The organism is Shewanella sp. TB7-MNA-CIBAN-0143 (genome assembly GCF_040310065.1).
Lineage (GTDB): Bacteria > Pseudomonadota > Gammaproteobacteria > Enterobacterales > Shewanellaceae > Shewanella.
On record NZ_JBEOPL010000022.1, the window covers coordinates 1 to 57,671 of the forward strand.

Sequence of the window (57,671 nt, forward strand, 5' to 3'; positions counted from 1 at the left end):
TTCATCATCGGATTCATCATCGGATTCATCATCGGATTCATCATCGGATTCATCATCGGATTCATCATCGGATTCATTATCGGATTCATCATCGAGTTCATCATCGGATTCATCATCAGATTCATCATCGTATTCATCATCGTATTCATCATCAGATTCATCATCGTATTCATCATCGAGTTCATCATCGGATTCATGATTTTCGTCTCCGTAAGGTAAATAATCCTTATCAGGATAAATAGAACCATCCTCACCAAATTTACTTTCAAAACTCTGAATACTTTGTGGTTTAATATGATTAGGTACTTTTAGTTCACTTTTATGTGTTTCATTGCCTGAAAGGCATTTAAACCTCCCATAATGAAAAATTTGTTGCTCTACAATTTTAGCCGTCATAGGCTTATCTAGTTTACAATTTAACTTCAACCAGAAATCTTTGAGTTGGTTCAAACCTTGAGTAACTAAAACACGATTAAGCTTCTGGCAAATATTGGAATTGATTTTTGGAGAACGCCAGTTATAACTACCATATATAGAGTAATTAATACTAATTTCGACAATCACTCGATAAACCGTTGCACGTGAAATAGTTAAATGCTTCCCCACAAATTCATTTATTGATTTACAGTTATAAGGAGGATACTTATACATTTCATGGATGTATATTAGAAATAGCCAATACTTAAATTCTGCAAATGTATTGGAAAGATTTACAATTGTGTCATTTACCTCTTCCTGAGTTGGCTTATACTTGGGATTACCAAGCCCGATAGACTTTTGTTCACCAGTAATAATTTCAGGAATATCGCTTTCACCAACTTTAGGAGCACTTGTTCCATCACTTAAATCTTGCCTCCCTTCACCTGCAACCTGATTGACGTCCAGTAAAATACTCTTATTAGCTTGTTCCATTTGATGCTCCTCAGTTCAATTGTTTATACAAAATCTTCGATGTAGAGTGGAAATCACTCTACATAGGTATCAATAATAAGGATTATCAATAGGTTGTATTCCCTCTAACTAATGTATTTTTTTCTGATCAGAAGTAATGAAAAAAAAGTTGGAGTACATTTAAAAAAAACCAAAAAAACCAAAAAAACACCATATTTCATAAGGTTAAGTATGAGTAATTCTAGTGCTGATATCAGATAAAAAAAACTAATACACTAGAGCTTAATGGATTCGGCTAAAAATTAGATGGAATTGAGATGGAGCGCAGACTATATTGGATGGACACCTTGCTTTAACCATTATTTTTTTTAATTTGAGATGTAATAAAACACAAAATCGAATAAAAATAACCTTCAAAATCAAATGGATAAATAGATGGAAGATATTTATAAAACTCAGGGCCTTATTGGAACGGAAAACAATCCCATCTTATTGGAAAAACGCTTGTCCGACCGCAGACTACTTAAGGAACACATGCCGTCTGTCGAATCAGCTGATTTAGCTAGGTACGCCAAAGCAAGCATAAAAAATGCTCAACATGTTATGAACTTGATATCAACACCGACATTGGATATTGATGAGCTAAAAGTGGCCTTGTTCCTGTTCGAACACTGGGTAAACCAAGAGAATTGGATTGATCAACAAGTTTTCTCCATAAAAAATCAATTTAAGACCGACAATTTCGGAAGTAATGGTGGAATATATTTTAGCCAATCAAGCTCTGGCCTGCATCCACAACAATTTAAAAAACCCAAATACAATCTCTTACAACTACTCAACAAACAAAATATAAGCCTCAAAAAAAACTGTGATTTATTGAAAATCCTAACTAAGTTACATGACTTCGCTTTGTTAACGTTAACTCAAGTAAATATTAATTTTTGCCTTAATAAAAGCCTGCCCGCCCCAAATAGCATCACAACTGAATACGTTCATATAGTTTTAAATATTGGAGTTGTTAACTCTAAATTAAACTTAAAATGGGGAAAACCCAAAAGAACTACAGTGAAACATAAAGAAGAACAGAGCCCCTCACCTAAATTAGGAGAAAAAAGTGAAGTATCCAAACTAATGAAACAGTTAAAAAATACAAATAAGAAATAGTTTATGCTTCCTAACCGTGTCAAAAACAGCCACTGAAATCCAGTCCGAAAAGTGATATTATGAACGTGTTTCTAGTATCACTTTTCTCTTATCATTCAACCCTCTAAACACAAATCAAACTATTTACCCTACTGGAGTTCTCTATGACTACAGCGACCCCCTATGCGTTGTATTTGAGCCGCCTGTCTGTTAACAGTCAACGCTCTATCAGCTCACAGATGCGCAGCATTGCACGGCTAATGCAGTGGCAAGATTCTATGCTCGACGACAAGCTATGCCAGATTGACTATCAACAAGCCTTACAAATACGTGCTGTCATGACACATGCTAAGTGGTCTCCACGTTCTATTAACCGCGCCATGATATCGATTAAGAATATCGTTAAAGTTGCTGCATTAATGGATAAAGCGGAGTTATCACAAGTCGCCAACTTACAGACCATTAACCAAGTTAAACACGGGGAACATTTAGGTACGCCGTTAAGTACAGAACAAGTGACGGCGGTATTCACGTATTTCAAGTCTCAAAGAAGCACGTTAGCTATGCGTAACCTTGCCATTTTCAGCTTGTTTCTGGGTACGGGATTACGTCGCAGTGAGCTGTCAGCGCTGATGTTACATGACTACGATAACGTAACTCATTCACTGGTAGTCGCAGCTGGGAAAGGCAATAAAAGCCGCACCTTGTTTTTGCCTGTGTGGGTAGAGGAAAATCTGCAGGCATGGGTCAAAGTGCGTAGCCGTCAACATGGTTATCTACTGTGTAAATCAACACTCACTGGTAAGTTAACGCTTGGCGTACCAACAAGCCCAACCTCACTCTATCGCTTAGTGAAAGACACCTTGTATGAACTAGGGGTAGATAACGTGTCGCCCCATGATTTACGCCGAACCTTTATTACTCGTTTACTTGAGCAAAATGTGGATATCAATACCGTGCGTCAAATGGCAGGTCATGCCGATATCAGCACAACAACCATTTATGACAAACGCGACAATGCCTTTATGAAACAGGCCGCATCCGTGTTGGATTACACACCACCACTCAAGCAGACCAAACGGGGACGCTGACGCCAATGATAAAGCCCAAGTTAAACGTTAAGCGTGCCAATCATTGTTACTATCTATCTACTCAGGTTGCCGAAACCTTACTGACAACAGCAATGCGCTATGGCTTTGAATATGTTCCCTCGCAAGTTGTAGCGGCCTTGGTGGGTATCAAGCTTCAGCACGGCATTAATTACGATATAGAAAGTACCCTAGAAGAGTTCCCAGTAAAGGATACACACCCTACCATCACCCAGACAGTGCACCATAACGCCGAGTTTATCTGCGATTTGTTTAAGCTAGATTTAAAGATGAAATCGGTGATAACACTCATTATCTTAATGAATGCCAACCTTGGTCTAAATGAGCTTCTTAGTCTGTTATCTGACCATGATTCAGACATTCTGATCCATACGCTTGAGCAAGAGACTGAGCTGGACCGTTACGCCATTGAACAACAACTTCAGCCTTTAGTTGAGAATAACCTTATTGAAGATGGGTTATTACATTTACCTTACCGTTTGACACTACCAACTCCATACAAAAGAATATTGGTCACTCAGAAATTGACTAGCCGTGAGGCATTTATTGAGCCCATTATAAAACGCAGTCCAGCAGCAAAGTTCACCCTTAAGCAGTTTGAACATGTTAATGCCGACTTAGTGTGTCGGTACCTCAAAGCTGCAACCAAGCAGAGCCTAACAGGGGTTAACATTTTACTTTATGGTCCAGCAGGTACGGGTAAGACCGAGCTTTCACGTACCTTGGCAAAGTCACTAAAGCGTAGCCTACTAGAAGTACAAAGTGTGCAGTTTGAAGATGGCAATATAACGAATGAGTTCTTGAGTAAACAGCCTACTAGCCAGCGGATTAGCTACCTTAACCTGATGCAAAGTTTGTTGAATGGTACAGATGGAAGCCTCTTACTGGTTGATGAGTGTGAAAGCGTGTTTAAGCATGCCGACGAGCATTACTCCAAAGAGGGGTTAATGCGTTTACTTGAAACAAACCCCGTACCGACCATTTGGATAACCAATCATATATCGATATTGGAGCCCAGTTATATCAGGCGATTTAAGTTGGTGATGGACATCCCCGTCCCTGATGAATCCTTTGCTTATTCGATGAGTAAAGCCATGCTCAAGCAACTTAAGGTATCTGATGCCTTTCGCTTAGAGCTGGCTTATAAAACAAAAGCCGCGCCAGCCTTTATTGCTAATGCGGCTCATGTTGCCAATGCGTTGGCCTTAACAGGTGAACACGCTGAAACTGTGGTATTGGAAGTCGTGGATGCCATGCTTGAAGCTTGTGGTGAAGAGCAACCACTACCGCAATACGAGGGGCAGCTGAATTTTGACCCAAGTTGCTTAAACCTTACCACCACAAATGGGCAAGATGCTGAAACCATCATTAGTGATATCGATGACGCGATTGAAAATGGTCTGCCGTTAAGGGTGTTATTAAGTGGTCCAGCAGGTACAGGGAAGACAGGCTGGGTTCATCATTTGGCTGAAACGCATGGATTGGACATCATGCACATCAAGTGCTCTGACGTTCTGAGTAAATACGTTGGTGAGAGTGAACAGAACATTGCAGCGCTCTTTAAAGAAGCACATAGAGAAAACAAGCTAATGCTATTTGATGAAGTCGATAGCTTACTGAGCAAGCGTGAGAGCGCTCAAGCGCAGTATGAAGTACAACTTATCAATGAGCTGCTATCTCAACTTGAATGCAACAGCGTTCCTGTGTTTGCTGCAACTAACGCACTCGCATCAATCGACAGTGCTGTGATGCGACGCTTTGACTTCAAGTTAATGTGTGACTACCTCACCGAAGCACAGAGACATACGATGTACCGACAGGTACTTGGTATTACTAAGTTGACTCATTCAGAGAAAGACCAACTTCACACGCTAAACCAGTTAACCCCAGGTGACTTCGCTATCCTAGCAAGGCGCATGGTATTTCAACCGAATCACAACCATAGAACGACGGCCATTACGTTACTGGCTGAAGAAAACAACCGTAAACAAGCAAAAGGCCACATCGGCTTTATTCGCTAACCCCCACCCATAAAGGAACATCCTATGACCACATTATTGAGTTCGCTCAAGGTAATCGCTCGCCCTGAAATTGTGACCAAGCCACCGGTGGTGAGTAAACGCATACGCTTATTAGAAAAGCTTAAGCAGCAATTAGAAATGGCCGAATGCTTCGTTGAAGGTAAAGAGTTTGAAGCCTACCGTGAAAAGAGCATCAAAGACCCTGAAACAGGTGAGCGTAAGAAGATACGCCGTCGTTATAACGTTCGCCCTTGGTTCTATGACAGTGAGGAACATTACTATCTTGAAGTCCGTATTAGCGGTAAGCCCATAGAGCTGGTTAAAGATAAACCCGCCATTGATGTAGGTGATAAAGCCAAACTACCAGACACCATTAAAGTCATTATCGATGCGGTAGAAAAAGGCGAGCTAGATACATTCTTACTTGCACCACCTCCTAAGTTCCCAAGTAAGAAAGAGAAAGGTAATCAGCCACTAAAAACTGAACCCAGCAAAACCAAGTAATCCTATTTGAGGGGGGGATTAGTAATCCCCTCTCCGCTTAAGCTATTTGTAAGGGTAAGCCAATGGCATTAATACGCGAAATTAACGTTAAGTATCAGTTCAGAGAAAGTCAGTGTGAATTGGCAGAGAAGACACTGCTTCGACCTGAAGATGCTGCAAAGGTATTTGATTACCTAAAATATGAAACAAAGGAAGTGTTTATCGTGGCTAACCTCACCACCCAACGTGCTATCAACTGCGTTGAAGTCGTTGCCACAGGTTGCATCAACAGTATCAGCATGCGTCCATCGGAGGTTCTCAGAACGGCCGTCATACTCAATATGCCGGGGATAATCCTTGTTCATAACCACCCTTCTGGCGATCCAACGCCTAGTACAAGTGACCTTAACTTTACTCATAAGGTGATTGAATGCGCCAAGGTGCTCAACATTGAAGTCATCGACCATGTGATTATCGGCCTAAATCGCTTTACCAGCTTACGTCAAAATCAACCCGAACTCTTCTAAACTCTGTGAGATAACAAAATGAATACTATTAATAAGGAACTGGCCTTGCCTGTTTCCGATAGCTTACTGCTGCCGTTAACCAAGCTGATTAGTAACACCACTCATGATGCATTAACCATTAACTTTAGAGATCCAAACTACAGCTCAGAACATGGTGGGTTTCATCCAGTCGAAATCAGGCTAGAAAAGATGGCTGAACATTGGAACCTGTGTTACATCACCGAGTTCTGTTTTGTCGGTCACGGTGGCTATGCCGAACTCGTAAAGGCGTTGGACTTTGATTTTAACTTTGGCGTGTTTCAAAGCATTAATGGCGAAATATTACTGGATGCCGCAATGGAGTTTTACCCTATATGGGAACAAAACTTTGTGTGCTATTGGCAGGATTTAGAAATATTTGAAGTCAGTATCTCAACCGATTAACGAAGCGATCCTGCTGTGAAAGTAAACATGTCAATTTATCTACTAAAGGATGCAAAAGCTTGTTGACGCATTAAAGTAACAATCTTGTATTTTTACCATTGATTTATAAGCATAAAAAAATCCCCGTTCGATTAAGAACAGGGCTTTAAATAATGGTACCTGAGGTCGGACTCGAACCGACACGCCGCGAAGCAGGGGATTTTGAATCCCCCATGTATACCAATTTCATCACTCAGGCAAAGGCTTTGAAGCTATATTTAGCTTTGCAAAGTTATCTAAAAAAGACCAAATATCTTTGCAAAACCAAACCAATTCCATCGTACCTACTTTATGTGTTTTTAACCCTGTTGGTAACTAATGTTATTGAACAGGCACATAATTATCAATCTAAAAAACTTTGCAAATCTTTGCAAGGGTTTTGAACGTTAATAAATATCTATTAACTAATTCAATCAACAACTTACTGAGTTATGTTGAGTACACGCTGCGAATTTTGAATCCCCCATGTATACCAATTTCATCACTCAGGCAAAGGCTTTGAAGCTATATTTAGCTTTGCAAAGTTATCTAAAAAAGACCAAATATCTTTGCAAAACCAAACCAATTTCATCGTACCTACTTTATGTGTTTTTAACCCTGTTGGTAACTAATGTTATTGAACAGGCACATAATTATCAATCTAAAAAACTTTGCAAATCTTTGCAAGGGTTTTGAACGTTAATAAATATCTATTAACTAAGTCAATCAACAACTTACTGAGTTATGTTGAGTACACGCTGCGAATTTTGAATCCCCCATGTATACCAATTTCATCACTCAGGCAAAGACTTAGTAGCTATGTTAGCTTTGCAAAGTAATCTGAGAAATCCAAATATCTTTGCAAAACAACACTCGTAATTTAATCCTAACCAAACAATACTTTTCGTAACAATCATTGTCACGATTAAGTGCTGGCGATTATACCGTTGCATTTAATAATGGCAAGCCCTTTACCTATTATTTTCTATAAAAAACACTCAATTGGTCAAAAGTCATTCATCACCCTCTATTGAGATGGATTGTGTTTTTTTGTGAGCTAATTGGCAATTTTACACTAAGTTAACATCATGACGGCTGAAGATTGATCAAGATCAGTATAACGACGTTATTTTGACTTTATGATGATCACGTCTTCACAACCTAAAGGATAAATATCATGGCATTTTGGTTAGATTTAATGTTTGGTAACGCAATAGGATTACTTTCTATGATGGTAATTTTTTGTACCTTTGGAATAATGTCTTATCTAATGTGGATGTTTATTGTGAAGTCTGCACCTACTAAGTGAGTCTCTTAATAGGTTAAGTTTTTTACTGCTTATTATTCATATCCAATATGGATACTTCCTTGTGAATGATAGATTGGCGACAAAACACATGATGTGTTTTTATGCCAGAATGGGGGCTTTATACGCCCCCATCTTTTTTATTCATCTACAGCACTATTTTCCGCGCTATTATACCAATCCTATTAAATATGTGATCTTTCAGCGGGAGTTCAAAGTGCTGTAGGCAAGGCAGATGATTGAAGCGAATAGTGATTCTATTTTGAAAACATCTAACGAAGCATAAAGGACTTTGAAACCCGCCAGAATGGAGTCTCTCAGGTATTCCACTTCTGTGTTGTATCGATTAAAAAGGGAACAACCATTTCTACATCAATACGCCTTGAATTGAAAAACCTGAGAGACTCTGAATTGAACAGATATTTAATGAAATTGGTATTACACTGCATGCTTACGTGATTGAATCAATCCATTAATAAAATGTGGTCGCGTTTTAATCAGGTAACTCATTTCTTCTGCACTGGGTTCACCCGCTGGTAAACGGAGTACATCACGATTTAAATAATTACGTGCTTGCATCGAAATTTTGTATTCAGCCGTTGGCCCTTGAATCGCATAGTGACGCTCGTTTCCAAGCATTTCAAGTATGCTGGTATTAACTAAATTTTTAACCGCTAATTCATTTTGTGGCAAGGTTAAAATAGTTTGTCCTTGTAAAAAGAACTCCCGTAGCAAGGCTCTTTCAGCAGGGTCCAGTAGTTTCACTTTTGTGTCAATAGTTTCTACGGTACGTTTTTGACGTAAATATACGATGGCCTCATCGACGACAAAGGCAAAAATCTGGCTTAAAAAATATGCCACTCCCATAATCAACCCTAAGCCAATAAACTGACCATATTGATTAACGAGTTGGTCTAACGATAAAAACGCCAATAAATCTTTAGGCGCAAACAATAAACTAGCACATGTTACAATAAGCCATGACATAGAACTTACGAACAAACGCTTACTATTCAATAACTTTATTGAACCTACTTTCATTTTCATCATAGCTTACCCGCAGTGTCAGATTTTTGAGCTTACTAAGGCAAAGCAAAATATATGCCAGAAAAAATAATTGATTAGCTGATATTTATTTATTTTTTCATACTATATATGGCCTATCAGGCTATGCTTGAACCAAGGTATGAAACCCGAACTAACACTGGCGAAATGCATTGTAGAATAAATACTTTCATCGGTAGATCCTCCCTATTTATAAATCACAATGAAGAAACTATGCTGATATCCATAAAACAGTTACTGCGAAGTCCAATAGCTCGAAAACTGACGCTTTCTATCGTGATCTTTAGTTCTTTAATTACCCTCGTGACGACGGCTTATCAGCTCGTAAGTGATTATCAAAGTGATGTAAGTAGAATTGATCGCGTTTTTTCGAATATAGAAGCGGTAAATTTAGAAGTGCTGGCAGCCAGTATATGGGTAATAGATGAACATTTAATCGACACGCAGCTCCGTGGTTTAAGTCAATTACCTGACATAAACTATATTTCTATCCGTGATGACACGAATCAAGAATGGCACTTTGGTGTATATAAGAAAACGGCTGTTATTGAGAAACAATACCCATTAATTTATACCAATAATGAACATATTCCTGTTGGGACACTCATCGTACAAGCTGATCTAAATGTCATATATGATCGTTTGTATGATAAAGCAACACTGATTTTATTATCCAACGCGATCAAAACCTTCTTAGTGGCTGGCTTTATCTTGCTTCTGGTGTGGTTCAATGTGACCAAACATCTTCGTCAACTAAGCCAATATTGCGATGATATTAGCTTAGACCACGACTTTACTCCTTTGGATTTTAATCGTAAGCCGCAACATGATGAATTCAGTTTGGTAGCCGATGCGGTTAATACCATGCAACGGCAAATAAGAGGCTCTTATCAAGCATTGCACCAATCAAAAATCGATCTTCAGCACGCACTTGAAGATCGCGATCGCTTACTGCTATTAGAACGCAGCTATAAAGATGAGCTCGCGCGCCAGGTAAAAGAACAAACCAGAGAACTTGAACAATCATTGCAAATGTTAAAACGAACACAACAAGTTCTGGTTGAAAAAGAAAAAATGGCGGCACTAGGTGGGTTAGTTTCCGGCGTAGCTCATGAAATTAATACCCCTATCGGTATTTGCTTAACGGCTGCCAGCTCGCAATTGTCTCACATAGAAGAGTTGATCAAATTAATCCATAGCGATGATGCCACTTTAGAACAAATTAATGGGATTTTAGAGCAATACCAACAAAGCAGTCAGTTAATCGTCAGTAATATCACTCGTGCCAGTTATTTGATCCAACAATTTAAATCTATTGCCGCAGAACAAAGCCACGAGAAAAACACCGTCTTTAATTTGAGCAATCTATTACGCGATATTACTGATTCAACATTAATGATATTTTCACCGCAAGACGTCGAAATAACCACCAGTTTGGATAAGCAGTTGCAACTTAATAATAATGCCAGTTTATTAAGCCAAGCTATCACTAATGTGGTATCAAATGCCTTTTTGCATGCGTTTAAGGATGTTTCGCAAGCGAAAATCCACATCAATGTCGTTGCTGAGCCAGACAGTATCCAAATCGAAATTCAAAATAATGGCGCGGTTATTCCTAATGACATCGTCGAACATATTTTCGAACCCTTCTTCACCACAGCTCGTCACAAAGGAGGAGTAGGGTTAGGGCTAGCGGCAGCGTTTAACGCGGTGACTCAGCTCAAGGGTAATATCTGTTATGTTGCTACGTCACCACTAGGTGGGCCAATGTTCGTGATTAGTGTGCCGAGATAACCGACAAATTTACACAACAATGTTAAGCGGGTTTAGCGGCTAATTTAGTCAGCACACGACTAACCGCAACAAACGCAAACGTTCCCGTTACCATAGTAATGGCGCCAAAACCGGAGGCGCAATCCATTCGCATACTGCCTTCTGCATTTTCTTTAGTGTTGCATACACTGCCATCAGCTTGAGGATAGACGAGATGTTGGGTCGAAAACACCGCATCTACAGCAAAACGGCGCTGAATATTTTTAGTGAAATTGTAATCTTTACGTAATATGTTGCGCACTTTTGCCAATAATGGATCTTGTACTGTTTTAGCCAAATCAGTCACTTGAATTAAAGTCGGATCGGTTTGTCCGCCAGCACCACCTATGGTCACTAGCGGAATTTTATTACGCTTGCACCAAGCGATTAAACCTGCTTTAGGCTTTACAGCATCAATACAGTCAACCACATAATCAATATTGCCACCTTGTGAGGCCGGCTTAAAATACTCAGCAAGATTATCTAAGGTAATAAAATCTTCTACTTCATTAACCACACACTCTGGGTTAATTTCGCCAATGCGTTTTGCCATAACCTCAACTTTTGATTGGCCAATAGTCGAAATTAATGCATGTATTTGGCGATTGGTGTTGGTAACACAAATATCATCTAAATCAATTAGCGTAATCTGCCCTATCCCACTTCTTGCTAATGCTTCGGCAACCCATGTGCCTACACCGCCAATACCAACAACCACAACATGGGCTTGCGAAAAAGTCTTTAGTGCGGCTTGACCATACAAACGGCCAACACCAGCAAAACGATGAGTATAAGATTCTGACAACATGGGTTACGCCCTAATTAACGACTATTTTCGCGGCCAATTTTATATGATTTATCCTCAAAGCTAAACGTTTGTCACAATTCACTCTAGATGAATTTGGTTAAGGGTGCATTTTGGTTTAATAACAAGCACCACATGCTCGTATTTATAGCGAGTAATTCTGCTCACTCGTTTTGGTATATGAGATATGAAACATGGGATGTGGGATAAAGTAATAATATCGGTTTATTGCTGCTTAACAGATCAAGCTGTCCGGAGGATTAACACGTCAATAGTGTACCTATATCTATGGTAAACCATACCATCTAGATAGCAGGATAAAGAGCCGTTTGATAGCAATCTATTACTCAGCAGAGGCAGATTAAGCTAAATGTCTTTATGTCCTAGCGTCAATGTGTCCTATCACAACAAACATTAAAATATGCTTAATTTATAACCTTATTAGACTAAAGATATAAAAATTAACATCGAATATTCACAATGATTAAATTAACATGGGCTAACATACAATTTTGCAACTTTTTATGGTTGTGCGCTAGCCTATTTTTAATCGAATAGGAACATCCCTAAAGAGGTAGATCCACGCCATATGGTGATTTTTTTATACAAATGGTCGCAGTTATCACAGATTTATACACAAAATTTCAAGTAGGCCTTGTTTATTTGATCTAGGCCACACTCTGAAGGTATCAAATCTGTAAAAATCTGCACCAGATTGTTACAGAATTGAATCTGCGACAAACTTCACTAACTAAAACCATGAAAAATGGAATATAGAACATAACGTTCTAGGGAGCATGAAAGATGAAAAAAACCTTAATCTCTGCATCGGTAGCATCTGTACTTACATTAGTTTCTTTCGCTACACTTGCTGAAGGCCCAAGTTTCTATGGTCGTTTAGATTTAGCCGTGACTAATTCTGATCAAGGTGCCACTACTCAAAACCGTAAAGAAGGCACAGTATTAGAAAACAACTTTTCTAACTTAGGCGTAAAAGGTAGCGAAAAATTTGGTAACGGTATTGAACTGTTATACCAAATGGAATTCCAAGTTGAAAATACCACTCAAACTGAAGGCAAAAATGGCAGTGACGAAGTTGTATTTAAAGCGCGTAACACGTTCTTAGGTTTAAAAAGTGACGCAGGTACAGTGTTAATCGGCCGTAACGATACTGTATTTAAACAGTCTGAAGGTGGCATTGATTTATTTGGTAACTTCAACGCAGATATCGATCGTATGATTGGTGGCCAGTTACGTAAAGCTGACGGTATTTGGTACTATTCACCAGTGATTGGTGGCTTAGTTACATTAAACGCAACTTATTTAATGGAAGACAACTACACAGATGATGCTGGTAAAGAATCATATGATGATCAATATGCATTAAGTGCAACTATTGGTGATAAAGGCCTTAAAGCACACCCTTACTATGTCGCTGCAGCTTATAACACTATTGGTGGCATTGATGCTTATCGTGGTGTGGCACAAGTTAAGCTAGGTGAGTTCAAGCTTGGTGGTTTATACCAAAACACTGAAAGCCAAACATCTGATCAAGAAGGTGATTCTTTCTTCCTTAACGTATCTTACAACCTAAACGGCGTAAACTTAAAAGCTGAATACGGTCAAGATGAAGCTGGTTTTGGTAGCTACTACAAAAATATTAAAGAAGCGACTGGTACTGACGTAAACATCACTCAAATTACTGTGGGTGCTGATTACCGTATCTCTAAGTCAACCTTAGTTTATGGTCACTATGCTATGTATGAAGGCGACCATAAAGTGGGTACAGCTACTGTTGATTTAGAAGATGACAACATCTTCACTGTCGGTGCTCGTTACGACTTCTAATCATTCTGATATAAAAGCTTCGGCTTAACAGTATAAATGATTAAAAATGCCAATCTGTGAAGACTGGCATTTTTGTGTGTGCAATATTTGTGTACGCAATACCGTATTGGCAATCTCAACTGATGATTGCCAATGTTAAACGGGGATAATAAACTGTGCAGTAAAAAAGTCCGGTTAAGCAATCACTTGATTAAACACTTCAACATGATGTGATTCAACCAACTCAGGCATCACATGGTGAAAATAATGTTGAATAGCCTCTTTGGCGCAATGTTGATCAAATGCTGCACGATCAACAAACTTTTCAACAAAGGCGACTTTATTGTCGTCATCAATACTGACATTCAGTTCATAACGAATACAGCCAGATTCACGACGAGTATCAGGGATCAAGCTTGCCAATACCGCCACTAACTCATCACGTTTTCCTGCTTTAGCCACAAATTGAGCGACACAAACAATTTGCTGGGTGTTAATTGCGTAATCTGACATTATTTTTCCTTACATTAATAAATTAACAACATATCAAGATGCTCAATGCCGTCTTCAAGGTACACATCTGAATTGACAATAAAGCCAAGTTGTTGATAAAAATGACGTAAATAATCTTGTGCCCCAATCTGAATATTGTCTGTTGGCCAATGCCGTTTTGCAATGGCTATGGCACTTTGCATTAATTGATTGGCCACGCCCTGACCACGGGCAGATTTTGCAACAGCAACACGGCCAATACTCGCTTGAGGGTAACTAATATCGGGCGCTAACACGCGGCTATAAGCCTCTATATCACCCTGTTCATTCACTCCCAATAAGTGCCTGGTTTGCGGATGTTTATCTTTACCGTCTAATTCAGGATAAGGACAATTTTGTTCAACCACAAAGACATCTACACGCAATTGCAATAAGCCATAAAGCTGCTCTAAAGACAGCTCAGTAAAACCAACATCTAGCCACGTTAATGTCATCTCTCACCTTAATTTATTGCTATCAATTAAGATAATACTAACATGATTAATGCATTTCATTAGGCTGATCTGAATCACTTTTCGCCACGGGTTTACGGATCAATAAAACCGCAACAACTGCAATCAATAGAAAACATGCCATGATAAGAAACACATCATTATAGGCTTGAATATATGCCTGCTGTGACATGTTTTTAGCTAGTAAAGCATAGGCTTGTGAGTTAGCACTCACCGCATCAGAACCCGCAATTTGCAGTATCGAACTGGTATGCTGAATATAGTTATAAGCTTGGGCACTGACTGCTGGCAACGTCTCTTTAATATGGGCCAAATGAACTCGAGCTAAATTATCGGTTAACGTTGCCACCAGCGCGATACCAAAAGCCCCACCTAAATTACGCATCACATTGAGCACTGTCGATGCCGAGGCATTTTCATGTGCTTGAAGATGCATTGTCGCCAAAATACCAATAGGCACTAAAATAAACGGCTGTCCTAACGCTCGTACTATTTGCGAAGCAATCATTTGATCGCCAGCGTAATCCATGGTCATATGGCTATTCATATAATAACTGGTCGCAAATAAAGCAAACCCAAGTGCAGCCAAATATCGCGGATCAAACTTCTGCATTAATTTAGGCACTAATGGCAGTACCAGCAACTGCGGAAAGCCCATCCACATAATCACTTCACCAATTTCTAACGGGGTATAATCATGAATTTGTGATAAATACAGCGGGATCATATAAATCGCCCCAAACAACGCCATTCCCAGTAAAAAATACGCCACAGTGGATAAAGCAAAATCTCGCTGCGCAAGCAGACGAATGTTCACTAATGGCTGAGCTTTACGTAACTGGATCCAAATAAACAAGCTGATATTGATCGCGGCAACAATGGCGAGGTTACGAATAAGATCAGAGCCAAACCAGTCTTTACGGTTGCCCTCTTCTAGCACAACTTCTAAACAGCCCATACCCAACGCCATGGTGACAATGCCTGAATAATCAGCGTCTTTTAACTTATCCCAAATGATTGGTTTGCGCTCTAAACCATAAGCCAACATCGCCATCACTAATAAGCCTGGTGGAACATTGATATAAAATAAATAATGCCAGCTAAATTGTTCGGTTAGCCAACCACCTAGCGTCGGTCCAATGGAAGGTGCAAATGTTGCGGTTACCCCAAACAGAGCCATACCCATGGCGCGTTTATTGTCGGGTAAAAACTCAAGAATTAATCGAAATGCTAACGGAATTAATGCCCCGCCAAAAAATCCCTGCAAGGCACGAAAAGCGATCATTGACTCAAGGTTCCAAGACATTGAGCACAATATAGAGGCCACAATAAAGGCCGCGGTAGTCCACAGTAAATAACGGCGAGTCGATAACCCAGTACTTAACCAACCAGATAAAGGAATGGCAATCATTTCAGCCACTAAATAAGCGGTAGCAATCCAACTGCCTTCTTCTAAAGTGGCGCCTAAACTACCTTGAATTTCTTTCATCGACGCATTGGTGATTTGAATATCCAAAATAGCCATAAAGGCACCGATTAAGCCGCCCGCAACAGCTATCCAAGAACGTTTGCTACCGCGCTGATACCCCGTCGGTTTATCACTCACAGTACTCATAGGGCCGACTGGTGATACATCTGCCTCAGTGGCTGACTGGCTCATATTAATGCCCTGCAGTCACAGACATTGCTTGACCAGCTGTTGCCTTAGCGAGTTCGTGAGATTGGGTTGCAGACTCAGTATCGACTTCAACCACAGCGCTTAATCCTGGTAAAATACGCCCAATAGCAGATGAGGGTTGATCACGTTCAAGACGAATACGCACCGGAATACGTTGAACAATTTTGGTAAAGTTACCGGTCGCATTCTCTGCGGGTAACAAGCTAAATTTAGAACCCGATGCAGGTGCTAAACTGTCGATAAATCCGCTAAACACATCATCAGGATAAGCATCTAAACTCACCTTAACGGCTTGTCCGGCTTGCATGTGCTCAATTTGAGTTTCTTTAAAGTTAGCCGTAATCCACACTTGTGCATCTGGCACTAAGCTAAACAATGCTTGCCCTGGTTGAACATACTGGCCCACCATTGCACCACGCTTACCTATAATCCCTGCAAAAGGTGCAGTAACACGTGTATCCACCAATTGAATATTAGCCAACTCGACACTGGCCATTGCCTGATCGACATCCGCTTGTACTTGTAATAATTGCGCATTAAATACCGACAATTCACGCTGTTTAGCCACTAATGCAGCTTGCGCCTCATCGACATGAGCCGATGCTGAATCGAAACCTGCCTGAAGTTGGTCAACATCATTTTGTGAACTGTAATTACTGATTTTTAATTTCTGTGAACGCTTCAATTGTTGTTGCGCAATTAACTGCTCTGACTGTGAAGCCACAACGGTAGCCTTCGCTTGATTAATTAATGCCTGTTGTAAATCAACCTTTGCCGCTAGAGTTTGCAAGTTTGCTTGGGTACTCGCTAACACAGCTTTGCTTTGAGCCAGCTTGGCAACAAATTGGCTGTCTTCCAATTGAGCCAGCAGTTCACCTTTGTTGACGTGTTGATTATCAACCACAGCAGATTGCACAATATAGCCGGGAACTTTTACACTGATATTGGAAATATCAGCCTCGACATACGCATTGTCCGTTGACTCGATATATCGAACTTGTGACCACCAATAAACGCCTGCAACAACTAACACAACGATAATACCTGGCACTAACACTAACCGCTTATTGATAGACATATTTGACTCCTAATTTATTCTGCTCTAGTTTACTACTGTTTCCTTAAGTTTATTAGATAGTAAAAATTCAACCCACTGTTTCACAGGTGTAACAATATGGATCTCAATCGCGTTCAAATATTCTCGCAAGTCGTAGAACAAGGTAGTTTTACCGGTGCAGCCAGAGCACTGGGAATAACCAAAGCCACTGTGAGTCGTAAAATCGCAGATCTAGAAGCCGATGCCGGTGTGCAATTACTGTTTCGCACCACAAGGTCATTGAAACTGACTGAAGCGGGTTCAAGTTATTACCATCGCATTAGTAAAATTCTACAAGATTTACAAAATGCCGAAGATCTTCTCAGTGCGAGCCAGCAAGACATCAAAGGCAATTTAAAAGTGATTTGCCCTATCGAGCTAGGACAATTATTTTTAGGTCGTATTCTTGCGCGGTTTCTGGCGGCTTACCCTAATATCACCATCGATGCAGAACTGACTAACCGTAAAATTGATGTGATTGAAGAAGGGGTCGATTTTCTATTTCAAATTACCGAACAACGTGATCCTAAGCTGCAAAGCTACTCGTTAGTCACCGCTAGCCGGTTGTTAATGGCAAGTCCAAATTACCTTAAGCGTCATGGCACACCACAAATACCGCAAGATTTAATGTTCCACACCGCAATTAAGTTACAGTCGGCCCACATTGATGGTGGCTGGCGTATTTTTGATGGCAGCCAATGGCTTGATCTCGATCCCCCTGCACAGCTAAAAGTCAATAATGTCACCTTTGCCCGAGAGGCTGCTATTGAAGGTCTAGGCATTACTGCGGTACCGGTTTTTATTGCACAAGAAGCCATCGACAGTAAGCAACTGATACCGATATTAGAAGACTTTCCAATGATGCAAACCAAGGTCACCCTGAGTTTTCCACAGCGCGTATATTTACCCCGTAAATACCGAGTGTTTGTAGAGTTTTTATACGCCGCCTTGTTTGAGCATTGGGGCGAAGGTGTACTTGAGATCCCCGATTTTGTCCAACAAAGCAATCATAATTAAAGATGAGTTTTTAAGCACAAAATAATCTATAGAATAAATAGATATTTTTAACTGACTAGGTGCTAGTATCAACTTAATAAGGTGATTAATTTAGATCATAGAGGTAAGTTCTCGCACATCATTAATTCGCAATATCAATGATAAGTTTGGTTCAGTAAATTGTTCAAAGGCTAAGTAAGTATTAAGTGGCTGATTCATTAGCACCTTCGATACTAACAACAAAAATTACCATTTATTAGTTACGCATTATGCGTGCTAGGAGTCATACAAATGAGCAAAGAACGTAATAATTCAAAAGAAGCGAAGAAAAAGCCGGCATTATCTTTAAAAGAGAAACGTGCGGTTAAGCAGTCGAAAAATTCACCTGAAAATTTTGCCAGTAAAATCAAATAATTTATACGTCGTTTAGCGAATAAATAGCTTGATGTAACCATATTGAGCACATAAAAATACCGAGCTAATTGCTCGGTATTTTTGTTTGGAACCTATTGATTAGCACTCTAGATACAGCACCAGCACTCTACTTAACAAAGTATTAGAACTTGTACTTCACGCCCACTTTAAGCTGCCAAGCTGATTTGTTGATGTCATAAGTATCGTAATTGTTAGTCTCAATACCATCTTGGCCAAATGGAACAGAATAAGTATAAACTCCCGTCGCCGCATTGTAGTCATGATCAACCAACTTAGCGCTGTTAAAGCTTTGGTATTCAACCACGCCCCAATCTTCATTAACTAGGTTAAGTACGTTTTTGATATCGAAGTATAAAATACCTTTATGCTCGTCAGTAAACCCTGGTAATTCTTGCGTAAAGCGGAAGTCTAGCTGATGTATCCATGGTTGGTTGTCGGTGCCTTTTGGTGCTATACCACCGGCATATTGGCCTAAACCTATTTCATCAATTGCCGCTTTAAACTCCTCATAAGTTAATCCACCAGCATACTCAACATTAGTATCATCAGCACCTGTTGGAATGTAAGGTAGATAATATGATGCGCCAGCAAACTTGCTTTGGTCACCTAAATTGCCATCACGATATGAACCTAGTGTCCACGTTAATGGGTTACCTTCACGCGCTTCGTAGAATAAGTTAAAGCTAGAGTTGTAGCCTGCAACAAACTCTACGTCATAACCCAAGCTAAAGGTGAAGCGATGCGGTGTTTCATAATAGCCAGTGCCCATAGTGGTGCCATTACGATCATATTGTACTGGGGTATATTGATAGTTAGACGTTGCAGTAGACGACGAGCCTTGGTTGCCTTCTTCAACTGAGTTATAAGCATAACCTGCACGCATGCTAAGGCCCATATCCCACTCTTTGGCAATCGACAAACTTAACGTCTTACTGGAGCCATCATCTTCAGCATTGGTTAACATGAGGTCATAACGCTCGGTATTACCACCAGCACCATTATTAGCTAATGGGTCCCAGGTTTCATAAACCACACGGCCAGTGGCATCGGTTTTCACTTGGCGACGGGCTAAATCAACCCATGCTAAGTCGTTTTCTTTTTGAATGTATAAAAACTCACCACCCACAAACCAATTATCACCTAAGGCACCTAAATCCCACGTACTGTCAAAACCAATACTTGCACGCCAGTCTGAAGGTAACTCAAAGTTAGGGTCGATGGCATTAACATTACCGTCGCCACCCACTAAACCCGCTTGAGCATCTGCTGGAACATTGCCAAAATCTGGAGTGCCCCATACTGGGTTCCAACCTTCGTTATAGCTTAATAAGCTGTTGCCATCATTTGAAAAGCTATTTGAAATCCAAACAGATGGTGAGCCACCACTGTAACGGCCTACACCACCGTATAAGGTCACATCATCACTTAATAGGTATTTAAGCCCTACACGAGGTAACCAAATATCTTGGCCATCTAAGGTTTCGTTGTTAGCAAACCCATATCGATTAACAAAGTTTTCATTAATGGCTGGAGTATCTGACATGCTAATGGTTTCATAACGCATACCGAACGTGAGCTCTAAATCGGCCGTAATATCCCATGAGTCTTCAACAAATAATGCCAAGGTGTCCATGTTAAAACTGGCACTCACATCATTTGGATTACCCGAAGCCGCATTTTGATAACGGAAACTATCGACGGCGCCTGCCGCTAAGTTATCAATAGAATCAAACTCCCAATTGCCCAACACATCTTGAGCAAATAAGTTGAATATTTCAACGCTATTGTACTGAGCACCAAAGCCAATATCGTGGTCGCCTAGGTAATAATCACCCACAAAACGTAGCTCAAGATTTTGGTTATTTAATTCATTTGCTTGGCGAGAACTGTCAGTGCCAAAAATGACTTTGTCACCTGACTTTTCGAAGGTTTGTACCGACACCATACCTATGCCTAAATCATCAATGGTTTTCGATTTAGTGGTGGTATCTTTGTAAGCGATTTTGATTTCAGTACTAAAATCGTCAGTCCAATCGCTGTATAAGTTGGCCGCGTAGGTTTCTAAAGTTTCTTCTTTGTCATACCAAGTGCTTGATAATTTTAATAACGAATCACCTGATGACATGTTGTTGGTTACATTACCTATGGTCGATTGATAAGTAAAACTGGCACGATGTTGGTCGTTAATATTCCAATCCACTTTAGCTAAGATTTTTTCATCTTTTTCTTGTGGTGAGGTGGTGTAACCGCCAATGCTATCAAGACCATATATAGACTGAGCAATTTGTTCTATTCGAATTAGATCTTCTGAAGTCACATCTGACTCATTGGCAAAACCAGCGCCCTTTGGCCCCCACTCTGCCGACGTTGGTGCATCAAAGTTTTCATATGAGCCAAAGAAAAACAAAGTGTCTTTAATCAGAGGAAAACCAACCGTGCCGCCGAATGTGGTCTCTTCAAAATCTTGGGTTAAGGTGTCACCAGAGTCCTGGTCTTTACCATCACCCGCCATGCTGTCGTTGGTGGTTTCCCAAAAAACAGTCCCGGATAAATCATTGGTGCCCGACTTAGTTACTGCATTAATTTGTGCGCCGGTAAAACCACCACTACGAGCAGAGTAAGGCGATACGTTAAGCGCTACACTCTCCACTGCATCGATAGAAATAGGTGAACGCTGAGTTGGGTAGCCATTTGAATTAAGTCCAAAATCATCGTTTTGAGAAATACCGTCTACCACAAAAGTGTTAAAACGTGGGTTCATGCCCGCCACGCTCATTGAAATACCGTCGGTACCCACAACAGCCATTGGGTTTTGGCGCAACACATCTTTTAAATCACGGCTAATACCGGGTGCGTTAGCGATATCTTGCTCACCAAAGTCACTGTTACCGCCGGCGCTGCGATGAAAGCTTGCACTGCCAACGACACCAACACGCTCCATCGTAGAAGTGGCTTCTAGTGTGCGGTTAAAACGGAATGTTTCGCCTAATCCTAAGTAGACATTGTCTTCAACTGTGTCAGCAAACACATCAGAATCGACTTTAATAATGTAAGGACCACCGACACGTAAACCGCGGGCAGTAAATTGCCCATTATCAGAAACAGGAACTTCGGTAACGGTACCGGTAGGCTGATGGATAATAGTAATTTTTGCATCAGTAACAGCATTACCAGCAGGACCTATAATCTGACCACGAATATCAGATGCGGTATCTGCCGCCATTGCAGGTAAAGCAATTCCCATAGCAAAACATGTCGCGAGCGCGAGACGACTGATTTTATGATTAAGCAACATTTCAAACCCCTGAATATTTTTATATTTTAATGTTTAGTTACCCGTTTATCGGGCTTAGTAAATCAATAGAGCAAAAACTTCAGGGCGAAGTCTAAGGACGATATGTTGCATTTTAATGTCATTTTTAAACGAAAAAATTAACCGCAAAACAACTTTTGAGTAACACATAAATGTCATATTGTTGCTATATAGTCGCGACTCAAGTCTGTGTCATGTAACAATAATTTCATACGCTGGCACATTAAAAACGCTGTTATTGCCTTAACAACAATGAATTGGAAATTTTATGAAATCGTCTGTTTTACTGAATAACATGTTATTGCTAGTGGGCAGTGTATTGTTCACCTTAACGCTCAGCCTACCTGCCAAAGCATTTGGTCAATTAGGCCACAGAATTGTAGGCAAAATCGCGCAAGCCAATTTATCCCCGACAGCTCAACAGAAAATAAACCAACTGACAGGTGGCGAAAGCTTAGCGCAAATGTCAACTTGGGCTGATGAAATCCGCTCCGACAACACTTGGGATCGCGCTGCGCCATGGCATTACATTTCAATTGAAGACGATGAGTCGTGGAAAACGGTTAAGCGCAATGCTGATGGCGATATCATCGAAAGTTTGCAACGATTTGAAAAAATATTAGTAAACCCTAAAGCCAGCCAACAAGAGAAATGGCAAGCATTGGCATTTTACGTACATTTTGTCGGCGACATTCATCAACCACTACATGTGGGTCACAGCCATGATAAAGGTGGGAATACAATTAAACTCAAGTGGTTTGGTGAGCACACAAATTTGCATACTGTGTGGGACAGCAAACTAATTGAACAGCAGCAGTTAAGCTTTACAGAGTACAGTGATTTTTTAACGCGTATTAGCGAACAACAACGCAAAATGTGGAGTGGTCAAAGCTATTATCAATGGGCTGATGAGTCGAAAGCATTAAGGCAAAGGGCTTACCAGCTCGAACAGAATTATCAAGGTGAAGACGATTTACGTTTTAACTATGTATTTACCCATAAACCCATTATCGAGCAGCGATTGCAGCAAGCTGGCATTAGATTGGCTGAAAAACTCAACGCTATTTTTAACTAGCACTTTTCTGACTAGCGTTATTGCTTACCAGTACTCGTTTCGACTGACACTATATTGTGAATTAATAATGTTTTAGCCTAATAAAAAGCCAGTGATATTTATCACTGGCTTTTTTATGTGCTTAATTCGCGATGGTTAACACGCTTTAGTTAACAAGCTTTAGTTAACTCGCTATGGTTAACATTTGGTTTAACTTATTACGAGCAACAACCTTTCTCTTTATTGCCTTTTGGGATCATGTCCCACAATACTTTGGCCATTAACACCGCTAGCACGATACCAGAAACCGCCACTACACCTTGAGGTAATAAGGCATGCTCTTCACCAATCTGCGGCATCACTTCAAAACCAAAGGTATCAACTAGATAATTGACCAATACACCAAATACTAACGCCACACCGATAACACCACCTAGATAGCCATATAATGCACGCTTACCTAGCTCTTTAGTTACCACACCTAAAGTTGCAATGTTGGTCGCAGGGCCTGCCATCATAAAGACTAGTACAGCACCTGGTGATACTCCAGCTAATAGCAATCCTGCAGCAATGGGGGTTGAAGCGGTGGCACAGATATACATTGGGATCGACACGAGGACCATCACTAACATCGCCAGAATGCCATCACCCCACTTAACCAAAAAGTCAGCCGGCACATAAGTCTGCACGATGGCGGCAAAAAATAACCCGACTAATAACCACAAGGTGGTGTCTTTGACTAAATCTGTGGCTGCGTAATGCAAACCCGATAACACACGGCTAAATACACTGTTGTGTTTCAACTCTGTTGCCATATCTTGAGTCGATGCGCAGCAACTGGCTTCATCACTACTTTCACTTGGTACCTGGCTTAGCGATTTCGAGGCGCAACAACTGCTTGTTGCTGCCACTTCAGCTTGCACCTCAGGTTTGCTACTGCAACAGCTTGATGCAACCGTTTTAGCTTTTGTCTCATCTTTTACATCGTCTTTTACATCGTCTTTTACATCGTCTTTTACATCGTCTTTTACATCGTCTTTTACATCGTCTTTTAATGTAGTACTGCAACACGCTGAGGATGTAGATTCAATTGGTTTATCTGCAGTTTTACTGCCACAACAACTCTGCTTTGCTTCTGTAGTATTAGTTGAAAATGTACGCGCTGGCGTCATCGGGCTTAATACAGACTCATGCTTAACGGGTTCCGACTTAATCGCAGTCATTTTTACGCTAGCATTTTGCATTGTACCAGCGGTTGTTTTACATGTTGATGTCGCTTCAGAGCTGGCGTCTGAGCTAGCAGTTGATTTAGCTGCGCAGCATGATGATACCGGCTTGGCACTCGCTGATGAATCAGTGGCTGTTTTCGCTTTAGCAGATGTTGACGCAGGAATACCATCATCGTCATCACGGCCCACTAATAAACCCGCCACTATCGCACTGGTAATCGCCGCAATCGGGCGCACAATCGCCATAAAAGGCCCGAGTAAAACATAGGATACGGTAATTGAGTCAACGCCAGTTTCTGGGGTAGACACTAAAAAAGAGGTTGTCGCGGCTTTTGAGGCGCCAGCTCGACGCAAACCTACTGCTGCCGGAATAACGCCACACGAACACAAAGGTAAAGGCGCACCTAATAATGCCGCCTTCACCACCGTTTTCATTCCATGGCCGCCGAGTTGCTTTTGCATCCATGCCATCGGCACAAATACTTTTAACAAACCGGCCAGCACTAAGCCCAGTAACAACCAAGGGGCAGACTCTAAAAATAAATGAAGGAAATTGGTCAATAACATACTTAATCCTTATGACCCAAATTAGCAAAATGATGATGTTCTTTTTTAGCAATAATATGCTTGTCTGACGACTCTAACGCTTCGAGTATCGAGCAATGCTCGGCGCTATCTGGGCCACCACAACAGGTATTTGATAAACTTTTTAGCGATGTCGCAAAATGTTGTAGCTCAGCTAATTTCGTTTCTACTTGCTCAAGCTTAGTATCGACTAAACCTTTAACATCGGCACAGGCTCGATTAGACTTATCAACCTCAATAGATAGCAAATCGGCGATATCCTTAAGTGAGAAACCCACCGCTTTGGCACGTAAAATAAATTTAAGTCGTTCGGAGTCGCTGTGGTTATACAACCGATATCCGGCATCAGATCGGCTTGATGGCGACAGCAAACCATGTTTTTCGTAAAATCGTAATGTGTCAGCTTTGATGTCATACAAGGCTGAAATTTCGCCTATTCGATACATATGTTAATTCACCATCGTCATCTGAATTTTACCTGAGTATAAACCTTGGAGTTTAATCCAAGGTCAAGGGTTATTGGGTGATTATTTTTGCGTACCTTTGTTCTTATTTCAATATTGTGAAATCACACAGAAAAAACACCCAATAGAAGCGGTTTACGATAAAATACGCCCGCCTGATCACAACACAGTAAGCCTCGACGGTGTTAAGCAATCTAAAAAACACTATGAGGGACTTTGGTAAAGCAGACTTCAATTGACTCTGTTTTACTAAAGCTCCTTAAAATCAAACTAGCGGACCTGTACCTACATGAATAATGTCAGACCAATTCGTCGCGCGCTATTAAGCGTATCAGATAAAACTGGAATCCTTGAGTTTGCACAAGCGCTGCATGCACAAGGTGTTGAACTCTTGTCTACGGGCGGTACTGCAAAGTTACTTGCAGACAATAATATCCCGGTAATGGAAGTGTCTGACTACACGGGTCACCCAGAAATTATGGATGGTCGTGTTAAAACCCTGCACCCAAAAATTCACGGTGGCATTCTTGCTCGCCGCGGCATTGACGAAATCGTCATGGAACAAAACGCCATTAAGCCAATCGATTTGGTTGCGGTTAACTTGTATCCATTTGCTGAAACCGTTGCCAAACCAGGCTGCACCTTAGCGGATGCTGTTGAGAACATCGACATTGGCGGCCCAACAATGGTGCGTTCAACCGCTAAAAACCACAAAGACACTACGATTGTGGTTAATGCAAAAGATTACAGCCGCGTGATTGCAGAAATGCAAGCCAACAACGGCAGCACCACCTTAGAAACGCGTTTTGACTTAGCCATTGCAGCCTTTGAACATACCGCTGCTTATGACGGCATGATTGCTAACTACTTTGGTACTATGGTGCCAGCGCACAGTAACGACGAATGTCATGACGATTCAACGTTCCCACGTACTTTCAACAGTCAGTTTGTCAAAAAACAAGACTTACGTTACGGTGAAAACAGCCATCAAAAAGCGGCGTTTTATGTCGACACGCAAATTGATGAAGCTTCAGTTGCCAGCGCGATTCAGCTACAAGGTAAGGCTTTGTCTTACAACAATATCGCCGACACAGATTCAGCTCTTGAATGTGTAAAAGAATTCGAAGGCCCTGCTTGCGTTATTGTTAAGCACGCCAACCCTTGTGGTGTGGCATTAGGCGCTAACTTATTAGAAGCTTACGACCGCGCATTTAAAACCGACCCAACATCAGCCTTTGGTGGCATCATTGCCTTTAACCAAGAGTTAGATGCACAAACGGCGCAAGCCATTGTTGACCGTCAGTTTGTTGAAGTCATCATTGCCCCTAAAGTGAGCCAAGCCGCACGCGACATCATTGCTGCTAAAGCCAACGTGCGCTTATTGGAATGTGGTGAGTGGAATACTAAAACCACAACGCTTGATTACAAACGTGTTAATGGTGGCTTGTTAATACAAGATCGCGATCAAGGCATGGTGAACCTAGAAGACGTTAAAGTCGTGTCTAAGCGTCAACCAACGGCTGAACAGTTAAAAGACTTAATGTTCTGCTGGAAAGTGGCTAAGTTTGTTAAATCTAACGCCATTGTTTACGCTAAAGACGGCATGACTATCGGTGTCGGTGCTGGCCAAATGAGCCGCGTATATTCAGCTAAAATAGCGGGAATAAAAGCTGCCGATGAAGGCCTAGTGGTTGAAAATTCAGTCATGGCATCAGATGCGTTTTTCCCATTCCGCGATGGTATCGACGCAGCTGCAGCAGCAGGTATTAGCTGTATCATCCAACCAGGTGGTTCAATTCGCGATGAAGAAATCATCGCCGCAGCAGACGAGCACGGTATGGCAATGGTGTTTACTGGCATGCGTCACTTCCGCCACTAATAAACGCTAATATCAAATATGGGTATCGCTTATCAATCATGTTTTTGCTAAATGCTTTTGCAAAAATAGATAACAAGCGATACTTTTTAAATTTTGTTTAAACGAATTAGAGCATAGCTATTTTTTCTAGTTCAATGAAAGCACGCGCAGCTTATAAGTATAAGTGAGCATGCTTGAAGCAGAAATAGAGAACATAGCGCAGCTATAAAAGGATTAAAGATGCAGGTACTTATAATTGGTGGTGGCGGTCGTGAACATGCTCTAGCTTGGAAAGCGGCTCAGTCTGCTCAAGTAACAAAAGTGTTTGTTGCACCCGGTAATGCTGGTACGTCTTTAGAACCTAAGTTAGAAAACGTTGCGATTGATGTCGAACAAATTGACGCACTTGTGGCCTTTGCCAAAGATAACGCCATAGCGATAACTATCGTCGGCCCAGAAGTGCCATTATCGCTAGGCGTAGTTGATGCCTTTAATGGAGCAGGTTTAGCCATTTTTGGCCCAACCAAAGGCGCGGCACAGCTTGAATCTTCAAAAGCTTTTACTAAAGACTTTTTAGCGCGCCACAACATTCCTACTGCTGACTACTCAAACTTCACTGAGATTGCACCGGCTAAAGCTTATGCGGCAATATTAACCGCTAAAACGGGTTTCCCTGTCGTGATTAAAGCCGACGGCTTAGCAGCGGGTAAAGGTGTCATCATCGCAGCGGATCAAGTTGAAGCGGATGCGGCTATCGACGATATGCTAGCGGGCAATAAGTTTGGTGATGCTGGTTCTCGCGTGGTGATTGAAGAGTTTTTAAAAGGCGAAGAAGCCAGCTTTATCGTGATGGTAGACGGCAAAAACATTCTTGCTATGGCCACCAGCCAAGACCATAAAGCTCGTGACAATGCTGACCAAGGTCCTAACACCGGCGGAATGGGTGCATACTCACCAGCTCCTGTGGTAACACAAGCAGTACACGACTGGACTATCGCCAATGTTATTCGCCCAACGGTTGATGGTATGGCGGCTGAAGGTAATGTTTATACTGGATTTTTATACGCGGGCCTGATGATTTCACCAGACGGTAGCGCCAAAGTGCTTGAATACAACTGCCGTTTTGGTGACCCTGAAACCCAACCAATTATGATGCGCTTGCAGTCAGATATTGTTGAGCTTTGCTTAGCTGCGACTCGTGGTGAATTAGATAAAGTCACTGCAGAATTTGATCCTCGTGCAGCTGTTGGGGTAGTCATGGCTGCAGGTGGTTATCCTGACGCGTACAACAAAGGCGACGTTATTGACGGCTTAACCCTTGGCGACACTAACGGTAAAGTGTTCCATGCGGGTACTAGCATGAAAGACGGCCATGTTGTCACTAACGGCGGCCGCGTATTGTGCGCCACCGCATTAGGCAACACTGTGACTGAAGCACAGCAATCAGCTTATGCATTAGTAGATGCCATTCATTGGGATGACGTGTACTTCCGTACTGATATTGCTTATCGCGCTATTGCTCGTGAACAAGCTAAAAGCTAATAGTACATTGGGTTTAGTTCGTTGAAAAATCCCTGTGATGGCAACAACATCACAGGGATTTTTTATATCTGCTTGTAATGCTGAAGATTAATTACTGTTTACATTATCCATAACCCGCAATTTTTATGATTTAGATCACAAAAACGACTCTGTTCAAGGCGCAAGCTAGTAACTGAAAGGGAGTGTGATTACCTTTGCTGTTATTCAAACTCCTGCACTTTAGCTAACGTACTCGTAATGATTATTGGAGGATTAAATGAGAGTTAATACCAGCGACCTAATTTATCAAGGTGAAAAATCAGGCGTGCATAATTGGAATACCTTCTCGGGCAACTCTTTCTATTGGCATCCAGATTGGTTACATATTGCAGAAGATATGACAGGCCATAAAGCCCTAGAAAAAATTGATATTGCTGAAGGTGAAGCCACTAAAACTGATGCCGAAAATGCCATCTTAAAACATTTAAATAAATAACTTGCTTAATATTGCCATTAATAGCCATAAACTGCGTATCTAGATCTATCAAATCTGCACGTTTTCATGAGGATACTTCTGGTCCCACCAGATATCCTCAGCGGCTATTTATTCACATTAACCGACCTATTTGACATATATAACCACGCAAAGTAATTAACCAAGCATACTACTCAAAAGCTGCAGCAATCTGCCCATCTATAAATTATTACTCAAGCCTAACAATGTTCGACTTAACAGGCATTTTTATGTCAGGATGTGCTTCTGTTACAAATAAGTTACTAACTTATTATAATAACACTTAGCCAACTCACACGAATGAGATATTGGTCAAAAATAATAACAACAAAGGAAGTAGTATGTCTCAATCGGCGTCGTTCAAACCGTCTTCATCGGAGCACAAGCAACCCAGCTTACTTGATGCACTAATCCCCGTTTTTGCCCTTATTCTTATGCTCGCGGCAGCGGTTTATCTGTTTTCATCGGACAGCTCATCAGGCGCCAATCAAATCGCATTAGTGTTAGCGGCATGTATTGCAATGATCATCGGTTATAAAAATGGCTATAGCTGGAATCAAATGGAACGCGGTATCGTCAAAAGTATTGGGGTTGCGACGGGCGCATTATTAATTTTATTTAGTGTGGGTTCACTGATTGGTACGTGGATTTTAGCCGGTACAGTGCCGACGATGATTTATTATGGTATGCAAATCCTTAACCCAGACTACTTTTATACTGCCTGCTGTTTGTTGTGTGCGGTGGTTGCACTGAGTATTGGTAGCTCGTGGACCGTTGCAGGCACCTTAGGTATTGCCTTAGTGGGTATTTCGTCAGCAATGGGGCTAGACGTTAACATTACTGCCGGCGCTATTATTAGTGGCGCGTATTTTGGCGACAAAATGTCACCAATGTCTGATACAACAAACCTTGCCCCTGCGGTTGCGGGTACTGATATTTTCAGCCATATCCGCCACATGACATGGACCACAGTACCCAGCATTATCATTGCCCTGATTGGTTTTACTTTTTTAGGCCTTACAGCAGAGGCTGCCCCGATAGAAAACCAACTCGCAGATACCTTGGCTTTATTGGATAAGACCTATAGCCCAGGAATACATTTATTGATCCCGTTATTAGTGGTGTTGTATTTAGCTAACCGCAAAATGCCAGCGTTTCCAACGGTCATATTAGGTACGTTAGCTGGCGCGGTGTGCGCAGCATTATTTCAGTTTGATAACGTGATTGCCTTTGTACACGACGACACATTATTGCCAATGGTCGCGCTAGTGAAAGGTTTATGGATAGCCATGTTTGACGGCTATGTCGCCAACACAGGCGATGAAGTATTAGATAATTTATTAAGCCGTGGTGGCATGAGCAGCATGGTGACCACTGTGTGGCTAATTCTTTGTGCGATGGCCTTTGGCGGCGTGATGGAAGTCACCGGATTATTAAACCGTATTTTAGAAAGTATTCTTACCGTCGTCACCGGCACGGCCAGCTTGATTATTACCACCCTGGGCGTGTGTATTGGCGCGAACATTATTACTGCCGATCAATACATTGCCATAGTACTGCCAGGCAGAATGTTAAAGGTGGAATACACCCGCCGTAAATTAGCAGCTGTTAATTTAAGCCGCGCGCTAGAAGACTCAGCAACCGTAACCAGTCCGTTAGTACCCTGGAATACCTGTGGTGCCTTTATGGCAAGTACACTTGGCGTAGCCACTATCGCTTACTTGCCCTACGCCTTCTTTAACTTAGTCTGTCCGTTTATTAGTGCATCTTATGCTTATTTCAATTTCAAAATTGAGCCATTAGACGAAACTAGGATCAGCACTGGCGAAGTCGTTGGTTAACTAAAAAGTCGTCTATTAACCTAGAAATGGGCGATTAACCAAAACGGTCTTTTAACCAACCATAATGATAATAACCCCATTGCCCAAGCCGTCTTGCTTGGGTGAAGGGGAATTTAGGCAAGGGTTGCTGATACAAAGGCAAATTGGGTAAGGTTTCACCGGCAATACTTTGTGCTAAGCGATACGCAGCTTGGCTACTAAAAGACACTCCAGCACCGCAATATCCTAAGCTGTAACCCACGCCACCTTTACTGTACACATGGGGCATGTCATCCATGGCAGCAGCAATCCACCCGGTCCAATTATAAGCAACCGCTTTACTGGTTAAGCTTGGAAAGCACTTATTGAGCGCCATTTTTAAACGCTCACCGTAAACAGGGTTTGCAGCATCTTTGCCCCACACCGCGCCGCGGCCACCAAACAATAAACGGTTGTCGGGTAATAAACGGTAATAGTATTTTAAAATACGGGTGTCCATGGTCACTTGATGAGTATGCAAACCTGCCTGTGCAAGCTCTTGAGCGGTAAGCGGCTCGGTGACAATCACATTGCTTAATATCGGCAAAAACTTATCGTCTATGCGCTGGTTAAACCGTTTAGGCGTATAAGCATTGCCCGCCATAATGACTTTATTGGCAATCAGCTCACCTTTATCGGTAATTAAACGATGTTTACCGCCCTCTTCAATCCACTCTAATACGCAAGATTGCTCAGAAATAGTCACGCCTTGGTTTTGTACCATGTCCTTATAACCTAATAACAATTTAAGCGGATTAAGACCAAAACCGTCTTTTAAACGCAGCGCGCCAAAAGCTTGATGATGATCTAAATACTGGGCTCTAAAATCTTGGCTTGAAATAAACTCGGCACCTGAGTCTTGGCTGTCGGCTAAATGTTGTTGAATATAATTAGCGGCATTTTGCAGCGAGACCAATGCTTTGGGATTATGGGCCACCTTTAAGTAGCCCGCTTCTTGCGGTTCACAGGCGATATTATGTTGTTTGATTAACCCATCGACTCTAGCCACCGCTTGGGTGAATTCGTCGTATATGCCCTTGGTCGTTGCTAAGTCCCAACGCTTGGTCATGGCGGCATAACCTAATCGACCCGAGCCTTTTAATACAAAACCGGCATTACGGGCACTGGCACCAAAACCGACTTGGTTGGCCTCAAGCACATGGCACTCAATATTGAATTCGGTTGCCAAATAATACGCTGTTAATAAGCCTGTGTAGCCACCCCCCACAATAGCCACATCGGTTTGTTGGCAGCCAGACAATGCTGCGGTTGGTGCGGGTAAGACTTGAGTGCTTGCCCAATAGCTAGGAGCAAACGTTTGATTATTAGGGTGCGAGTTAATCAGCGGATCGTACATATTAGTCTTCTTTTTTATTATTGATTTAGACAGTAGACATTAAAATAGCAGTAGCATTTCACAGGCTACGCAATGACAATCTTCACCGCATAATACACAGATATAATCATCACCCATATAACGTTGATGCCAGCGCTGCGGATGCTGTTTAATTAACTTACCACCTGCCTTAGTAAAATAACGCACTGCAGCATTATTAGGGCTTTGCTGCCATAAATGACTTACCCCCGCCTTAGCCCCTTGTGCCATTACTGCAGCCTTGGAGGCCGCTAATAGCTTGCCACCAAGCCCTTGTCCTCGGCCAGATTCAGCAATAGTGTTTGATTTGAAATAACACACATCGTTAAAGTCAACGCCCCACTGATTAACCGTGCACCATTGATCTTGCAGCCATTGTCCCGCGGCATACGTTAACCGAAAGCCAATAAGTTGTTCATTTTCAAGCGCGACAAAATTGGCATTAATGCCATTTTTAATGCCTTTGTGATAAATCGCTGTGAGTTCTTCAATGTCCATATAACCACTGCCGTGGACTATTTCACCTAGGGTTATCACTGCATCAAAGTCAGCGGGAGTCAGTTGTCTAATCATTATTAACCTATTTTCTTCACACCTTAATTCAACTTGAGGTGAGCTCTTATTGTTGGTTTTAGCACACCATATCACACGTCATTATCGGTAAGTTAACGATGTTAATCTTTTGTGATAATTTGGCGATAAGTAGGTGAGATCCATTGTTCATACTGGTTGCAATTAAACAAAGGAGCTCGGTTATGAAACGTACACTAGTGACTGCAAGTCTTATGGCTGCTGGATTATTCAGCCTTCCAACTTTCGCTGCTGATATTGAAGTTAGCGTGACAAACTTAACTCACGGAAATCACTTCACCCCTATTTTGATCGCAGCCCACGACGCTGACAGCCACCTGTTTCAAGTCGGTACCGAAGCTTCTGCAGCGTTACAAAAAATGGCTGAAGGCGGTGACATTGCCGACTTAGATACAGCTGTAACCAGTAATGCAGGCGTAACATCAGCAAATCCGGCAATGGGTTTGCTTGCTGCGGGTGCCAATGTAAGTGGAGTAATGCTTGATACTGGCGACAACACCCATTTATCTATCGTAGCGATGGTGTTACCCACTAATGATGCCTTTATGGGCTTAGACGCTTGGGAAATCCCTACCGAAGCAGGCACGTATACTATGTACGTCAATGCATATGATGCAGGCACAGAAGCCAATGATGAAATCATTAATGGCGGCGGCATGTCTGGCGTACCGGGTATTCCGGCAGCCCCTGGTGGTGACGGTGGAGCTAATGGCACAGGCGTGATGGACAATTCTGACAACAGCAATGTACATACTCACCCTGGTGTTTTAGGTGACATGGACCCTGCTGGTGGTATGAGTGACTTAGACAGTCGCGTACATCGCTGGTTGAACCCTGTAGCCAAAGTTGTGGTGACAGTAAAATAAGGAGGTAGCCCATGAAACGCACTGACTTTACCCTTAAGCCCAGCTTAATCGCCATGCTGGCTGCTGCAACACTGCTTACTGCCTGTGGTGATGACGATGACGATACCGTTGTTGTTACCCCACCAGCTCCAGTGATGCAAACCTTCACGGTAACCGTGACTAACTTGACGGCTAACCAACCAATGTCGCCCGTTATCTTAGCCTCTCATGCTAGTGATGCCATGTTATGGAACGCCGGTGAAATGGCCAGCGAAGCACTTGAGAAAATGGCTGAAGGTGGTGATACTGCCGACATAGCAGCACTCAGCGTGATCAATAGCAGCGTTAACGGCACAGGCTTATTAATGCCTGGTATGTCAGAAACATTGACCTTGACCTTAGATGAAGCCGACGTAGCTAGCATTAGTTTGGCCACCATGTTGGTTAACACTAACGATGCTTTTACCGGTATTAACAGTTACACCATTGCCGGCATGGAAGTGGATGCAACAACCGCGATGAAGTTTATGGCTTATGATGCTGGCACTGAAGCCAACAGCGAAGCCAAAGGTACTATGCCAGGACCTGCTGATGGCGGCGAAGGCTTTAACGCTAGCCGTGATGATGTCGACTTTGTGCATATTCATCCGGGTGTTATTTCAATGTACGATGGCTTAGCTGATTCAGTACTGGGTGCATCGCATCGTTTTGATAACCCAGTGTTAGCTGTCACTATTATGCGTACTGAATAATCTTAATCGGTCGTATCGACTGAATGAATTTCAACCCGATTGAAATTTATTCTCCTCAAAGCGGGTCTAAGTATTAATGCAATTACTGGATTTGCTTTGAGGAAGTCACCATGAATGGAAACGCGAAACATAATGGCCATGTTTGTCCGCAACATATTTTGTTAGTAGAAGACGAACAAGACTTGGCTAAGTTAATCATACTTAACCTCAAAGCACTCAACTACAGCGTCGACCACGCCACCACCTTGAAGCAAGCCATGCACATAATCGAGCATAAAAAGCTCGACCTCATATTAATGGACCGCATGCTCCCCGATGGTGATGGCATTATGTTGTGTGAGCAACTACGCCAAGACGGTAAGGAAGTCCCGTTGATGCTATTAACCGCCAAAGATTCAGAAGCAGATGTGGTACTGGGCCTTGAAGCAGGGGCAGATGATTACCTCGTCAAACCCTTTAGCGTATTAGAGCTGCGCGCACGGGTAAAAGCACTATTAAGACGCGGCAAAGCCCAACATGAACAAACCCAACAAATTGAATTTAACAGCGTAACCATTAACTCCAGCACCCGTGAAGTTACCGCGTTTAATAAAGCGTTAACCCTCACCGCCCGCGAATTTGATTTACTGCTATTTTTAGCCAAACACCCGCAACAAGTCTTTAGCCGCATGCAACTGTTAGAAGCAGTATGGGGCTATAACTACGACGGCTATGAGCACACAGTAAACAGTCACATCAACCGTTTACGTAACAAGCTTTCTTTGTGCTCACCTGAACATGATCTTGTCAAAACAGTGTGGGGCGTAGGTTACAAATTTTCACCACCAGAGGTGCAAACCAACTAATGAATCGCTTATTTAATCGGTTGTTTTTAGCATCCACAATCATCGTGTTATTACTGTTTGTGGCGTTATGGCAATGGTTGCAACTTAACCATGAATTCAGCCGTAATCAAATTCAGCAATCACTACACCTACAACTTGCTGAACACATGGCACATATCAACCCTTTGTTATCGCAAGGGATCACGTCAGACGCCGCGCTTAAAGAAGCTTTTCACGACTTTATGCTGTTAGGGCCAAGCTTTGAAATTTACACCTTAGATCCAGATGGCAAAGTGATTGCTTATGACGCCAAAGAAGAAAAAATTAAAACTCATCGAGTCGATACTACAATCATTCAGCAGGTTTTAAATGGCGACAACCTCCCAGTGCTTGGCACAGATCCGCGCAGCGAAGATACCCACAAGATTTTTTCCGCTAGTAAACTCATCACCGAAGATGGACTGCACAGTGGTTATTTGTATGTGATCATTGGCGGTGAAGATTACGACAGCTGGCAAGCACTGATTAACGCCGAAAACCAACCTAAAATCTGGGGCGCTACAATCGGTTTTTGGATTATTTTTGCTTTAGTGCTATTCGTGATTTTATTGCGTTATTTTACCCGCCCAATCCAAAAACTCGCTCAAGACTTAACCGAGCTTAAAAACACGCCGATGTCTGACGAACTGATGCTCCCCCAGCGCTATCGTGGCAGCTTAGAAATAAGCCAGCTCAGCCATCATATCAATCATTTATTGCAAGAAATCCAATTGCAACAACAGCAAGTTAAACGCCAACAACAGGCCAAACACGACTTTTTACTGCATTTGTCACATGACTTAAAAACCCCGCTTACCGCATTGTTAGGTTATATCGATACTTGGTTAATATTACCCGAGCACGAGCGCGACGAGGCGCTGATCCAATATGCTGCAAACTCAGGCCAAACCTTACAGCAGCTACTGGCACAATTATTAGAATTGGCCGCCCTCGAAAATGGCCAAATCGATGCGCAACTGCAACAAGTCAACCTAAGCGAACTGCTTAGTGATATTGAACAAACCTTTACTCCTCGAGCAAAAAAGCTCGGGGTTCAATTAGATTTTGACATCAACCATGCTAGCCAAATCTATACCGACCCTGCACTAATGCGCCGCATACTCAACAACTTGGTCGATAACGCCCTGCGCTACACTCCCGCAGGTGGCAAGATACAAATCATCAATGCACAACACAATGGCCAACAATGGTTAACCGTGCGTGACACAGGTGCAGGCATGCACAAGCATGAAGTTGATGCCCTTAAACAATTGTCGATGACGACATTGTCGTTTGAAGCGAATCAAAGTCTGCCACAACTCGGCGTCGGACTCGCCATCGTCAGGCAGTTATTAGGCTTATTGAAATGCAGAATTGAAATAGACAGCCAACCAGGCGTAGGCAGCGAATTTAAGATAGAGCTTGTGACGCAGGGTTAATCTCATTTTTGAATCGCAAATGATCAGCGATTTCATCATATATTCAATTGGTACTGACTCAGGTTTGTTTATCATTAAGCTTCAAAGTAAACAAAATCAATTATATCTAAACAGAAGAATTAGAACTAAGTCCTAACAAAAATTTGAGTTACTGTGAGTTAACAACATGGCCTGCGGCCACTAACGTCGTGGCGCTTCGCCCACACCAGACCAAGAGGAAACCAACGGCTGTTCCCTCTTGGAACTCCCAGCCACCCCGCAACATTTTCAAACAGCGAAAAGTCGCCATGGGGATTGATCCAGCTTTTAACTTCATTTGTATGCTGCTTCGGACTTATTCTAAAATGCTAACGCTTCCGATGGGGCGTCCCTTCCCCTCGAAAGCTAGCTGGCCGTCCATGGCCAGCTCACGTCATTTTCTTCAACGTCCTCAATAATATGAAACCTGAAAGTGTTAAATCAGTTATAAGCTTTAAATAACTGGCAGCCATAAATAAAGCTAAATCGAATAAATAAAAATTCAGGTGCAGATGAGCCAGCGAGTATCCGAAACAGGGATGTTTTGGTTAAGCCCACATGGAAGTGCTTGCGGCGTCTCGCTGGATTATCTGCACGATAGCCTGCGGCAGGCAATTGGTTAGATTGAAGTTTTAGACTTACATTTAGAATTAACATCAATAATATAGAAAGCTAAACTTTTTAAAACTGGTATTAATTAATAATGGATGGCACAGTTAATACTCATTTCCCCCCCAAAGCTTGTCGAGTAGACCTTTGAGTGTTACAACACTCGTCAATCTACTGACTAAATTTGATAATGCTACAAAGCAAACGACTCAACAACACCGTGATTCAGCGATACATAGGATACCTATGCGAACTAGTTAGTATTGATATTCAACAGCAGGCTTAAACGGTATTAGAACTTTATACTTAATACTACGATTGTCATATTCAATGACTTCAATTTCAGCACCTTTATAACGAATGATGTTTGATTTATCCATATCGTATTCAACGCTATTGCTAAAAGCATCACGAGCCATGCCACCTGTAAATTCCCTATATGAAGCATTAATTATTTGCCCATTGCTGCCGCTGTAAATTAATGTTTGTTGAAAGTCTTGGGCAGATTCAATACTGCGGGAAATCTCCTCTGGTTCTCCTCCCTCATAACAAGCTGCTTCAGTTACAAATGGAGTTGAAACACAAACTTCTCTGTCATTATTCATTGATAATGCCACTTGCGGATCTACAAATGGATTTTTTATAACGGCCCCTGGATTACCAGTGATCGAGTAGAAGTTTTTACCATTTTTTTCACCTACAGCTTTATAGAACCCTTCGTAAATATCATAACCAACACCATCTATCATCTTTTTAACATGAAGGTATTTTGCTGTAGATACCTTTCCCTGATAAAGCATATTGTCGCCAACAAAAGCCTCTGTTATTTCATCGATAGGAGGCTTAGAAAACTGCTTAATGCTTGTTTGTGCGTTTTGGGGGATGCTAGTACAGCCTGTAGTTATATAAACGAAGGCTAACGAAAATAAAATTTTTATAGTATTCAAGAACAATTCCTTTTGATTTGATGAGGTGGTAACACTTTTTAAATATTACTTTTTTATTTGGTGCAAGACTAGTTTACTTTAATGTGCCATACATGATTGATATTTAATTCACTATTTTTATTTAATAAGTCGAGATACTTTTCCTCATCAAAACATCTTTGCTAGAGCATAGTCACTAACGCATTTCTGTCCATAAATGAGTTAGATGCCTTGATTAAAAATGCCTAAACTCAACTCTGAACTTGAGGCCGTTGAAGAAAATAGCGTGAAGCTCACATGGATGTGAGCTTAGCTTTCGCGGTACAGGATGTACCATCGGAAGCGTTAGCATTTTCGAATAAGGCCGAAGACGGTTAAAGATGAAGTCAAAAGCTGGATCAATCCCCATGGCGACTTTTCGCAGCTATTGTTTTGTAAATAGCGAAAATGTTGCGGGGCGGCTGGGAGTTCCAAGAGGGAACAGCCGTTGGTTTCCTCTTGGTCTGGTGTGGGCGAAGCGCCACGACCTTGTGGCCGCAGGCCATAAAATCTAAATAATAAAAACAGCTAAATTACGGATCACAAGCACTACCAAAAAGACGAAAAAACAAAAAACGATCAACAAAAAAGCGAATCCGAAGATTCGCTTTTTTTAGTCAATATCACTAATTACTTGTGGTATTTACCAGACAACTCATGCACAGAATTGATAAATGCACCAGCATGTTCAGGATCAACATGTTGATGAATACCATGTCCTAAGTTAAATACATGGCCAGTACCTTCACCATAACTTGCTAGAATTTGATCAACTTCTTGATGAATACGCTCTGGCGTAGCATACAACATTGATGGGTCCATGTTGCCTTGTAACGCCACTTTATGACCTACGCGACGACGAGCATCACCAATATCAACAGTCCAATCTAAACCTAATGCATCACAGCCTGTTTCAGCCATAGACTCTAACCATAATCCGCCGCCCTTAGTGAACAAGGTAACAGGCACTTTACGACCATCAGCAAAACGAGTTAAGCCATCAACAATTTTTTGCATGTAACGTAATGAGAACTCACGGTAAGCGTGATGTGATAACGCACCGCCCCACGAGTCGAATATCATTAACGATTGTGCACCGTTAGCCACCTGAGCGTTAAGATATAACACTACTGAGTCTGCTAACTTATCTAATAACATGTGTAATGCAGCAGGTTCTGCATACGCCATACGCTTGATTTTTTCGAAGGTTTTGCTTGAGCCGCCTTCAACCATGTAAGTGGCCAAAGTCCAAGGAGAACCCGAAAAACCAATTAACGGCACAGAGCCATTCAGTTCACGACGAATCGTACTCACTGCACGCATTACATAACCCAATTCATCTTCTGGATCTGGAATACATAATTTTTTGATTGCATCGATGGTGTCAGTTGGACGTTCAAAACGCGGACCTTCACCTGCTTCGAAATACAAACCTAAGCCCATTGCGTCTGGCACGGTCAGGATATCTGAGAATAAAATCGCAGCATCTAAGTCATAACGACGTAACGGCTGTAAAGTGACTTCGCAAGCCAATTCGGCATTACGGCATAAAGACATAAAGTCACCCGCTTGAGCACGAACTTCTTTATACTCAGGTAAATAACGTCCTGCTTGACGCATCATCCATACTGGAGTGACATCAACAGGCTGCTTTAGCAACGCACGTAAATAACGATCATTCTTTAATTCTGCCATGTGGACTTTGTTCCTAGACTGTTATGATTTTTGCTGGGCGTTAGTTTAGCACTTACGCGATTAATGTAACCACTCATGCAGAATTTATGTGAGCTATTCCTAAATCTATGGTCGATTTTATTAACACAACCGCCACTATGCTCACAAAACACACAATACTGATGTGTAAATCGCAATTTATTGGATTAAAAGTTGCGTCGCGTTAAGTGGTTTGGTATAAAAAGTGTGCGCTAGCAAGAACAATCAAGAAGCCCGACAAATCGAGCCTTTGAAAACTTCGTTACCCCGTGATGGCATGCCATCACGGGGTTTTTTATTATCCCACTCCAAGACCCCTGTCCTTTTCATCCCCAAAGCAAGCTCGTCGATAAGCAAATAAAAATAAAACAGTTGATCGCAATACACTTTGTCCAATACATTAGTTGTAACAGAATGGCTGCCAATTAGAGAGAAGACATGCTAACAAAACTAGAAAAAGCAGAAAAACGCTGGGGCGGTTCTCATAATTTAATCGATCAATGGCTTAATCATCGCCGCAAATTATTAATCCAATATTTTATCGTTGCCGGATTAGCACCCTATTCTCGTAGCGAAAAATCACTTCCGAGCATGGATCAAGTGAAACAATTTTGTGCCCAATTAGTTGATTATGTCTCAGAAGGTCACTTTGAGGTTTACAACAACGTTATTAAAGCTTGTGAGAAGTTTGGTGAAACGAGTATCGAAACAGCCAACGCCTTATTACCGCTGATTAGCGAAAGTACTGACACGGCATTGGATTTTAATGATAAATATACCGACGCATCTGACGAACAAGTGCTGTATCAACTCGACAACGATTTATCACATTTAGCACAAGCGATGGAGTCGCGTTTCGAATTAGAAGATCAGCTGCTAGAATTGCTATATCAACGCCTTCCTTAATTGAGCCAGCCCATTAAAAAGTGCGATGAATTGACGCACTTTTTAATACGGTTAACTTTATTGCAACAAACATTATTGCCGTTTATGCCAGTTTTCAGGCAACTCAACTTGTGACCACAAATGTTGACATAAATCTTGCGGCTGATGCCAATCGCCCATTTTTAACCACTCCACTAATGCATCGCCTACCTGTGGATACGCAATAGGTTTAGGTGACGGGCTTTTTAACCAACGCTTGAGCACGGCAGGATCTAAAGTTTGCATACTTTCTGCCGCAGCAAGTAATTCTAACGCCGCAACGTTAGCAGATTGCTCAAACTGCCCCTGTAACGGTTTCACCAATAACTTTTTACCTAACGTCATCGCCTCACTGGCCAACTCAAAGCCAGCATTGCCAATCACCCCACCACATTGAGCCATGTGTTGTTTAAAGCCTTCACGATTAAAACCATGCCAATGAATATGCTCTGCTAATGGTTTCAATGGTTTAGTGCTGTGGTAAACAGAAAAGTGATATTGATCAAATGGGGCTAAAAAGGCAGCTATACGATCAGGCTCTTCAAAGGGTAAATAGACTAAAATTTGGTGGCTATGATCACCACCATTGGGCCACACCTCCACAAATGGAGGTAAAATAGGAAAGCCAAAATGATGCCAATGACAACCTAAAGCGATGTCAACGGGTGCAAAATGGTTGAGCAGAAATTCATTAAACCAGCTGTTACCTTGTTTAGGGACTGGATACTGTAATGCTGCTTGATGACTAATGGCGATTGACGGCACATTTTGTTGTTTGGCCGCCCAAGCACTCACAGGTTCAAAATCGTTTAAAACTAAATCATAACCCGTTAAATCGAGCTGCTTAATTTCAGATAAAATGGGAGTGGTTAAATTGTATTTGGCGGTTTTAACACAATTAACACGACCATTTTCGGTTACGAAAGTCATACCATTACGGGTCTGATAATCGCCAAAGCATTGCATATCAAAGTAGTGCTGTGGTGTTCGGCCTGAAAAAAGAAAATCGACATCGATATTATGTTGCTTAAGCGCAGTAGACATTACGCGTGCGCGGCTGATATGGCCATTCCCTGTGCCTTGAACTCCGTACAAGATTTTCATATTGCCTTACATCCCTCAACGGCTTAATGATCAAGATTAAAACGCTGTGCTTCTTTCTACATGAACAGTTACTACATGAACTGCTAGTACATGAACGATTACTACATCAGTTGTCATAAAATAAGCTTTACAGTATCAGTTGATCGACCAGAAATACCGAGCCGATCCCCAACCCAGCGCCAGCCATAATATCCACAGGATAATGAACTCCCAGAGCGATACGCGATGAGCCAACAAAACAAGCCCAAGCAAACGCAATCGGTGCTAAGGCAGGAAACACCAGATTCACCACGCTAGCAAAGACAAAGGCGCCAGCAGTGTGCCCTGAAGGTAAGCTAAATTTATCCGACGGTTCAAAACCAGACTCAAACCCAGCTAACGCATGGCAAGGACGATGACGTCGAATGCTATTTTTCAGCAGTAAATACAACGGAAACTCAACCAAGAAACTCCCCAGCACTAAATTAAAAAAGTGCTGGCCATTGGGATGAAAAAACAATAGCGCAACAGATAAATAAGCATAATAGTGGCCATCACCGGTTGCAGATACACGTTTAGCAGCCTGACTTAGGCCGTTATCTCGACTAAATTGCACTATCCAATAAAACCAATATTTATCTAACTGGCTGATACTCTTCATGCCTGACTCCATGTCAAACGTCGGTAATATCATTTAGCTAATATTGATCCGACTAAAGTTATGTATTTGTTAACAGTTTAGATAATAGACAGAGGTAATGAACACGAGGTGACAGTTAGCCTAAAGTTTTATGACACAGCCCAGAGTTGAGTTTCACGTTAGAAATAACCATAAATTCGAGAATAACCATAAATTCGAGAATAAGCATAAAGAAGCTTAACGGCTGATGTTTACCCGCGAGGTCACTTCAACTGAGAATAAGAGATGGGATAAATCGATAACAACGGTTTTATTTAAAATCGGTACTATGTGCTTGCCATTGATGTTACTCACAAGATGTATTGACTCGTCAATAGAGAGCTTATTGTGGGCCATTAAAACGCAGACAGGGGAATACAGAGCGGTTTGATAGCCATTTATTGCTTTAAATCAAAGCGATTTAAAGCAATAACCCCTCAAGTTTGGCTTGAGGGGTTATTAATCGCGACCGTGTTATCGTCATTCACTAACACGATAACTTAATATGACTCGTGCAATTATGCAGTTTGTGGCTGTGCACCTTTATTACGATAAATCTTAATTAAGTGAAAAATGTTAATGCATGCAACAAAGGCATTCATGCCCGCTACTGGCCATGCTTCGATTGCATATCCGTAGGCGACAAAAAAAGAACAGCCAATAAAGTTTAACCATCTTAGTAAAACGATGTCTTTCATCATTAGTGAAATGGCAACCATAACGGATGCGGCATAGCCTAATACTTCAATAATATTGATATTTTCCATAAGAACCTCTGTTTCAGGCTCTCTGCCTTCCGTATGCGTAACGGGGGTTCCGTGCCCCTAAAGCTAGTATTATTTTGTAAACTAACATTAATAAATCTAGCAATATGCTAACAAACTGTAGAGCAAAAATGTAATTAAAAAACGTATTAGGATGACCTAAATCAACATATATCGACTAATTGGTTCAATTTGAAAGAAAATTACTTACAAATTTGATCCCTGTTCTCTATTTAGGCCAATGCGTCATCTGCGCATAAGTCACACCATAAGTTGATTTATAACAATCCAGTGATTGATAAGGCTTTTATTTTCATAAAAAGCTCATATAATTCATTTAACTTTGCTTTACCCAGCAATTTACCTTTGCTGTCCAACAGGAGTGAAATATGGAATACAACACCTCAGAACTCTGCGACATGTATATAGATGTAGTCGATGTCGTCGAACCAATGTTCAGTAACTACGGTGGTTGCAGCTCCTTCGGTGGCTCAATCAGTACAATTAAGTGTTTTGAAGATAATGGCTTGATTGCTGATGCTTTAGAAGAAGACGGTGAAGGTAAAGTCCTATTAGTCGATGGTGGTGGATCGTTAAGACGTGCGCTACTCGATGCTAGAATTGCTGAAATTGCTGTAGCCAATAATTGGGAAGGTATTCTCATTTACGGTTCAGTACGTGACGTTGACGCTCTTGAAGAACTTGATATTGGTATCCAAGCGCTTGCTTCGATTCCTGTCGGTGCTGAAAGTAACGGTGTGGGCGAAATCGAAATTCCAGTTAATTTTGGTGGCGTGACCTTCTTACCGGGTGATCATATCTATGCTGATAACACGGGCGTTATTCTGTCTCCAGAACCATTAGATATTGAATAACCCCGTCATAGCCAATTTAGCTTTGTAAAAAGCTGGCAGACAATTCCTTTAAAAACCAGCTATGCTGGTTTTTTTGTGGCTGTAATTCGGAGAATCACCATGTTTAGCGCATTTACTCAGCAGCATTGCGATGCATTATTAAGTTTACGCCCTAATGAAACCAAAATAGGCCAACAGGTTTATCTGGCATCGGCTGAACTGTCATTAGCACAAAATGCACAACAGGCTAAATCCAGTGGCGCCCAGTTTGCCATTATTGCCATTGCAGAAGATGTGGGACCACGAGCTAACCTCGGCCGAGGCGGCGCTGATGATGCCTTTATCGCTAGCATGAAACAGTTGATTAATTTACAGTCCAATCGATTTCTTAATGGTAACGAATGTGCCATTTTAGGCCAAATCAGTCTTGATACATCAGTATCCACAACCGCTACCGTTGAACAATTACGCCAAGCAACCGCACAATTGGATGACATCGTCATTGCTGCAGTAAGTGAAATCATGCAAGCAGGATTAGAACCCATCGTTATCGGCGGCGGCCACAATAATGCTTATGGTTTATTAATGGCAACAAAAGCCACTACAGGCCTACCTGTCGCAGCCGTCAACCTCGATCCACACAGTGATTTTAGACCACGAGAAGGTCGCCACAGCGGAAATGGATTTAGTTATGCCGCCGCCAATGGCGCACTCGACCATTATCATATTCTCGGCTTGCATGAATTAAAAAATAGCGAAGAAACCCTAGAACAACTGAGCCTGTTTGGCGCTACATGGAACAGTTTTCAACAAATTTGGATCCGGCGTGAACTGTCGCTAGAAACCGCATTAAAACAAATCGCTAAAGCATTAAATCAAACCCAACTGCCCGTCGCATTAGAGCTCGATGTCGATGCGATTGCCAATATGCCTAGCAGTGCAGCGACTTTTGCCGGTATATCGATACTCGATGCCTGCCATTATGTGCATTATATTGCTAAGCATTGTCCATGCCATTACGCTCATTTTGCAGAAACTGCCCCAGCATGTCATCACGCGGGGTTAGAAGCGGGTTACCGCGATGCAGGTCAAGGTCTCAGTGAGTTAATTTATGCTTATCTTCAGGGTCGATTAACCGGTCTGAATTAGAATCAGCTACGGCTATTCATTAAAGGCTAATTTTATGCTCTAATGCAGGCAATTTTTTAGCCTTAACTGCTGCTTTTTATTGGGGCTAATCGACGCGAAGCTCATTGCTGCGTTCAAGTTGAAGTGAAATGTATATTAGGTGCAAGGTAAGACAACTAATTGATTGTTGTCACACTCTCGCACCACAGCATTTCAGCAATCATTCGCAATGGCATACACTCGCTATTAATTATCGCACATTATAGGAATATACCGATGTCTGAAGGCGAACCGAAAAACACTCATTTTGGATATAAAACTGTCGAAGCCGATAAAAAAGCAGACTTAGTCGCTGACGTGTTTCATTCCGTCGCGGCAAAATACGACATTATGAATGACGTGATGTCTTTTGGAGTTCACCGCTTTTGGAAGCGCCACACCATTGAAGTCGCTGCTGCAAGACCGGGGATGAAAGTGCTTGATTTAGCCGGTGGTACTGGCGATCTCACGGCTAAGTTTTCACATTTAGTCGGCGATAGAGGTCAAGTCGTTCTTGCTGACATTAATGATTCCATGCTCAAGGTCGGTCGCACTAAATTACGTGACAAAGGTATCGTCAATAACGTCAGCTATGTTCAAGCTAACGCTGAAGCACTGCCGTTTCCTGATAACCATTTTGATATCATCACTATCGCGTTTGGTTTACGTAATGTTACCGATAAAGATGCGGCGTTACGTTCAATGCAACGAGTATTAAAGCCGGGTGGAAAACTACTCGTGCTTGAGTTTTCAACACCTAAACATGAATTAATGCGTAAAGTTTACGACATGTATAGCTTTAAGGTGTTACCTAAAATGGGCGCATTAATCACTAAAGATGCTGACAGCTACGAATACCTTGCCGAATCAATTCGGATGCATCCTGATCAAGAAACGCTTAAACAAATGATGGTCGATGCCGGTTTTGAACAAGTCGACTACACCAACATGACAGACGGCGTTGTCGCATTGCATAGAGGTTATAAGTTCTAATGACCCCTAATCACTTTGCTTTGTTAACTTGTGCTGCCATTGAAACCGCTTTTAACCAACTGCCAGCACAGGCTAAAAGTGACTATGCTCGCCAAAAGTCATTGCACGGCAAAGTATTTTGTATCCAGCTGAGTCAGTTAAACTGGCCCATTTATTTGGTGTTTGCCAAACAAATTCAAGTGCTGAGCCATTACGAAGGTGATGTAGCAGTAACCGTACGTGCTGATGTATCAACATTATATCAGCTGACTGAAGGCGCTAATTTAACTGAGCTTATCAAACAAGATAAACTCAGTTTGGAAGGCGATATTCAATTACTGCAATCGTTAAGCCATTATTTACAGAATATTCATGTTGATTTTGCCGAACCATTATCACGTTATATTGGTGATGCTCCGACGCATAAACTCGTTGCTACAGCAAAACAATTTAACCATGATATCAAGCTGGTCTTACAAAAAACTCGCTCACACATCAGCCAGTTAACCACTGAAGAATATCGCCTAGCGCCGCATAAAATCGAATGGCTACATTTTCGTGATAATCTGGACGAACTGGTGAGTCAAACCGAACGTATCGAAGTCAAGATAGCCCAATTAAGAGATCAAATAACGCAATGACAACTGCAAGTATCAGGCGTGGTTACCATGTCATTAAAACCATTCTGCATTTTGGCTTAGATGACTTAATACCTAAACACAAAAAGCCCTGGTATTTCGCCATTGTGCGCAACAGCTTATTTTGGATCCGTAATAAGCATAAAACTAAATCGCCTGCAGAGCGCTTAAAATTAGCGATGCAAGATTTAGGGCCGGTATACATCAAATTAGGGCAAATGCTGTCGACTCGCCGTGATTTACTTGACGACGAATGGGCGTATCAGTTGGCCATGTTGCAAGACAGAGTGCCACCGTTTGATTCTGCTTTAGCACGAGAAGCCATTGAAGCTGAGCTTGGTGCTCCTATCGCAACCTATTTTGATGATTTTAACGATACACCACTTGCCTCTGCATCCATATCGCAAGTACACACCGCTACCTTAAAATCTAACGGTAAAGCCGTGGTGCTTAAAGTGCTGCGACCTAATGTTGAGCAGCAGATATTAGCTGACTTACAGTTAATGACTCAAACGGCTAACTTACTCGAAACCTTATTAGGTGACGGTAATCGTTTACGCCCAGCAGAAGTGATTGAAGATTACCGCACCACCATTTTAGGCGAGCTAAACTTAAAGCTAGAAGCGCTTAACGCCATCAAGCTGCGCAATAATTTTCTGGATTCTAATTCGCTGTATGTGCCTTTTGTTTACGAAGAACACAGTTATCAACGCCTTATGGTCATGGAACGCATTTACGGTATTCCAGTCTCTGACACCGAAGCGTTACGAGCTCAAGGTACCAACTTTAAACTGCTTGCTGAACGCGGTGTGGAATTGTTTTTCACCCAAGTGTTTCGCGACAATTTTTTCCACGCAGATATGCATCCAGGCAATATTTTTATCAGTCGTGAACATCCAGACGACCCATTTTATATCGGCCTAGACTGCGGCATTATGGGCACATTAACCGAAGTGGATAAACGTTACCTAGCAGAAAACTTTTTAGCCTTTTTTAATCGCGATTATCACCGTATTGCCCAGCTGTATATTGAGTCAGGTTGGGTATCTGAACACACAGATATTATTGCGTTTGAACAAGCTGTAAAAGTAGTTTGCGAACCCATGTTTAATAAACCATTGGATGAAATTTCATTCGGTCATGTTCTGTTAGAGCTGTTTAGAACTGCGCGTCATTTTGATATTGTGGTGCAGCCACAATTGGTGTTACTCGAAAAAACCTTACTGTATATTGAAGGTTTAGGCCGTCAGTTATATCCACAATTAGATTTATGGCAAACCGCCAAACCCTTCCTAGAAAATTGGATGTCAGAACAAGTTGGCCCTAAAGCCATGTTCAATAAAGTAAAATCAAATGCGCCATTTTGGGCTGATAAACTCCCTGAGTTTCCTGAATTAATTTACGACAATTTAAAACTAGGCCGTAAATTACTCGGCACTCAACAGCAAATGTTAGATAAGTACTTGCGCTACCAACAGAAATCGCACAAGAGTAATTATCTACTTATCACTTCGGCTGTATTATTGATCTGTGGCACAATTTTATTTACTCAAATAGCTACACTATGGCCTGCATATACCTGTATAGGTGCAGGCATATTGATTTGGGCAATAGGATGGCGATCTAGGCCAAAGAATCGTAAGTTTTAGCTAGCACTAATTTATTAGAGGTTCATAATACTTAAAGAATTGGGTGTTATTATGGATTTTGAAATAACTTTTTTACAAAAACCATTTTTACTTTAAAGAGGAAAATCTTCATGGGCGGCATCAGTATTTGGCAGCTTCTAATCGTAGCGTTAATTGTCATTCTATTATTTGGGACTAAAAAATTGCGTTCTTTGGGCGGTGATTTAGGTGGAGCAGTAAAAGGCTTTAAAAACGCCATGACTCCAGAAGATGAAAGTAAATCACTAGAAGACAAAGACCAAACGGCAGCGACTTCGCAACAGGCTGCAGAAAAGCAACCTGAAACAAAATCTAAAGATAAACAGGCGTAATTTATTATGTTTGACGGTATCGGCTTTATGGAGCTGCTGCTGATCGGTATTTTGGGGCTAGTGGTACTAGGCCCCGAAAGACTACCGGTTGCAGTACGTTCGTTAACAGGTTGGATCCGTGCGCTTAAGCGCATGGCTAACTCTGTCAAAGATGAACTTGAGCAAGAGCTTAAAATTGATCAGTTACATGCTGATTTAAAAAAAGCTGAAAGCAAAGGTTTAGCCAATTTGTCGCCAGAGTTACAAGAGTCGATTGATCAGCTGAAAAAAGCCGCTGAATCAGTGAATCGTCCTTATAAGGTTGAAGACACATCACCTGTCGAGCCAAAAAAATCAGCTGACGAGTCTCCTTCAGTCAAAGAAGCTAAGTCATCTGAAGTGACTAGCGAAAACAGTTCAAACCCTAAATCAAACGGATAATCCATGTCGCAACAGCAACCGCTTATTAGCCATTTGCTTGAATTACGTAACAAATTGCTTAAAGCCATTGGCAGTGTGTTATTGGTATTCATTACTATTGTGTATTGGGCTAACGATATTTATCACTACATAGCTTTGCCTTTAATGCGCTCGCTTCCAGAAACGGGCAGTATGATTGCAACCGACGTAGCCGCGCCTTTTTTTGCACCCTTTAAATTAACACTAGTATTAGCATTCTTCATCGCCATTCCCTATGTGCTTTATCAAGTATGGTCTTTTGTAGCACCTGGGTTATACAAACATGAAAAACGCTTAGTTGTTCCCTTGTTAGCCAGCAGCACCCTGTTGTTTTATCTTGGAATAGCCTTTGCTTACTATATTGTTTTCCCAGTTGTATTTGGGTTTTTCACCAGTGTCGTTCCAGAAGGCGTGCAAGTTGCTACTGATATCAGCAGTTATTTGAGTTTTATTCTAAAATTATTTTTTGCCTTTGGTTTAGCTTTTGAAATACCTGTAGCAGTCGTTTTGCTTTGCTGGGCTGGTGTTACAACACCCGATGAGTTACGCCAAAAACGTCCTTATATTGTAGTAGGAGCTTTTGTTGTTGGCATGGTACTCACGCCTCCCGATATTATCTCGCAGACTATGCTAGCCGTACCAATGCTGTTATTGTTTGAAGGTGGACTAATCGCCGCGCGTTTCTACAGCAAAAAAGAAGATGAGCCAGAGAACGAAGAAGCTGAAAATTAAGCGATAAAGAAAGGCTCTACAGACTAAAATAATAAGGAAGAATCAATGCGTTTAAGTTTAATTGCCGTCGGGATCGTATTGATCTCGGCTAATGCATATGCCAATACCAATCTTGGCCAGCAACTGTCTATATGTGCAGCTAAAACGGACAAAACTGTGCGATTAACTTGTTATGACGAATTAGCGGCTAATGCTAAACCCAGTGCTCACATAATGACGACGGCAAATACAACTAAGATTGCCCCATCAGAGGCTCCAAGGCCACCCGCTACACCAAACGTTGTGTTACCTTTGGTTGCAACAAGTCCTCAAGTACTCAGCGTTGATGATTTTGGTTTACAAAAGAAAGTCATAGAAGATGAAGTCGATAAGATTTACTCTGAAGTCATTAGTGTTAAGAAAGATGCGTTAGGCGCATTTGTGATAACACTCAGCAATGGTCAAGTCTGGAAGCAAAGTAGCTCAAAGTATTATAAAATCAAAAAAGGTCAACGCATCTTTATTGAAACAGGTGCATTGAATTCATTTTTATTGGGTAGCGATGATCGCAATGCTACTACCCGAGTTAGACGATTAAAGTAACTACAGTACTTTTATTACATGACTCAATACATCGACATTGCTGTTAATCTGCTTAGCGAAAGGCTGAAGCACGATATTGACACTATTATCAATGACGCGGCGAAACATCATGTTTCGCCGTTAATTGTTATTGGCAGCGATCTCAATGAAAGCTCCGACTCAATATCTCTCTGCCAACAATACCCGCAACAATTATACTGCACGACAGGTGTACATCCGCATCATGCATCATCTTGGGATCAACATAGCAAAGCACGTTTAACTCAGCTGGCCAAACAAGACACCGTGGTAGCTATTGGTGAATGTGGGCTTGACTACAATCGTGACTTTTCACCACGCCCGGTACAAAGAAAGGCATTTGCAGCGCAATTAGAGCTAGCTTGCGAACTCAATATGCCAGTGCTGATGCATTGTCGTGAAGCGCATAGTGATTTTATCGCCATTGTAAATGAGTATCGAGCTCATCTCCCTAATGCCTTACTACACTGTTTTACTGGCAGTAAAGATGAGTTAATTGAGTGCTTAGCCGCTGATTTATACATTGGCATTACTGGGTGGATTTGCGATGAACGTCGAGGGCAAGACCTTGCTCAATTAGTACCATTAATTCCTAATCATCGCATTATGGCAGAAACCGATAGTCCTTACTTATTACCTCGCAGTATGCGACCTAAACCTAAATCGAGTAAAAATTTACCCCAATACTTACCTTATATTGTCGAATACATGGCCAATTTACGCCAACAATCAGTACAATCATTAGCGCAAGAATGTTATAAAAACAGTTGTGACTTTTTCCAACTGCCAGTTCATTTTAGCGTGAATAATAACTCATGATGACCATCATATCGCATCATTTACAACAGTTATGCCAGTATCAATTTAGGATACTCATTGGATTTTTTTTGCTGTTTATTGGCCAAAATTGTTGGGCTAATACACTCTCTGGGATACCGCTTAGACTGACATCAGACTCCATAACAAAAATTGAGTTACAAGATTGGGTTTATGCCAATCAAAGTAATGATATTGAAACTCTAACCACATTATTACAACGGCCAGAAAACAGCTGGAAAAAACTTGATACCAATCAACCATATCAAATAGGCATTAAAAACTATTGGGTGAGTTTTAGTATATTTAATCCCAACGACCATCTATCACGCATTATTGCCTTAGATAACCCATTACTCGACAGTGTTAAAATATACCACCTGATCAATGGGGAACTGGTCAGTACTGAAATAATGGGCGACTCTTTACCGTTTAAGCAACGACCATTACAAAGCAATATCTTTTTATACCCAGTTAATTTTGAACCTGGTGATACACATACTTTTTATTTAAAAATAGACAGCAAAGGTAGCATCAGTTTGCCATTAGTGTTGTGGTCATCAAACGACCTAACCCAACTCACTGAAACTAAGAATTTGTTTAATGGCATGCAAATAGGATTATTACTCGCTATTTGCTTGTTCAGTTTGTTTATCGCGCTCGCGTCGGCATCTTATAGTTACAGTTATTACAGCGGCTATGTATTAGGGCTTACGTTACTCACGGCGACAATTCATGGCGTATCATTTCGCTATTTGTGGCCTCAATGGCCCATTATACAACAGTATATTTTCATTATTATTATCCCATTAACATTGGGTTTTTCATTGATGTTTACTGAAAAAGTATTGCAACTAAAATATCATAATCTAAAAATGCTGCGTATTTGTCGCATCATGGCAGTGCTTTGTTTTGGCTTAACGATCATCATGCCATTTATTAACTACAGTTTTGCGCTGTATGTTTTAGCATTTGTGGTGTTAACTATCAGCACAATCCTAATGGCTTTCTCATTAATCCAAGCTTTTAGCGGCCAACGCAATGCCCCTTTATATGCCATTGGCCGTATGGGCTTAATGATTGGGTGCATCATTACAGGGCTAATTTATCTCGGTCTAATCACCCTAAGCATATCGCCACAGATCCCCGTAATGATAGGACTCACTTTTGAAGTCATCACCATGGCGGCAGTACTCGCCTTACGTTATAACGATGAACGAAAGGCTAAATTTGAGATCCAGCAACAGACATTAGAGCAAGAACAACGGCTGCGAGAAATCCGTGAAGAAGCACTGCGTAGTGAGGCTGGAAATAGTGAAAAACTTGAGCAAATGGTTCAAGAACGGACACTTGAATTAGAAATTACCTTACGTGAACTCAATGAGGTGAATCAAAAACTGACAGAACAAAACACCATAGACAGCCTTACTGGAGTGAAGAATCGTAGTGCTTTTGATCGTCGCCTCATTGCAGAAGGCCGTATTAGCCGACGCCAACAGACACCGATGTCTTTGTTAATGATTGATATCGATAAATTTAAAAATATCAATGACCAATATGGTCACCTTAGTGGCGACTACACTATAAAGATGATTGCAAATACATTATGTGAATACATTAAACGTCCAACGGATCTCGTATCACGTTTTGGTGGTGAAGAATTTGCTATTATATTACCGAGTACAGATATAGAAGGTGCTGTGCTAGTTGCGGAGCAAATTCGCCAAGCTATCAGCGATCTTACCATTGCCCATAATGGTTACACGATCCCCTTAACGGTCAGTATCGGTGTGAGTGAGACAATTATCGACAGTGATGAGCATCCAATGCTATTACTAGAACAAGCAGATAAAGCCCTGTATAAAGCCAAACGCAGTGGCCGTAACAAAGTCTGCTATTACCCGCTCGAAACAGACGAGATCTAAACCAGGAGTCGAAATTGAATATTATTACTAGTGCCTTTCCACAGCGCAGAATGCGCCGCATGCGTAAACATGAATTTAGCCGTCGTTTAATGTCTGAAAATACCTTAACAGTTAACGATCTCATTTATCCAATGTTTGTGTTAGAAGGTTTTCAACGCTCAGAAAAAATTGCTTCAATGCCAGGAATTGAACGATTTTCAGTTGATCTATTGTTAAAAGAAGCCGCTGAGCTGGTTGAGCTTGGCATTCCGCTTATTGCATTATTCCCCGTGACGCCAGCGGATAAAAAGAGTTTACTGGCAGAAGAATCTTACAATCCTGATGGATTAGTGCAGCGTGCCGTGCGTGAATTAAAGCAAGCATTTCCACAGCTTGGTATCATGACTGATGTAGCTTTAGATCCCTACACGACTCATGGTCAAGACGGTATTATCGATGACACTGGTTATATCATGAATGACATCACCACCGAGATCCTAGTCAAGCAGGCTTTATCTCATGCCGCTGCAGGGGCAGATATTGTCGCGCCATCAGACATGATGGACGGTCGTATAGGTGCAATTCGCCAAGCCCTTGAAGAAAATGGCTTTGTGAATACTCAGATCATGGCTTATTCCGCTAAGTATTCCTCAAGTTATTATGGTCCTTTTCGTGATGCTGTCGGATCGGCTAGTAATTTAAAAGGTGGCAATAAACACAGCTACCAAATGGATCCGGCCAATAGCGACGAAGCATTACACGAAGTGGCATTAGATATCCAAGAAGGTGCTGACATGGTCATGGTTAAACCAGGGATGCCTTATTTAGACATAGTACGCCGTGTCAAAACTGAATTAGCAGTGCCAACATTTGCTTACCAAGTCAGTGGTGAGTACGCCATGCACATGGCTGCTATTCAAAACGGTTGGTTAGCAGAAAAAGCCATTGTGATGGAGTCATTACTTTGCTTTAAGCGCGCTGGTGCTGATGGTATTTTAACCTACTTTGCTAAACGTGCTGCTCAGTGGCTTAAAGAACAAAACTCATAAACCTCCGATATTAAGTGGTTATAAAGCCAATCCATCTCGGGTTGGCTTTTTTAATTTAACACAGCCTACTTTGCGTCGGTTTTAATTCAATTACCTCGTGGGACAAGTCACATACACCTCATTATCGTGATCAGCTCTACATCATAGCTCATAGTCTCTTAACAGCCCTGTTTAAGCATGCTTGAATACACTCAAGAACAGTATTTCCTTCTTAAGCGAGACATTATCATGCACAATAACGTTAGAACATTATTGGCCACCACGGCACTCTTTTTCAGTGCCCAAATGCTGCCTATGGCCGCATCTGCGAATTCAGGTTGCGCATTTGAAAAAGATCAACAAGGCTTTATGGCAACATGCAGCGAGGAGAAACAAGAAGTGATTTTAACTGGCGTAATCCAACCACAAACTCTAACGACTGAATTACCAGGCTATACTGAAGGGTTTACCAATTACCAAGTTGATGCGCAAGCAATCGATGTACTCAAAGCCATTAATGAACCGACGCAAATAGTCGTGATTATTGGCACTTGGTGCCCAGATTGCCATCGCGAAACACCGCACTTTATGCGAATTATTGAAGCGGCAGCCAATCCCAACATTGAAGTTGAATACATTGGTGTCGACCGAAGCAAGCAGGACCCTGAAGGTTTAGCGGCAAAATATGCGTTCAGCCGCATTCCAACGTTTATCGTTAAACAGCAAGGCAATGAGCTAGGTCGTATCGTTGAACGCCCTCAAGCCACACTGGAAGCCGATTTAGTTGAGATTTTAAAGTAGTTATGTAAGAAGTTATTGAAAATGTTTGTTTAAACAACTAAAAGTAATAACTTAATAATCAAAAAAATAGGTCACCAATGGTGACCTATTTTTATTACGCTTATGTCAGTAACTACAACGAGACTTTAGCGGCTATGCGATCGGCTAACAGTTGTAATACGCCTTCGCGAAGTGCGCCACCAGCAAGATGTAAACGACTCATTGATAGACTTTCAAACAACGCGATTAAAATCGCAACTCCCGCAGCAAATGTGGGAGCTTGTTCGGCATTTAAGCCGTTAATACCACTAAGCCTTGCATCTGCTTGCGATAATATTTCATCACGAAAAGCATACAAAATCTTAAGGGTAATCACTTCCGAGCGTTGTCGATGCTGTAACACCGATACCACTGATTGAACCGCACCAGAAGCCCCTACAACACTTTGCCACCCTAAATTGAGTAAGTGAGGACGATGTTCTGCCAAAATCATATTAACGTAATCTACGGCCTGTTCAAAATCGATGCTTTGAAGCGGCGCATGACTAAAAAATCGTTGATTAAATAGCACGCACCCCATTGGCAAACTGGTTTTAAACAACACCTGACTGCCGTCACCAATAATAAACTCGGTACTAGCGCCGCCAATATCAATCACTAACCGGCGTCCCTCACCTTTAGTGGTGGCCACCATACCTTGATAAATCAGTTCAGCTTCGCGCAATCCCGAAATGACCTCGATTGGATGCAACAATATTGGCATCGCTCGCTGGTGAAATTCATCGGCATTACGGATAACACGCAAAGTAGCGGTAGCAAATACAGCCACATTAGCGCTATCGATATGGTGCTGCGCTAACATGTCGGCAAACATGGCTAAGCATTCTAAACCACGCAGCATAACAGGTTCAGACAACATACCGTCATCACCTATACCTTCGGCAAGGCGTACTTTGCGTTTATATTTAGCGATAACAATCGGCTTATTACCCACCGAATTAGCCACTAACATATTGAAACTGTTAGAACCTAATGTTATCGCCGCATACGGCTGAGATACAGTTAACAATGGCATTGACTATGGTCTACGAGTCCTATGGCGTGGCGGACGCGAAGTATTTCCACCACTACGATGCGCACCTTTACTTCCACCATCACGAGTCCGAGATGTAGGAGGCTTACGATGAATACGCGCCGGAGGCGGAATATCATCTAGTAACGCATCTTTATCGTAATTAGACACTGGAATTGAATGATTAATATAAGTTTCAATTTCAGGTAAATTCAGTGCATATTCTTCACAAGCAAAACTGACTGAAATACCTTTCTGTCCCGCACGACCTGTTCGGCCAATACGATGCACATAATCTTCACAATCATCAGGTAAATCATAGTTATATACGTGTGACACATCAGAAATATGTAACCCACGAGCGGCCACATCTGTTGCCACTAAAACATCGATATCACCTGAGGTAAATTGCTCAAGAATGCGAATACGCTTCTTTTGCGGAACATCGCCGGTTAACAACCCCACACGATGACCATCACCTTCTAAATAAGACCACAACTTTTCACAGCTGTGTTTTGTGTTCGAAAACACAATCGCTTTATCTGGCCAATCTTCTTCGATTAGACTCAGTAATAAACGCATCTTGTCTTCCATCGACGGATAGAAAATTTCTTCTTTGATATTTTTAGAAGTTTTTTCTAATGGTTCGATTTCAACTTTTTCAGGATCATTCATATGATCGTATGCTAATTCCTGCACTTTCATTGAAAGCGTGGCAGAAAACAACATATTCAAACGTGACTTAGCATCAGGCATTCTGCGGAACAAAAAGCGAATGTCTTTAATAAAACCAAGATCAAACATACGGTCGGCTTCATCAAGCACAACGGCTTGAATGTGGCTTAGACTAATGACACCCTGACGTACATAATCAATAATACGTCCGGTGGTACCAATCAGAATATCAACGCCTTTGTCTAATACAGCGCGTTGGGTTTCATAGCTTTCGCCACCGTAAACAATACCAACTTTTAAGCCTGTATGTGCCGCTAATAACTTGGCATCTTTAGCAATC

General features: G+C 41.6%; 53 protein-coding genes and 1 tRNA gene (1 of these 54 running past the window's edge). 34 read left to right on the top strand and 20 right to left on the bottom strand.

What is annotated here, in order from left to right; genetic code table 11:
- On the bottom strand, positions 1–912 hold a 912-nt coding region (locus tag AAEY97_RS16690; RefSeq protein ID WP_351000168.1), incomplete at its 3' end, for a hypothetical protein.
- Positions 913–1,326: 414 nt separating this feature from the next.
- On the opposite strand from AAEY97_RS16690, the gene AAEY97_RS16695 reads away from it, so the two are divergent.
- From AAEY97_RS16695 to AAEY97_RS16720, 6 genes are all read left to right on the top strand, one after another.
- Positions 1,327–2,055, top strand: coding sequence for a hypothetical protein (locus AAEY97_RS16695; RefSeq protein ID WP_351000171.1), 729 nt, complete (start codon positions 1,327–1,329; stop codon positions 2,053–2,055).
- 143 nt (positions 2,056–2,198) lie between these two features.
- Positions 2,199–3,125 (top strand): tyrosine-type recombinase/integrase, encoded by a 927-nt coding sequence (locus AAEY97_RS16700; RefSeq protein ID WP_351000174.1) that lies wholly within the window; start codon positions 2,199–2,201, stop codon positions 3,123–3,125.
- Between the two features lie 5 nt (positions 3,126–3,130).
- The gene (locus AAEY97_RS16705) at positions 3,131–5,164 is read left to right on the top strand and encodes an AAA family ATPase (RefSeq protein ID WP_351000177.1); all 2,034 of its coding nucleotides are present in this window, start codon (positions 3,131–3,133) and stop codon (positions 5,162–5,164) included.
- Positions 5,165–5,188: 24 nt separating this feature from the next.
- Positions 5,189–5,668: a DUF6641 family protein gene (locus tag AAEY97_RS16710; protein WP_351000180.1), complete on the top strand. Its 480-nt coding sequence runs from the start codon at positions 5,189–5,191 to the stop codon at positions 5,666–5,668.
- Between the two features lie 62 nt (positions 5,669–5,730).
- The gene (locus AAEY97_RS16715; RefSeq protein WP_351000183.1) at positions 5,731–6,174 is read left to right on the top strand and encodes a JAB domain-containing protein; all 444 of its coding nucleotides are present in this window, start codon (positions 5,731–5,733) and stop codon (positions 6,172–6,174) included.
- Positions 6,175–6,192: 18 nt separating this feature from the next.
- The gene (locus AAEY97_RS16720; RefSeq protein ID WP_351000186.1) at positions 6,193–6,597 is read left to right on the top strand and encodes a DUF2787 family protein; all 405 of its coding nucleotides are present in this window, start codon (positions 6,193–6,195) and stop codon (positions 6,595–6,597) included.
- A gap of 153 nt (positions 6,598–6,750) precedes the next feature.
- Here the strand turns inward: AAEY97_RS16720 and AAEY97_RS16725 are convergent.
- Positions 6,751–6,835 (bottom strand) — tRNA-Leu (locus AAEY97_RS16725).
- 957 nt (positions 6,836–7,792) lie between these two features.
- Between AAEY97_RS16725 and AAEY97_RS16730 the strand changes: the two genes are divergently transcribed.
- The gene (locus AAEY97_RS16730; RefSeq protein WP_101086224.1) at positions 7,793–7,924 is read left to right on the top strand and encodes a DUF3149 domain-containing protein; all 132 of its coding nucleotides are present in this window, start codon (positions 7,793–7,795) and stop codon (positions 7,922–7,924) included.
- Between the two features lie 435 nt (positions 7,925–8,359).
- On the opposite strand, the gene AAEY97_RS16735 is transcribed toward AAEY97_RS16730, so the two are convergent.
- Entirely contained in the window at positions 8,360–8,971 is a 612-nt protein-coding gene (locus AAEY97_RS16735; protein ID WP_351000189.1) for a superinfection exclusion B family protein, read from the bottom strand.
- A gap of 228 nt (positions 8,972–9,199) precedes the next feature.
- Between AAEY97_RS16735 and AAEY97_RS16740 the strand changes: the two genes are divergently transcribed.
- Positions 9,200–10,780, top strand: a complete 1,581-nt coding sequence (locus AAEY97_RS16740) for a sensor histidine kinase (RefSeq protein ID WP_351000192.1) — start codon at positions 9,200–9,202, stop codon at positions 10,778–10,780.
- Between the two features lie 22 nt (positions 10,781–10,802).
- On the opposite strand, the gene tcdA is transcribed toward AAEY97_RS16740, so the two are convergent.
- On the bottom strand, positions 10,803–11,606 hold the full coding sequence (gene tcdA, locus AAEY97_RS16745) for a tRNA cyclic N6-threonylcarbamoyladenosine(37) synthase TcdA (RefSeq protein ID WP_350977143.1): 804 nt from the start codon (positions 11,604–11,606) through the stop codon (positions 10,803–10,805).
- 801 nt (positions 11,607–12,407) lie between these two features.
- Here tcdA and AAEY97_RS16750 point away from each other — a divergent pair.
- Positions 12,408–13,451, top strand: coding sequence for a porin (locus AAEY97_RS16750; protein WP_351000195.1), 1,044 nt, complete (start codon positions 12,408–12,410; stop codon positions 13,449–13,451).
- 174 nt (positions 13,452–13,625) lie between these two features.
- Here AAEY97_RS16750 and AAEY97_RS16755 read toward each other — a convergent pair whose 3' ends face one another.
- From AAEY97_RS16755 to AAEY97_RS16770, 4 genes are read right to left on the bottom strand one after another with little or no spacing between them, the layout of a single operon-like run.
- Positions 13,626–13,943: a putative quinol monooxygenase gene (locus AAEY97_RS16755; protein ID WP_351000198.1), complete on the bottom strand. Its 318-nt coding sequence runs from the start codon at positions 13,941–13,943 to the stop codon at positions 13,626–13,628.
- 14 nt (positions 13,944–13,957) lie between these two features.
- Entirely contained in the window at positions 13,958–14,416 is a 459-nt protein-coding gene (locus tag AAEY97_RS16760) for a GNAT family N-acetyltransferase (RefSeq protein WP_351000200.1), read from the bottom strand.
- Between the two features lie 46 nt (positions 14,417–14,462).
- Complete coding sequence (locus AAEY97_RS16765) at positions 14,463–16,049, bottom strand: DHA2 family efflux MFS transporter permease subunit (protein WP_192115782.1); 1,587 nt, start codon at positions 16,047–16,049, stop codon at positions 14,463–14,465.
- 46 nt (positions 16,050–16,095) lie between these two features.
- The gene (locus AAEY97_RS16770) at positions 16,096–17,190 is read right to left on the bottom strand and encodes an HlyD family secretion protein (RefSeq protein ID WP_101086230.1); all 1,095 of its coding nucleotides are present in this window, start codon (positions 17,188–17,190) and stop codon (positions 16,096–16,098) included.
- Positions 17,191–17,286: 96 nt separating this feature from the next.
- Between AAEY97_RS16770 and AAEY97_RS16775 the strand changes: the two genes are divergently transcribed.
- Positions 17,287–18,225 carry a LysR family transcriptional regulator gene (locus AAEY97_RS16775; RefSeq protein ID WP_101086231.1) on the top strand — a complete coding sequence of 313 codons (939 nt, stop codon included), beginning with the start codon at positions 17,287–17,289 and terminating at the stop codon, positions 18,223–18,225.
- A 270-nt stretch (positions 18,226–18,495) separates the two neighbouring features.
- The gene (locus AAEY97_RS16780; protein ID WP_011635985.1) at positions 18,496–18,618 is read left to right on the top strand and encodes a hypothetical protein; all 123 of its coding nucleotides are present in this window, start codon (positions 18,496–18,498) and stop codon (positions 18,616–18,618) included.
- Between the two features lie 142 nt (positions 18,619–18,760).
- Here the strand turns inward: AAEY97_RS16780 and AAEY97_RS16785 are convergent, their stop codons facing one another.
- A complete protein-coding gene (locus tag AAEY97_RS16785; protein ID WP_351000203.1) occupies positions 18,761–21,934 on the bottom strand; it encodes a TonB-dependent receptor in 3,174 nt (1,057 codons plus the stop codon).
- Positions 21,935–22,220: 286 nt separating this feature from the next.
- On the opposite strand from AAEY97_RS16785, the gene AAEY97_RS16790 reads away from it, so the two are divergent.
- On the top strand, positions 22,221–23,027 hold the full coding sequence (locus tag AAEY97_RS16790; protein ID WP_351000206.1) for a S1/P1 nuclease: 807 nt from the start codon (positions 22,221–22,223) through the stop codon (positions 23,025–23,027).
- A 197-nt stretch (positions 23,028–23,224) separates the two neighbouring features.
- On the opposite strand, the gene AAEY97_RS16795 is transcribed toward AAEY97_RS16790, so the two are convergent.
- Both AAEY97_RS16795 and zntR read right to left on the bottom strand, forming a co-directional pair.
- Complete coding sequence (locus AAEY97_RS16795; RefSeq protein ID WP_351000209.1) at positions 23,225–24,802, bottom strand: SO_0444 family Cu/Zn efflux transporter; 1,578 nt, start codon at positions 24,800–24,802, stop codon at positions 23,225–23,227.
- Between the two features lie 2 nt (positions 24,803–24,804).
- Positions 24,805–25,266 carry a Zn(2+)-responsive transcriptional regulator gene (zntR, locus tag AAEY97_RS16800; RefSeq protein WP_192115399.1) on the bottom strand — a complete coding sequence of 154 codons (462 nt, stop codon included), beginning with the start codon at positions 25,264–25,266 and terminating at the stop codon, positions 24,805–24,807.
- A 307-nt stretch (positions 25,267–25,573) separates the two neighbouring features.
- On the opposite strand from zntR, the gene purH reads away from it, so the two are divergent.
- The 4 genes from purH (at position 25,574) to nhaC (ending at position 31,018) form a co-directional block, all read left to right on the top strand.
- Complete coding sequence (gene purH, locus AAEY97_RS16805) at positions 25,574–27,163, top strand: bifunctional phosphoribosylaminoimidazolecarboxamide formyltransferase/IMP cyclohydrolase (RefSeq protein ID WP_351000213.1); 1,590 nt, start codon at positions 25,574–25,576, stop codon at positions 27,161–27,163.
- Between the two features lie 219 nt (positions 27,164–27,382).
- Positions 27,383–28,684 carry a phosphoribosylamine--glycine ligase gene (gene purD / locus AAEY97_RS16810; protein WP_351000216.1) on the top strand — a complete coding sequence of 434 codons (1,302 nt, stop codon included), beginning with the start codon at positions 27,383–27,385 and terminating at the stop codon, positions 28,682–28,684.
- Positions 28,685–28,940: 256 nt separating this feature from the next.
- Positions 28,941–29,159, top strand: a complete 219-nt coding sequence (locus tag AAEY97_RS16815) for a hypothetical protein (protein WP_162022228.1) — start codon at positions 28,941–28,943, stop codon at positions 29,157–29,159.
- 359 nt (positions 29,160–29,518) lie between these two features.
- Positions 29,519–31,018 (top strand): Na+/H+ antiporter NhaC, encoded by a 1,500-nt coding sequence (nhaC, locus tag AAEY97_RS16820; protein WP_351000220.1) that lies wholly within the window; start codon positions 29,519–29,521, stop codon positions 31,016–31,018.
- A gap of 34 nt (positions 31,019–31,052) precedes the next feature.
- Here the strand turns inward: nhaC and AAEY97_RS16825 are convergent, their stop codons facing one another.
- Together AAEY97_RS16825 and AAEY97_RS16830 are read right to left on the bottom strand one after the other, a co-directional pair.
- Positions 31,053–32,393, bottom strand: a complete 1,341-nt coding sequence (locus AAEY97_RS16825) for an NAD(P)/FAD-dependent oxidoreductase (RefSeq protein WP_351000223.1) — start codon at positions 32,391–32,393, stop codon at positions 31,053–31,055.
- A 39-nt stretch (positions 32,394–32,432) separates the two neighbouring features.
- A complete protein-coding gene (locus AAEY97_RS16830; RefSeq protein WP_351000226.1) occupies positions 32,433–32,984 on the bottom strand; it encodes a GNAT family N-acetyltransferase in 552 nt (183 codons plus the stop codon).
- A gap of 182 nt (positions 32,985–33,166) precedes the next feature.
- Here AAEY97_RS16830 and AAEY97_RS16835 point away from each other — a divergent pair, with 182 nt between their 5' ends.
- From AAEY97_RS16835 to AAEY97_RS16850, 4 genes are all read left to right on the top strand, one after another.
- Positions 33,167–33,868 carry a spondin domain-containing protein gene (locus tag AAEY97_RS16835; RefSeq protein WP_351000229.1) on the top strand — a complete coding sequence of 234 codons (702 nt, stop codon included), beginning with the start codon at positions 33,167–33,169 and terminating at the stop codon, positions 33,866–33,868.
- An 11-nt stretch (positions 33,869–33,879) separates the two neighbouring features.
- Entirely contained in the window at positions 33,880–34,599 is a 720-nt protein-coding gene (locus AAEY97_RS16840; protein ID WP_162022224.1) for a spondin domain-containing protein, read from the top strand.
- 110 nt (positions 34,600–34,709) lie between these two features.
- Entirely contained in the window at positions 34,710–35,444 is a 735-nt protein-coding gene (locus tag AAEY97_RS16845) for a response regulator transcription factor (protein WP_162022223.1), read from the top strand.
- Positions 35,444–36,901, top strand: coding sequence for a sensor histidine kinase (locus tag AAEY97_RS16850; protein WP_351000233.1), 1,458 nt, complete (start codon positions 35,444–35,446; stop codon positions 36,899–36,901). The genes AAEY97_RS16845 and AAEY97_RS16850 overlap by 1 nt, the downstream gene beginning before the upstream one ends.
- An 884-nt stretch (positions 36,902–37,785) precedes the next feature.
- On the opposite strand, the gene AAEY97_RS16855 is transcribed toward AAEY97_RS16850, so the two are convergent.
- Complete coding sequence (locus AAEY97_RS16855; RefSeq protein WP_192115391.1) at positions 37,786–38,475, bottom strand: hypothetical protein; 690 nt, start codon at positions 38,473–38,475, stop codon at positions 37,786–37,788.
- Between the two features lie 648 nt (positions 38,476–39,123).
- Entirely contained in the window at positions 39,124–40,188 is a 1,065-nt protein-coding gene (hemE, locus tag AAEY97_RS16860; protein WP_101086245.1) for a uroporphyrinogen decarboxylase, read from the bottom strand.
- Positions 40,189–40,644: 456 nt separating this feature from the next.
- Between hemE and rsd the strand changes: the two genes are divergently transcribed.
- Positions 40,645–41,112: a sigma D regulator gene (rsd, locus tag AAEY97_RS16865; RefSeq protein WP_162022219.1), complete on the top strand. Its 468-nt coding sequence runs from the start codon at positions 40,645–40,647 to the stop codon at positions 41,110–41,112.
- 72 nt (positions 41,113–41,184) lie between these two features.
- Here the strand turns inward: rsd and AAEY97_RS16870 are convergent, their stop codons facing one another.
- From AAEY97_RS16870 to AAEY97_RS16880, 3 genes are all read right to left on the bottom strand, one after another.
- Positions 41,185–42,234: an MJ1255/VC2487 family glycosyltransferase gene (locus tag AAEY97_RS16870; RefSeq protein WP_101086247.1), complete on the bottom strand. Its 1,050-nt coding sequence runs from the start codon at positions 42,232–42,234 to the stop codon at positions 41,185–41,187.
- A gap of 127 nt (positions 42,235–42,361) precedes the next feature.
- On the bottom strand, positions 42,362–42,874 hold the full coding sequence (locus AAEY97_RS16875) for a phosphatase PAP2 family protein (RefSeq protein WP_351000237.1): 513 nt from the start codon (positions 42,872–42,874) through the stop codon (positions 42,362–42,364).
- 536 nt (positions 42,875–43,410) lie between these two features.
- Positions 43,411–43,659, bottom strand: coding sequence for a YgjV family protein (locus AAEY97_RS16880; protein ID WP_101086249.1), 249 nt, complete (start codon positions 43,657–43,659; stop codon positions 43,411–43,413).
- A gap of 386 nt (positions 43,660–44,045) precedes the next feature.
- Here AAEY97_RS16880 and rraA point away from each other — a divergent pair, with 386 nt between their 5' ends.
- From rraA to AAEY97_RS16945, 13 genes are all read left to right on the top strand, one after another.
- Positions 44,046–44,531: a ribonuclease E activity regulator RraA gene (gene rraA / locus AAEY97_RS16885; protein ID WP_162022217.1), complete on the top strand. Its 486-nt coding sequence runs from the start codon at positions 44,046–44,048 to the stop codon at positions 44,529–44,531.
- Positions 44,532–44,624: 93 nt separating this feature from the next.
- Positions 44,625–45,659: a formimidoylglutamase gene (locus tag AAEY97_RS16890; RefSeq protein ID WP_502959471.1), complete on the top strand. Its 1,035-nt coding sequence runs from the start codon at positions 44,625–44,627 to the stop codon at positions 45,657–45,659.
- A gap of 255 nt (positions 45,660–45,914) precedes the next feature.
- The gene (ubiE, locus tag AAEY97_RS16895; protein ID WP_011635964.1) at positions 45,915–46,670 is read left to right on the top strand and encodes a bifunctional demethylmenaquinone methyltransferase/2-methoxy-6-polyprenyl-1,4-benzoquinol methylase UbiE; all 756 of its coding nucleotides are present in this window, start codon (positions 45,915–45,917) and stop codon (positions 46,668–46,670) included.
- Positions 46,670–47,290 (top strand): ubiquinone biosynthesis accessory factor UbiJ, encoded by a 621-nt coding sequence (locus AAEY97_RS16900; RefSeq protein ID WP_351000242.1) that lies wholly within the window; start codon positions 46,670–46,672, stop codon positions 47,288–47,290. Before ubiE ends, AAEY97_RS16900 begins: the two co-directional genes overlap by 1 nt.
- Complete coding sequence (gene ubiB / locus AAEY97_RS16905; protein WP_101086253.1) at positions 47,287–48,936, top strand: ubiquinone biosynthesis regulatory protein kinase UbiB; 1,650 nt, start codon at positions 47,287–47,289, stop codon at positions 48,934–48,936. Before AAEY97_RS16900 ends, ubiB begins: the two co-directional genes overlap by 4 nt.
- A gap of 110 nt (positions 48,937–49,046) precedes the next feature.
- On the top strand, positions 49,047–49,286 hold the full coding sequence (gene tatA / locus AAEY97_RS16910) for a Sec-independent protein translocase subunit TatA (RefSeq protein ID WP_351000245.1): 240 nt from the start codon (positions 49,047–49,049) through the stop codon (positions 49,284–49,286).
- A 6-nt stretch (positions 49,287–49,292) separates the two neighbouring features.
- On the top strand, positions 49,293–49,706 hold the full coding sequence (gene tatB / locus AAEY97_RS16915) for a Sec-independent protein translocase protein TatB (RefSeq protein WP_101086255.1): 414 nt from the start codon (positions 49,293–49,295) through the stop codon (positions 49,704–49,706).
- Between the two features lie 3 nt (positions 49,707–49,709).
- On the top strand, positions 49,710–50,456 hold the full coding sequence (gene tatC / locus AAEY97_RS16920) for a twin-arginine translocase subunit TatC (protein WP_101086256.1): 747 nt from the start codon (positions 49,710–49,712) through the stop codon (positions 50,454–50,456).
- 45 nt (positions 50,457–50,501) lie between these two features.
- On the top strand, positions 50,502–51,038 hold the full coding sequence (locus AAEY97_RS16925; RefSeq protein WP_101086257.1) for a hypothetical protein: 537 nt from the start codon (positions 50,502–50,504) through the stop codon (positions 51,036–51,038).
- Positions 51,039–51,056: 18 nt separating this feature from the next.
- Positions 51,057–51,875, top strand: coding sequence for a TatD family hydrolase (locus AAEY97_RS16930; RefSeq protein WP_351000248.1), 819 nt, complete (start codon positions 51,057–51,059; stop codon positions 51,873–51,875).
- Entirely contained in the window at positions 51,872–53,797 is a 1,926-nt protein-coding gene (locus tag AAEY97_RS16935; RefSeq protein ID WP_351000251.1) for a sensor domain-containing diguanylate cyclase, read from the top strand. The genes AAEY97_RS16930 and AAEY97_RS16935 overlap by 4 nt, the downstream gene beginning before the upstream one ends.
- Positions 53,798–53,811: 14 nt before the next feature.
- Positions 53,812–54,825, top strand: a complete 1,014-nt coding sequence (gene hemB, locus AAEY97_RS16940) for a porphobilinogen synthase (RefSeq protein WP_101086260.1) — start codon at positions 53,812–53,814, stop codon at positions 54,823–54,825.
- A gap of 228 nt (positions 54,826–55,053) precedes the next feature.
- Positions 55,054–55,605, top strand: a complete 552-nt coding sequence (locus AAEY97_RS16945) for a thioredoxin family protein (protein ID WP_101086261.1) — start codon at positions 55,054–55,056, stop codon at positions 55,603–55,605.
- 112 nt (positions 55,606–55,717) lie between these two features.
- Here the strand turns inward: AAEY97_RS16945 and AAEY97_RS16950 are convergent, their stop codons facing one another.
- Together AAEY97_RS16950 and rhlB are read right to left on the bottom strand one after the other, a co-directional pair.
- Entirely contained in the window at positions 55,718–56,659 is a 942-nt protein-coding gene (locus tag AAEY97_RS16950; protein WP_101086262.1) for a Ppx/GppA phosphatase family protein, read from the bottom strand.
- A gap of 3 nt (positions 56,660–56,662) precedes the next feature.
- Positions 56,663–57,671: the 3' portion of an ATP-dependent RNA helicase RhlB gene (rhlB, locus tag AAEY97_RS16955; protein WP_101086263.1), read on the bottom strand. 296 nt of this gene lie beyond the right edge of the window; 1,009 of the gene's 1,305 nt are visible here — the last part of the coding sequence; its start codon lies off the right edge, out of view; its stop codon occupies positions 56,663–56,665.

Excerpts from the sequence above, each read along its gene's own strand:
- hemE (WP_101086245.1), bottom strand. The coding sequence starts at position 40,188 with ATGGCAGAATTAAAGAATGATCGTTATTTACGTGCGTTGCTAAAGCAG.
- AAEY97_RS16875 (WP_351000237.1), bottom strand. The coding sequence starts at position 42,874 with ATGAAGAGTATCAGCCAGTTAGATAAATATTGGTTTTATTGGATAGTG.
- rsd (WP_162022219.1), top strand. The coding sequence starts at position 40,645 with ATGCTAACAAAACTAGAAAAAGCAGAAAAACGCTGGGGCGGTTCTCAT.
- AAEY97_RS16710 (WP_351000180.1), top strand. The coding sequence starts at position 5,189 with ATGACCACATTATTGAGTTCGCTCAAGGTAATCGCTCGCCCTGAAATT.
- AAEY97_RS16850 (WP_351000233.1), top strand. The coding sequence starts at position 35,444 with ATGAATCGCTTATTTAATCGGTTGTTTTTAGCATCCACAATCATCGTG.
- AAEY97_RS16900 (WP_351000242.1), top strand. The coding sequence starts at position 46,670 with ATGACCCCTAATCACTTTGCTTTGTTAACTTGTGCTGCCATTGAAACC.
- AAEY97_RS16830 (WP_351000226.1), bottom strand. The coding sequence starts at position 32,984 with ATGATTAGACAACTGACTCCCGCTGACTTTGATGCAGTGATAACCCTA.
- AAEY97_RS16835 (WP_351000229.1), top strand. The coding sequence starts at position 33,167 with ATGAAACGTACACTAGTGACTGCAAGTCTTATGGCTGCTGGATTATTC.
- tcdA (WP_350977143.1), bottom strand. The coding sequence starts at position 11,606 with ATGTTGTCAGAATCTTATACTCATCGTTTTGCTGGTGTTGGCCGTTTG.
- purD (WP_351000216.1), top strand. The coding sequence starts at position 27,383 with ATGCAGGTACTTATAATTGGTGGTGGCGGTCGTGAACATGCTCTAGCT.
- AAEY97_RS16870 (WP_101086247.1), bottom strand. The coding sequence starts at position 42,234 with ATGAAAATCTTGTACGGAGTTCAAGGCACAGGGAATGGCCATATCAGC.
- AAEY97_RS16760 (WP_351000200.1), bottom strand. The coding sequence starts at position 14,416 with ATGACATTAACGTGGCTAGATGTTGGTTTTACTGAGCTGTCTTTAGAG.
- AAEY97_RS16785 (WP_351000203.1), bottom strand. The coding sequence starts at position 21,934 with ATGTTGCTTAATCATAAAATCAGTCGTCTCGCGCTCGCGACATGTTTT.
- AAEY97_RS16735 (WP_351000189.1), bottom strand. The coding sequence starts at position 8,971 with ATGATGAAAATGAAAGTAGGTTCAATAAAGTTATTGAATAGTAAGCGT.
- AAEY97_RS16880 (WP_101086249.1), bottom strand. The coding sequence starts at position 43,659 with ATGGAAAATATCAATATTATTGAAGTATTAGGCTATGCCGCATCCGTT.
- AAEY97_RS16730 (WP_101086224.1), top strand. The coding sequence starts at position 7,793 with ATGGCATTTTGGTTAGATTTAATGTTTGGTAACGCAATAGGATTACTT.
- AAEY97_RS16750 (WP_351000195.1), top strand. The coding sequence starts at position 12,408 with ATGAAAAAAACCTTAATCTCTGCATCGGTAGCATCTGTACTTACATTA.
- AAEY97_RS16840 (WP_162022224.1), top strand. The coding sequence starts at position 33,880 with ATGAAACGCACTGACTTTACCCTTAAGCCCAGCTTAATCGCCATGCTG.
- AAEY97_RS16775 (WP_101086231.1), top strand. The coding sequence starts at position 17,287 with ATGGATCTCAATCGCGTTCAAATATTCTCGCAAGTCGTAGAACAAGGT.
- AAEY97_RS16765 (WP_192115782.1), bottom strand. The coding sequence starts at position 16,049 with ATGAGTACTGTGAGTGATAAACCGACGGGGTATCAGCGCGGTAGCAAA.
- AAEY97_RS16795 (WP_351000209.1), bottom strand. The coding sequence starts at position 24,802 with ATGTTATTGACCAATTTCCTTCATTTATTTTTAGAGTCTGCCCCTTGG.
- AAEY97_RS16845 (WP_162022223.1), top strand. The coding sequence starts at position 34,710 with ATGAATGGAAACGCGAAACATAATGGCCATGTTTGTCCGCAACATATT.
- tatC (WP_101086256.1), top strand. The coding sequence starts at position 49,710 with ATGTCGCAACAGCAACCGCTTATTAGCCATTTGCTTGAATTACGTAAC.
- tatB (WP_101086255.1), top strand. The coding sequence starts at position 49,293 with ATGTTTGACGGTATCGGCTTTATGGAGCTGCTGCTGATCGGTATTTTG.
- AAEY97_RS16825 (WP_351000223.1), bottom strand. The coding sequence starts at position 32,393 with ATGTACGATCCGCTGATTAACTCGCACCCTAATAATCAAACGTTTGCT.
- rraA (WP_162022217.1), top strand. The coding sequence starts at position 44,046 with ATGGAATACAACACCTCAGAACTCTGCGACATGTATATAGATGTAGTC.
- AAEY97_RS16715 (WP_351000183.1), top strand. The coding sequence starts at position 5,731 with ATGGCATTAATACGCGAAATTAACGTTAAGTATCAGTTCAGAGAAAGT.
- AAEY97_RS16755 (WP_351000198.1), bottom strand. The coding sequence starts at position 13,943 with ATGTCAGATTACGCAATTAACACCCAGCAAATTGTTTGTGTCGCTCAA.
- AAEY97_RS16780 (WP_011635985.1), top strand. The coding sequence starts at position 18,496 with ATGAGCAAAGAACGTAATAATTCAAAAGAAGCGAAGAAAAAGCCGGCA.
- tatA (WP_351000245.1), top strand. The coding sequence starts at position 49,047 with ATGGGCGGCATCAGTATTTGGCAGCTTCTAATCGTAGCGTTAATTGTC.
- AAEY97_RS16815 (WP_162022228.1), top strand. The coding sequence starts at position 28,941 with ATGAGAGTTAATACCAGCGACCTAATTTATCAAGGTGAAAAATCAGGC.
- AAEY97_RS16705 (WP_351000177.1), top strand. The coding sequence starts at position 3,131 with ATGATAAAGCCCAAGTTAAACGTTAAGCGTGCCAATCATTGTTACTAT.
- AAEY97_RS16770 (WP_101086230.1), bottom strand. The coding sequence starts at position 17,190 with ATGTCTATCAATAAGCGGTTAGTGTTAGTGCCAGGTATTATCGTTGTG.
- AAEY97_RS16945 (WP_101086261.1), top strand. The coding sequence starts at position 55,054 with ATGCACAATAACGTTAGAACATTATTGGCCACCACGGCACTCTTTTTC.
- nhaC (WP_351000220.1), top strand. The coding sequence starts at position 29,519 with ATGTCTCAATCGGCGTCGTTCAAACCGTCTTCATCGGAGCACAAGCAA.
- AAEY97_RS16720 (WP_351000186.1), top strand. The coding sequence starts at position 6,193 with ATGAATACTATTAATAAGGAACTGGCCTTGCCTGTTTCCGATAGCTTA.
- AAEY97_RS16695 (WP_351000171.1), top strand. The coding sequence starts at position 1,327 with ATGGAAGATATTTATAAAACTCAGGGCCTTATTGGAACGGAAAACAAT.
- AAEY97_RS16925 (WP_101086257.1), top strand. The coding sequence starts at position 50,502 with ATGCGTTTAAGTTTAATTGCCGTCGGGATCGTATTGATCTCGGCTAAT.
- AAEY97_RS16930 (WP_351000248.1), top strand. The coding sequence starts at position 51,057 with ATGACTCAATACATCGACATTGCTGTTAATCTGCTTAGCGAAAGGCTG.
- ubiB (WP_101086253.1), top strand. The coding sequence starts at position 47,287 with ATGACAACTGCAAGTATCAGGCGTGGTTACCATGTCATTAAAACCATT.
- ubiE (WP_011635964.1), top strand. The coding sequence starts at position 45,915 with ATGTCTGAAGGCGAACCGAAAAACACTCATTTTGGATATAAAACTGTC.
- zntR (WP_192115399.1), bottom strand. The coding sequence starts at position 25,266 with ATGTATCGAATAGGCGAAATTTCAGCCTTGTATGACATCAAAGCTGAC.
- AAEY97_RS16740 (WP_351000192.1), top strand. The coding sequence starts at position 9,200 with ATGCTGATATCCATAAAACAGTTACTGCGAAGTCCAATAGCTCGAAAA.
- AAEY97_RS16935 (WP_351000251.1), top strand. The coding sequence starts at position 51,872 with ATGATGACCATCATATCGCATCATTTACAACAGTTATGCCAGTATCAA.
- purH (WP_351000213.1), top strand. The coding sequence starts at position 25,574 with ATGAATAATGTCAGACCAATTCGTCGCGCGCTATTAAGCGTATCAGAT.
- AAEY97_RS16790 (WP_351000206.1), top strand. The coding sequence starts at position 22,221 with ATGAAATCGTCTGTTTTACTGAATAACATGTTATTGCTAGTGGGCAGT.
- AAEY97_RS16950 (WP_101086262.1), bottom strand. The coding sequence starts at position 56,659 with ATGCCATTGTTAACTGTATCTCAGCCGTATGCGGCGATAACATTAGGT.
- AAEY97_RS16700 (WP_351000174.1), top strand. The coding sequence starts at position 2,199 with ATGACTACAGCGACCCCCTATGCGTTGTATTTGAGCCGCCTGTCTGTT.